Origin of the sequence: Burkholderia sp. Bp9090 (assembly GCF_003857985.1) — a bacterium.
Taxonomy (GTDB): domain Bacteria; phylum Pseudomonadota; class Gammaproteobacteria; order Burkholderiales; family Burkholderiaceae; genus Burkholderia.
Genome location: NZ_QTPV01000001.1, coordinates 115,344 through 171,664, shown reverse-complemented (window position 1 = coordinate 171,664; position 56,321 = coordinate 115,344). Strand labels below are relative to the sequence as shown.

Genomic DNA, 56,321 nt, shown 5'->3' with positions numbered 1-56,321 from the left:
GATCGCGTCCTATGCGAACGGCGTCGGCCCGTACAAGACGTCGATCATCGCGGTGGCCGCGGACGGCACGCTGCAGCAGCCGACGTCGTACGTGCGTGACGCGCACGCAGCCGGCCTCGTCGTGCATCCGTATACGTTCCGTCCGGAGAACAACTTCCTGCCCGCGTCGCTGAAGGACGGCGGTACACCGGCCACGCGCAACACCGCGGGCTCGGTGCGCGAGATCCAGGCCTACCTGCGCGCGGGCATCGACGGCTTCTTCACCGACGATCCGGCCGTCGGCCGCACGGCCGTCGATACGTTCAAGCGCTGAGCGCGCTGAACGTGCCGCATACGATGAGCCGCTGAACATGCGGCAACCGGGCGCGGCGCATCGCGTACCGCACGCCGGTTGCCGCGCCGTGGTCAGATCACGCGGAAGTGGTGCGTGCCGTCCCGCTTCAGCTGGTCGACCAGCCCGTATTCCCAGTCGAGATACGCCTGCATCGCGGCGGCCGCGTTGTCGGTGCCTTCGTACGGGCGCCGGTAGCGATCGACGCGCGGCGACGCGAGGCGTGTCTCGCCGTGCTCGAGCGGCAACCCCGCGTCGATCCATGCGGCCGTGCCGCCGGTCAGCACCGAGATCGCCGCGGAAGCCGGCAGCAAGGCGCGCGCGTCGTCCGCCGCGAACCGCGCGAGCAGGCTCGATCCGCACGTGAACACATAGCGCCGCGCCGGCGGAATCGCGGTGAGCGCGTCGCGCAACTGCGCGCGCACGACGAACCACGCGCCGGGGATATGGCGCTTCACGTAGTTCGCGCTGGCCGTCACGTCGACGATCGCGAGCTCGCCCGCGGCCGCCTCCTTCAGCCAGCCCGCGAGCGTCGCGGGCGACACCTCGCTCACCTGCGGCGTCGCGGGCACGTCGCGCGGCGGCTGGCCGCGCTCGGTGAACGCCGCCGTGCCGGCCGGCTCGAGCACCCGCACGTCCCAGCCCATCTGCGCGAGCCATGACGCGGTCATGTCCGCGCGCACGCCGTCGTCGTCGGCGAGCACGATCCGCGCGCCGCGCACCGCCGCGTGATGGTCGGTCTCCTGCACGAGCTGGCCGCCCGGCGTGCCCAGGAAGCCCGGCAGATGGCCGGCCTCGTATTCCTCCGGCGTGCGCACGTCGAAGCGGTACAGCGTGCGGCCCGGTTCGTCGAGCGCGGCGAGCTCCGCGAGCGCGATGCGCGGCACGCCCGCGCGCTCGGCCACCGCGCGCGCGGCGCGGCGTGCTTCCTCACGCTGCGCGGGTGCGATCTCGTCCGGAAAGCGTCGCGCGGCGCCGTGCTCGAGCGTCTGGCCGGCGAGCGTCCAGCCGATCGTGCCGTTGCGCAGTGCCGCGACCGGGTTCGGCAACCCCGCGTTGACGAGCGACTGCGTGCCGATGATGCTGCGCGTGCGGCCCGCGCAGTTCACCACCACCTGCGTTGCCGGATTCGGCGCGAGCGCGCGCACGCGCAGCACGAGTTCCGCGCCCGGCACGCTCGTCGACGTCGGGATGTTCATCGTCTGGTATTCGTCGAAGCGGCGCGCGTCGACGATCACGACGTCGGCTCTTTCATCGATCAGCGCCTGCACCTCCTGCGCGGACAGCGACGGCGTATGGCGCTCGGCCTCGACCCATTCGCCGAACGACTTGCTCGGCACGTTCACGTCGATGAACAGTTCGCCGCCCGCGGCGAGCCAGCCCGCGAGGCCGCCGTCGAGCAGCCGCACGTCGGTATAGCCGAGCTGCGCGAGTTTCTCGGCCGCGCGCGGCGCGAGATCCTCGCCGCCGGCTTCGCCGAACACGACGATCGGCGTGTCGCGGCGCGGAATGCGCGTCCATGCGTCGAGTTCGAGCTTCGACAGCGGAAAGTTGGCGGCCCACAGCGGGTGGCCCTGCGCGTAGGGATCTTCCTCGCGCACGTCGATCAGCGCGATTTCGTCGCGGGCCAGCAGGCGCGCGCGTACGTCCTGGTACGACGCGACGGGGAAACGGGAAGTGGAATCAACGGATTGCGTCACGATGTCTCTGTCGGATTCTGTTGGAGTCGGTGAAGAAAGCACACGGAAAACGGATGCAGCTCGATGCCCGCGGGCGCGCCCTCGCAACGGGGCGCCCGCGACTTGCGGCGTCACGCGTCCGGTCACGCGTTCGAATAGCCGGACACGAACGGCTTCACGGTGCCGTCGTCCAGGAACACCGCACGTTCGACCTGGCCGATGTTCGCGCCGTACACGTGGATGCTGATCGACACCTGGTCGTCGAACGCGTTGGTCACTCGATGGACGTCGCCGATGCGCGGCGACACGGCCTCGACGTCGCCCGGCTGCAGCCGTACCGCGTCGCCCGCCGGCACCGGCCTGCCGGCCGCGTCGAACCGGTACGGTTGCGAAAACTCGCCGCCGCGCAGCATCCCGATCAGCCCCCACACCGTGTGGTTGTGGATCGGCGTCGTCTGGCCAGGCCCCCACACGAAGCTGACGACGGAAAACCGCGCGTCGGGATCGAGATGCAGCAGGTACTGGCGGTAACGCTCGGGATCGGGCTGCGCGAACGCGTCGGGCAGCCAGTCGTCGTGCGCGACGAGCGCGGCCAGCAGCGCGCCGCCCTCGTCGAGGATGCGCGCCTCGTTCGCGCCGGACGCGAGCAGCGCGCCCAGCCCGTCGACGAACGGACGCAGCGGCGTCTGCTGCAACGAAAGCGTACTCATCGGCTGCCTCCTCGAATATGATGCCGAATATGATGGATCGTCATGATGCACCCGAAATACCATGCAGAACAAACATGAAAATTAGCGATATCGATGCTTTTGCAGCGGTCGTTCGCGGCCAGACGCTGAGCCAGGCCGCGGCCGAGCTCGGCATGACGCAGCCCGCGATCACGCGGCGCGTGCAGAACCTCGAGGAGGCGCTCGGCGTCACGCTGCTCGACCGCAACACGAAGCCGCCGCGCCCGACCGACATCGGCCTGCAGGTGTTCGAGCAGTGCCGCGCGATCCTGCGCGAAGTCGACGCGCTGCGCGAACTGACGGCCGGCCAGCGGCCGCCCGCCGGCGAATTCCGTGTCGGCCTCACGCAAGGGCTCGGCGAGCTGATGCTGCCCGGCCTGATCGCGCAGCTCGCCGCGCAATGGCCGGCGCTCGCCACGCAGGTCACGACCGCGTGGGGCGGCATGCTCGTCGAACGCGTCGCGCACCGCGAACTCGACGCCGCGCTGGTGTTTCTGGCCCGCGAGATGGTGCTGCCGCCGCAGGTCGAAGGCCAGCGGCTGCTGGCCACGCGGCTCGTCGCGGTCGGCCGCAAGGGCGACTGGCCGCGCCGCAGCTACCGGCTCGCCGACTGCCATGCGCGCGGCTGGGTGCTCAATCCCGACGGCTGCGGCTTTCGTGCGGGGCTGCGCCGCGCGCTCGACGCGCAGGGGCTGCCGATGCCGGTCACGCTCGACGCCTACGGCCGCGACCTGCAATTGCAGAGCGTCGCGAACGGCTTCGGGATCGGGCTGATGCCGCTGCCGCTCGTCGAAGGCAGCCCGCTGCGCGACGCGGTCGACATCGTCCCGCTCGCCGATTTCAAGCCGCAGATCGATCTGTGGCTGCTGCACCGGCAGGACGCCGCGCGCTTCAAGGCGCCGCTCCTGGCCGTGGCCGCGCACGCGCGCACCGCGTTCGCGCTGCCGGCGGATGCGGCCGGGCACGGCGAAGCCGCTTGACCACGCGCGACGGCGCCTGCGCGGCGGCGTTGCGTTTGCGTTTGCGTTGGCCTTTGCGTTGGCCTTTGCGCCCACCATCCCGCCGCCCCGCTCACGCATCGCTGTCGCGACCGGATGCCGGCGCGTCGCGTGACGTTCCGCCCGCTTCCGCGTTCGCGGCGGCGCGTCGCGCCGCCGCGTCGAGCACGGCCCGTCCGGCGGCCACCGCGATCGCATCGTCCTGCGGCGTATGCACGCGGCTGCACAGCACGTCGCGATAGTGGCGTTCGAGCGGATTGTGGCGGCTCAGCCCGTGATTGCCCGACAGCTTCAACGCATGCTCGACCGTGCGGATCGCCTGTTCCGTCACGGTCCGCTTGACGAGGCCGCTCGTCGTCACCGTCGGCGGGTCGCCCGCATCGGTGCGCGCGATGTGCTCGTCGAGCAGCACGCGGTTCGCATGCAGCCACCCTTCGATCTCGCCGACGGCCTCCTGCACGCGCGGCAGCGTCGCGAGCGGCGCACCGAGCCCGCTCGGCGCGCGCGTCGTCGCGAAATCGAGCAGCCAGTCGCGCGACGCGCGGGCGACCGCGTCGTAGAGGCTGCCGAGCAGCGCGACCATCCAGGCCTGCTGGTCGGCCTGCGCATCGACATCCGCATGACTCGCGGCCGACACGGCCCACGCATCGGGCGCACGCACGTCCACCGCATGATCCGCGGGCAGCCGCACGTCGTCGAACACCACCTCGTGACTGCCCGATGCGCGCAGGCCCAGGTGATTCCAGCTTTCGATCACGCGGATGCGCGCATCGACTTCCGTGTCGCGCTCGCGCCGCACGAGGAACACGCCGACGCGCGGCTCGGGTTCGTCCGTGCGGGCCCACACGGCCAGCCAGCGCAGCGCCGGAATGCCGGTGCTGTACAGCTTGTGGCCGGACAGCCGCCAGCCGTCGCCGTCGCGACGCGCGATCGTTTCGGGCAGGCCGCCGCGCGACGGCGAACCGAGCGCCGGCTCGACGCGCAGCGCGTTGATCAGCGCGCCGTCGGCAACCGCGCTGTCGAACACCGCACGCCGCAGGCGCGCGGGCCAGCGGTTGTCCGCGCGGCCGAGCGCGCGATGCTGCAGATAGGTCATCGTCAGCACCAGCGCGGTCGCCGGATCGGCGCGCGCGACCGCGGCCACGATCCGGCTCGCCTGCGCGAGCGTCGCGCCCGCGCCGCCGTGCTCGCGCGGCACGACCTGCGCGATCAGCCCGGCGCGATGCAGCCGCGCGAAATTCTCGTGCGGGAAACGGCCGTCGACGTCGTTGCGGGCGGCGTCAGCCGCGAGTTCGGGCGCGAGACGCGCGAGCAGCGCGGTAACGCGCGCATCGTCGGCAGGCAGGTGGCGCAGCGACGACTGGGACGACTGCGGCGATAGCGGCGAGGAAGCGGCAAGGCTGGCGGACATCGGTACGGATTCCCTCGGTGACTGGGTAACGGGATAAAACGTCGTGGCGAAGATCGCTCGGCGAATGGCGGCGGTGGCTCGTGGAGACGGCGGCGATCGGCGCTGGATTCGCCGGGGGCGCGTGGCGTGGATCCGGGGCGCTCGCGCACGCATCCGCCGCACACCTCTGCCTTCGACCCGAGCCGCTGCTTCCGAACCCGATGCCGATCCGGCTCCCGTCGTGTGGATCCGGCGCGCAAGCCCCGCTCGACACGCAGCCGGCGCCCCGTTCGGCCCGATCGTGAGCCCATAGCGTATGCGCAACGCACACGCGCCCAAACCATGCAAATCTGATATTCAATTCGGGATTGATTATTTCCGTTCCGCATGATCCCGGCGGTAATCTGCGCTCCATTCCCGCCCGGCCGGCCATCGCTGGCCGCGCCGGGCCGTCCTTGCATCGGAGACCCAGATGAGCGTCGAATTCATCGGCATGATCCAGAGCCAGAAGCAGTCGGAAATCCATCCGCCTGCCGGCCCCGTCGTCGACCCCGACTACGTGCGCGACTTCGCCCGCGCCCACGAAACGGCCGGCTTCGACCGAATCCTCGTCCCGCACCACTCGACCGGCCCGTCGGCGACGCTGACGATCGCGTTCGCCGCCGCGGCGACCGAACGCATCCACTTCATGCTCGCGCATCGCCCCGGCTTCACCGCGCCGACGCTCGCCGCGCGGCAGATCGCGACGCTCGACCAGTTCAGCCGCGGCCGGCTCGCCGTGCACTTCATCTCCGGCGGCTCGGACAGCGAGCAGCAGCGCGACGGCGATTTCCTCGACCACGACGCACGCTACGCGCGCACCGACGAATACCTCGGCATCCTGCGCCGCATCTGGACCGACACGCAGCCGTTCGATCACGACGGCGCGCACTACCGCTTCACGCAGGGTTTTTCGGAAGTGAAGCCGTTTCAGAAGCCGCACGTGCCGATCTACTTCGGCGGCGCCTCGGAAGCGGCGCTGGAAGTCGCCGGCAAGCACGCGGACGTCTATGCGCTGTGGGGCGAATCGCTCGACCAGGTGCGCGACCTGACGACGCGCGTGCGTGCCGAAGCCGCGAAGCACGGCCGGCAGGTGCGCTTCTCCGTGTCGTTCCGGCCGATCCTCGCGGCGACCGAAGACGAAGCGTGGGCGCGCGCGCACCGGATCCTCGACGAAACCCGCCGGCTGCGCGAAGCGGCCGGCCTCGCCACCGGCGGCCCGCAGCAGAGCGAAGGCGCGCGGCGCCTGCTCGCCGCGGCCGAACGCGGCGCGCGCGTCGACAAGCGGCTGTGGACCGAGATCGCGAAGCTCACCGGCGCGCGCTCGAATTCGACCGCGCTGGTCGGCACGCCCGAACAGGTCGCCGACGCGCTGCTCGACTACTACGACCTCGGCGTGACGACGTTCCTGATTCGCGGCTTCGATCCGCTCGAAGACGCGATCGACTACGGCCGCGAACTGATTCCGCGCGTGCGCAGCGCCGTCGCGGCACGCGACGCGGCGCGCCGCGCGGCCTGACGCACGGGGAGATGCCGACCATGTCCGCCGTCCTGTCTTCGTCCTCGCCCGTGCGCACCGCGTCGGGCCTCGTCCTCGCCGACACGCCGCGCCAGCATTTCTGGTTCGATCCGCCCGCGCCGCGCTTCGACGTCGCCGCCGAGCGCCGCCACCGGCAGGAGCGGCTGGCGGCCGCGTTCCGCCTGTTCGCGCGCTTCGGCTTCGCGTCGGGCCTCGCCGGCCACATCACCGCGCGCGACCCGGAACTGCCCGACCACTTCTGGGTGAATCCGCTCGGCGTGCATTTCTCGCAGATCAAGGTGTCGGACCTGCTGCTCGTCAATTCGCGCGGCGAAACCGCGATCGGCAACCGGCCGCTGAACAAGGCCGCGTTCGCGATCCACGCGGCGATTCACGACGCGCATCCGCACCTCGTCGCGGCCGCGCATACGCATTCGACCTACGGCAAGGCGTGGTCGACGCTCGGCCGCCCGCTCGACCCGCTGACGCAGGACGCGTGCGTGTTCTACGAGGACCACGCGCTGTTCGACGACTTCACCGGGATGGTCGTCGATACGAGCGAAGGCGCGCGGATCGCGGATGCGCTCGCGAAGCCCGACGGCACCACGCACAAGGGCGTGATCCTGAAGAACCACGGCATCCTGACGGCCGGCCCGACGGTCGAGGCCGCCGCGTGGTGGTACATCGCGCTCGACAACGCCGCGCACACGCAGCTGCTGGCCGAAGCGGCCGGCACGCCGCAACCGATCGATCATGCGACCGCGCGACACACGCACGGCCAGATCGGCGGCCCCGACGGCGCATTGCACGCGTTCGACAGCCTGTTCGCGCGCGTCGTCGCCGACGAACCCGACCTGCTCGACTGAGCGCCCGCCGCACGACCGGAACCGGAGACCACACCATGACCAAAACCACCGCACCCGCGCCGACCGGCGCCCATGACGACAAGCGCCGCCGGCTGCTGCGCGCGGCCGGGGCCGCCGCGCTCGCCGCACCGGCGATCACGCTCGGCCGCAAGGCCTGGTCCGCGCCGCCGCTGAAGAAGCTCACGTTCGCGTGGAACCAGAACGCGTTCTGCCTGACGCCGATCGTCGTCGCGCAGGAGAACGGCTTCTTCGAGAAGAACGGGCTGAAGGTCGAACTGATCAACTACAGCGGATCGACCGACCAGCTGCTCGAATCGATCGCGACCGGCAAGGCCGATGCCGCGGTCGGGATGATCCACCGCTGGCTGAAGCCGCTCGAAGCCGGCTTCGACGTGAAGATCATCGGCAGCTCGCACGGCGGCTGCGTGCGGCTGCTCGGGTCGAAGACCGCGGGCGTGACGACCCTGCAGGCGCTGAAGGGCAAGACGGTCGGCGTCAGCGATCTCGCGGCGCCCGGCAAGCACTTCTTCTCGATCCTGCTCGCGAAGAACGGCATCGATCCCGAACGCGACATCACGTGGCGGCAGTATCCGGCCGACCTGCTCGGCGTCGCGGTCGACAAGGGCGAGATCCAGGCCATCGCCGACGGCGACCCGAACCTCTATCTGCTCGAGAAGCGCAGCAACGGCGCGTACACCGAACTCGCGACGAACCTGTCCGGCGAATACGCGCGCAAGGTGTGCTGCGTGATCGGCGCGCGCGGCGACCTCGTGCGCAACGACCGGCCGGCGGCCGCCGCACTCGCGCGCTCGATCGTGCAGGCCACCGAGTACACGCACGACAACCCGAACGAAGCCGCGAAGGCATTCGCGAAGTATTCACCGAAGATCAACCCCGACGACCTGCGCAAGCTGTACGCGACGCTGACCTACTCGCACCATCCGACCAACGTCGACCTGCAGCAGGAAATCGCGTTCTACGCGGACGACTTCCGCCGCATCAGCGTGCTGAAGAAGAGCACCGACCCGCAGCGCTTCGCGCAGCAGGTCTATGCGAACGTGCTGGGGTGACGCGATGTCGACGATCGAACACGCGTCCGCCGCGCGCACCGCATCCAACTCAGCCAATGCCGCCACCGCGGCGCCGCCCGCGACTGCCACGTCCCGTCCCGCGTGCACGGCCTGCGACGCGACGCTCGCGGCCGAAGCCCGCCGGGCACGCAGCTGGCCGACCGGCGTCGTCGCGGCGCTCGCGTGGGCCGCGCTCGGCGCGGTGACCTACGTGTGGCCGAACCGCGTCGTCGGTTTCACCGACTGGGCGTACACCGACACGTTCGGCATCGCCGCGTGGGCGATCGGCGCGCTGCTGCTGGCCGCCGCGACGCTCGGCCATCGCGTGCCGGCCACGCGTGCGCGGCTCGCCCGCGTGCGCCCGGCCGGCCCGTGGCTCGTCGCGCTGCCGCTCGTGCTCGCCGTGTGGGAAATCGTCACGGCCAAGACCGGCTGGCTGCCGACGCCGTTCTTCGCGCCGCCGCAGGCGCTGATCGAGGTCTACGCCGACGACTGGCCGCGCCTTGCCGGCAGCGCCGGCAACACGCTGAAGCTGCTTTCCCTCGGGTTCGCGTACGGCGTCGCGGTCGGGTTCGCGGTCGGCGTATCGATCGGCTGGTCGCGCCGCATCGGCTACTGGGTGCATCCGGTGCTGCGCGTGCTCGGCCCCGTGCCGGCCACCGCGCTGCTGCCGCTCACGTTCTACTTCTTCCCGACGAGCTATTCGGCCGCCGCGTTCCTGATCGCGCTGTCGACCGGCTTCCCGGTCGCGGTGCTGACGTGGTCGGGCGTCGCGAGCGTAAACCGGCAGTACTACGACGTCGCGCGCACGCTCGGCGCGAACGCGCGCTTCCTCGTGTTGCGCGTCGCGATTCCGGCCGCGCTGCCGCACGTGTTCGTCGGCATCTTCATGGGGCTCAGCGCGTCGTTCACGGTGCTGGTCGTCGCCGAGATGATGGGCGTCAAGTCGGGGCTCGGCTGGTACCTGAGCTGGGCGCAGGGCTGGGCATCGTACGTGAACATGTATGCGGCGCTGATCGTGATGGCGCTGCTGTTTTCCGGGCTGATCGCGCTGCTGTTCGCGGTGCGCGACCGTGTGCTCGCGTGGCAGAAAGGAACCGTCAAATGGTAAGCGCCGCCGTTCTCGAATCGTCCGTTGCCACGCCGCCCGCCGCGCTCGACGCCACGGCGCCGCGCGGCGCGCGCATCGACATCCGCCGCGTGAGCCATGCGTTCGACGGCCCCGGCGGCCCGCTGCCGGTGCTCGACGACGTCACGCTGTCGGTCGCGGCCGGCGAATTCGTCGCGCTGCTCGGCCCGAGCGGCTGCGGAAAATCGACGCTGCTGCGGCTCGTCGCGGGCCTCGACGCCGCACGGCAAGGCACGATCGCGCAGGACGGCACGCCGATCGAGCGGCCCGATCCGTCGCGCATCGTCGTGTTCCAGGATCCGACGCTCTACCCGTGGCGCCGCGTGCGCGCGAACGTCGCGCTCGGCCTCGAGGCGCGCGGCGTGGCCCGCACGTCGCAGCATCGCGTCGACGATGCGCTCGCGCGCGTCGGGTTGCAGGAATTCTCGAACGTGTTTCCGCATCAGCTGTCGGGCGGGATGGCGCAGCGTGTCGCGCTCGCCCGCGCGCTCGTCAACGATCCACGCCTGCTGATCCTCGACGAACCGCTCGGCAAGCTCGATTCATTGACGCGGCTGACGATGCAGGCCGAGTTGACCGCGCTGTGGCAACGCGACGGGTTCTCCGCGCTGCTCGTCACGCACGATGTCGAGGAAGCGCTGTTTCTCGCGCAGCGCGTGATCGTGTTCGGGCCGCGGCCCGCACGCATCGTCGCGGAACTGCGTGTCGACCTGCCGTATCCGCGCCATCGCGGCGACCCGCGTCTCGCCGAACTGCGTCACGAAGCGCTGCGGCATCTCGGACTCGATGCGAGCTGGTAGATGCGCAGTGCCGTTCGCAGGATGGCCGGTGCGCGGCAAGGGCCGCGCCGATGAACGCGCCGCCGTTCGCCGACTGGGCGCTCCTGTTCCTGCAACTGCTGTATCGCGCACAGATCGCGTTGGCCCGGGTGCTGCATGCGATCGGCCTGACCGGCGATGCCGACGGACAGGCCGCGTGGCCCTGGGCACACCGCATCGCGCTCGAAACGCTGCGCATCGACGCGGGGCTCACGCGACAGCTTGCATTTGCCGTCGCGATGACCACGCTCGCCGCGGCGCTCGGCTGCATCGCACTCGTGTCGCGCAAGTGGCGGGCGGCAGCGGTAATCGCCGCGCTGGCCGTCGCGTGGTTCGCGCCGTGGCCGCCGGCGTCGCTGTGGCTCGCGCCGGCGGTGCCCACGAGTTTCCAGCGCAGTCCCGCCGCGTTTTCCGTCGTGAACCTGATGCGCGGCGCGCATCTGTATGCGCAGCATTGCGCAGCCTGTCACGGCGCGGACGGCCGCGGCGAAGGCCCGCTCGCGGCGAGCCTCGCGCATTGGCCGCCGACCTTCGCGGGCGCACTGCTTGCCCGCCGGCTCGACGGCGAACTGTATTGGCGCATGCGGCACGGTACGCGCGACGCGCGCGGCGCGGCGTCGATGCCGGGCTTTGCCGCGACGCTCGGCCCGGCCGACACCTGGGCCGTGCTCGATTACCTGAAAGCGCTGTCGGCCGGCAGCGGCGCGCAGGCGGAAGGGGCGTGGCCCGTGCCCGTTCCGCTGCCGGCGCTCGGCGTGCGCTGCGGCAGCGCCGCGCCGCAACCGCTCGAGCGCTGGCGCGAAGGCCAGCGCGTGCGCATCGTCGCGCTCGCGCCGGGCGGCACGCCGCCTCGGGAAGACCCGCGCTGGCAGACGCTGCTCGTCACCGCCGGCGATCCGTCCACGCCGCCACCGCCGGTCGGCACGCGCGCGAACTGCGTCGCATCGACGCCCGATGCATGGCAAGCGTTCGCGACGATTGCCGGCGTGCCGCCCGCTGCGTTCGGCGGCACGCAACTGCTTGCCGACCGGCGCGGCTGGCTGCGGGCGCGCGCGTTGCCGGGCAGCGCGGGCTGGTCGGCCGACGACTTGCTGTGCCGCTCGGATGCCGCGGCGCGAGCGCCGGCCGACGCCGCGAACGTCGATCCGCTGACCGCGCTGCTGCTGCGCGTGGACGCCGAACCCGTACGCGACGTGCAGGCCGGGCTCCCGCATTGAATCCCTGAACCGTTTTCCCGACGAACCGAACTTCACGATGAATCCGACCCGACGCCACTTCCTCGCGCAAGCGAGCGCCCTCGCCGCCGCCACCCTCGCCGCCGCGCCGACCACGCTGCATGCGCAATCGGACGCGCGGCCGCTGCTGCGTGCCGGCGACCAGAAAGGCGGCCTGCGCGCGCTGCTCGAAGCGGCCGGCGAACTGAACGGCCTCGCGTACGACATCGCATGGACCGAATTCCCGGCCGCCGCCCCCCTGGCCGAAGCGCTGAACGCGGCGGCCGTCGACTGCGGGCCGATCGGCGACGCGCCGGTGATCTTCGCGCTCGCCTCGGGCGCCCGCATCAAGGTGATCGGCGCGAACCGGTCCGACCCGTACGGCACCGCCGTGCTCGTGCGGCCCGACGCGACGCTGAAGGACGCCGCAGACCTGAAAGGCAAGCGCATCGGCACCACGCGCGGCTCGATCGGCCATTTCGTCACGTTGAAGGCGCTCGACGCGGCCGGCCTGCCGTCCGACGCCGTCTCGTTCCGCTTCTTGCCGCCGGCCGACACGATGCTTGCGCTCGCAACCGGTTCGATCGATGCGTGGGCGACGTGGGAACCCTATACGGCCCTCGCGGAAACGAGCGGCCGCGCGCGCGTGCTCGTCAACGGCCGCGGCCTGTGGTCGGGCTTCAGCTACATCGCGGCGACCGACGCGGCGATCGCGTCGAAGCGAGAGGTACTGCACGACTTCCTGCAACGGGTGGTGCGCGCGCAGGTCTGGTCGTACCGGCACGTCGACGCGTATTCCGCGGCACTCGCGCGCATCATCGGCATCCCGCCGGCGGCCGCGAAGCTGCAGTTCGAGCGCCGCAACACGCGCTGGCAGCCGATCGACGCGACGGTGATCGCCGGGCAGCAGCGCACTGCCGACTTCTACCTGAAGGCCGGGCTGCTGCGCCAGCCGCTCGACGTGCGCACGACCTTCGACCTCGGCTTTCCGCTGGCGTAACCGGTCGCGGCCGTGCGGCGGCCGGCAACCGCCCAAACGGCTTTCGCACGATCTGGCACAATCGCGATTCGACCATCCTGCCCGTGTCAGCCAGCGTCATGCCAGCCATCTCCGAACTCTTCGTCTACCCGATCAAATCCTGCGCCGGCATCGCGCTGTCGCGCGCGCAACTGCTCGAAACGGGCCTCGCGTACGATCGCCACTGGCTGATCACCACCCCGGACGGGATGATGATCACGCAGCGCACGCACCCGCGCCTCGCGCTGATCCGCACCGCGCTCGAGCACGACGCGCTCGTGCTGAACGCGCCGGGCATGCCCGAGATCCGCACGCCGCTCGACGGCGACGCGACGCCGGCCACGCCGAAGATGGCCGCGACCGTCTGGCGCGACACCGTCGACGCGATCGACACGGGCGCCGCGACAGCCGCATGGCTCACCGAATTCCTCGGCACGCCGCTGAAGCTCGCGCGCTTCGGCGCGGATGCGCGCCGCGGCTGCAACCGCAAATGGACCGGCGACATCGACACGCACACGCAGTTCGCGGACGGCTATCCGCTGCTCGTGATCGGCCAGTCGTCGCTCGACGACCTGAACGCGAAGCTCGTCGCGAAAGGCGCGCCGGCGATTCCGATGAACCGCTTCCGCCCGAACATCGTCGTGTCGGATCTCGATGCGTACGAAGAGGATTTCGTCGAGCATCTCGACGCCGAAGGCGACACACCCGTGCGGCTGCGCCTCGTGAAGCTGTGCACGCGTTGCCCGATGCCGACGATCGACCAGGTGACCGGCGCGCCGAACCCGGCGTGGCCGCACGAGCCGACCGACACGATGCAGACGTATCGCGCGAATCCGAACTACGACGACGCGCTGACCTTCGGCATCAATGCGATCGTCGTCGAAGGCGCGGGAGCCTGGCTGGAGGTCGGGCAATCGCTCGAGGCGGAGATCGGATTCGGCGATTGAGCGACTGAGCGGGGCGGCGGACGGCGCGTCGTATGCATCGCCGCCGAGGGCGATGCGTCGAAGACATCCGCCGCGACGTGCCGGCGCGCCCACCTCCCTCCCTCGGAGATGCCGCTCCCCGCCATTCGCTCACATTCGCCGCGATTCTCCGCGACCAAGCGAACCAGCCCTTCTACTGCGCCGCCGCCGGCACCGTCGGCAACATCACCGTCACGATCAACCCGCCTCCCGCCGCATCGGCCAGCGTCACGCTGCCCTGATGCACGCGCGCGATCCCGCGCACGATCGACAGCCCGAGCCCCGTGCCTTCGACCGTCTGCGTCTTGCTGCCGCGATGGAAACGCTCGAACACCGCGTCGCGCTCGCCGGCCGGAATGCCCGGCCCGTTGTCGATCACGTCGAGCCGCGCATGGTCGCCGTCGCGCGACACGCGCACCGTGATCACCGCGCGGTCGCCCGAATAACGAATCGCGTTGTCGATCAGGTTGCCGATCAATTCACCGAGCAGGTCCGGTTGGCCGAGCACGTCGACATCCGCCTCGTGCTCGAAGCCGAGATCGATGTCGCGCGCGCGCGCGACCGGCGACCAGTCGAGCGTCACGCTGCGCGCGAGCCGGTGCAGCGCGACCGGCTGGTGCGCGACCGCCTGGCCGCTGTCCGAATCGAGCCGCGACAGCGACAGCAGCTGCTGGACGATCTTCACGGCCTGCCGCACCGCGCCGTTCACGCGCCGCAGATGCACGTTCACGCGCGGCTGCTCGTCCGGCCGCAACGCCAGCTCGACGCCGGCCTGCACCGCCGCGAGCGGGGTCTTCAGCTGATGGGCCGCGTCCGCGAAGAAACGCCGCCGCGCGACCTGCATCCGCTGCGTGCGGCCGATGTACTGGTTGATCGACTCGACGAGCGGCGCGAGTTCGCTCGGCATGCCTCCGGTATCGAGCGGCGTCGGATCGCCGTCGCTGCGCGCGGCGACCGTCGCCGACAGCCGGTTCAACGGCCGCAGCCCGCGCCCGACGCCGAGCCACACGATCCCGAGCGCGAGCACGACGAGCAGCCCCTCCTGCAGCAGCGAGCCCATCAGGATCTCGCGCGCGAGCGCCTGGCGCGCCTCGATCGTCTCGCCGACCATCACCCACACGATGCGCGTCTGCGCGGTCGGCACGTCGTGCACCGGCACGCGCAGCGCGGCCATGCGCAACTGCTCGCCGCGATAGACGACGTTGTAGTAGCGCGTGACGAACAGCGTGCCGTCGCCCTGCGGCAGCGGCAGGTCCGGATAGCCGGTGATCGTGCGGCCGTTGTCCTCGCGGATCAGGTAGTAGATCTTGCCGCCGTCGCCCGACTCGAACATCTCGAGCGCGAGATACGGCAGGTCGACCTCGATCTCGCCCTCGTTGAGCCGCACGCCTTCGCGGATCGACTTCAGCGACGACGACAGCGTGCGGTCGAACGCGACGTGCGCGGCGCTCATCGCGCGCTGGTACGTGAGCCACGAGTCGAGCGCGAGCAGTCCGAGCAGCGGCAGCAGCAGCCACAGCGCGACCTGCGCGCGCAGGTTCGGGCGTGTCACCATGCTTCCCGCCGGGCTGCACCGACCAGCGTGGCGGAAAACGCGTGCGGCCTCGCTCCGCGCCCGTGCAGCCGGCCGGCTTTGCCAGGCCGGCCGCGGATGGCAGGCGCGCCCGCGGCAGGCAGCGAACGTGTCGATCCCGAGCAACGCTTTGGCGCGTACCGCGGCGCCATGCAAAGAAGGCAAGCCCGGCGGCGGTTCATCCGGCCGCCTTCGCTTCGAGCAAGTATCCGAGGCCGCGCAGCGTGACGATCGCGACGCCGGTGTTCTCCAGCTTCTTGCGCAGCCGGTACACGTAGATCTCGATCGCATCCGCGTTGACCGACTCGTCGAGCCCGAAGATCTTCTCCGACAGCGTCTCCTTGTTGATCGCGCGGCCGTTGCGCAGGATCAGCACCTCCAGCACCGAGCGCTCGCGCGGCGTGAGCGGCAGCGGTTCGCCGGCGAGGTGGAAGCTGCGGTCGATACTGTCATACGAAAGCGGCCCGCACTCGACCCGCGAATGCTCGTGGCCGAGGCTGCGCCGGATCAGCGCGCGGGCGCGCGCCTCCAGCTCGGTCAGCTCGAACGGCTTCGCGAGGTAATCGTCGGCGCCGAGATCGAGCCCCTTCACGCGGTCCTCGACCGAGCCGTGCGCGGTGAGGATCAGCACCGGCACCGGATTGCGGCGCGCGCGCAGCCGCCGCAGCACCTCGAGCCCGTCGAGCTTCGGCAGCCCGAGATCGAGTATCACCAGCGCGTAGTCCTGCGTGCGCAGCACGTGATCCGCCGCCTCCCCGTCCGCCATGTGATCGACCGCGAAGCGCGCGGCACTCAGCGCGTCGTTCAACGACTGCGCAAGGTTCGGGTTGTCTTCGACGAGCAGCACACGCATGGGGACCTCGGGAAATCCATGACACAAAGGACACTATTGTGAACCGAAATGAAAGCAGGCTGAAAGTGCCTCGCAATTAACATCCGCGTCACTCGAACAACACACACGCATAACTGGAGGAAGACATGCCGTTTGCATCGAAGCAGCTCGCCGCCGCGCTGGCGATCGTCCTGGGCACCGCCGCCGGCGCCGCCACCGCGCAGGTTCCGGCCGGGTATCCGGGTAACTACCAAGGTGTCGTCGACGCCGCGAAGAAGGAAGGCAAGCTGATCGTCTACTCGACGACCGACACGGGCCTCGTGCGCCCGCTGATCAAGGACTTCGAAAGCCTGTATGGCGTGAAGGTCGAGTACAACGACATGAACAGCACCGAGCTGTACAACCGCTACATCAGCGAGAACGCCGCGAGCAGCACCAGCGCCGACGTGCTGTGGAGCTCGGCGATGGACCTGCAGGTCAAGCTCGTCAACGACGGCCTGATGACGTCGTACGATTCGCCGGAAAGCGCGAACGTGCCGCAATGGGCGCAATACCAGAAGCAGGCGTACGGCACGACGTTCGAGCCGCTCGCGATCGTCTACAACAAGCGGCTGATTCCCGAGAACGAGGTGCCGAAAACGCGCACCGACCTGATCAAGCTGCTCACGTCGCAACCCGACAAGTTCAAAGGCAAGCTGACGACGTACGACGTCGAGAAATCCGGCGTCGGCTTCAACGCGCTGACGCAGGACGCGCACCTGAACGAGAAGGTCACGTGGGAGCTCGTGAAGGCGATCGGCGCGACCGGTCCGAAGCTGCAGTCGAGCACCGGCGCGATGATGGAGCGCATCTCGTCGGGCGAGAACCTGATCGGCTACAACATCATCGGCTCGTATGCGTACGCGAAAGCGAAGAAGGACAAGTCGATCGGCTACGTATTCCCGAAGGACTACACACAAGTCGTGAGCCGCCTGGCCACGATCTCGAAGAAGGCGAAGAACCCGAACGCCGCGAAGCTGTGGGTCGACTACCTGCTGTCGAAGCGCGGCCAGACGCTGATCGCGAACCAGGCGAACCTGTACGCGATTCGCACGGACGTGACCGGCGAAACGTCGGCCGCGAGCCTCACGAAGGAACTCGGCGATTCGCTGAAGCCGATCCCGATCGGCACCGGCCTGCTCGTCTATCTGGACCAGTCGAAGCGGCTCGCGTTCCTCAAGCAATGGCAGCAGGCGATCAAGAGCTGATCCACTGATTCGCTGATCGGCTTCGGCCGACCGACGGCCGCCCGCCGCACGCCGCGCGGTCGGCCCCCTTCCCCTTACCGACTTCCTAGAGGCGGCCATCCGGATGGCCGCAGGGGCAAACTCATGCTTTCAACCAGCACACGCGGAGCGGCGCCGGCCGTTCCGCCCACCACCGGCCAGGGTGGCGCGATTCCCGCGCTGCAGGTCAGCAACCTGCAGCCGCTCGCCGGCATGCTGCGCTGGATCGTCGTCGCGGTGCTCACCGTCGCGGTCGCGCTGCCGCTCGGCTTCATCCTGTTCCAGAGCCTGCTGTCCGCGCCGTTCTTCGACACGAACAAGACGCTCGGCGTCGAAGGCTTCCGCTTCATCTTCACCGACCCGGACTTCTGGTCGGCCGTGAAGAACTCGTTCATCATCGCCGGCGGGATGCTGTTCATCTCGATCCCGCTCGGCGGCATCCTCGCGTTCCTGATGGTGCGCACCGACCTGCCCGGCCGCCGCTGGCTCGAGCCGCTGCTGCTCACGCCGGTGTTCGTGTCGCCGATGGTGCTCGCGTTCGGCTACGTGGTCGCGGCCGGCCCGGTCGGCTTCTATTCGGTGTGGTTCAAGGAACTGTTCGGGGTGCCGAGCGTACCCTGGAACGTGTACTCGATCTTCGCGATCACGATGATCGTCGGCCTCACGCACGTGCCGCACGTATACCTGTACTCGTCGGCCGCGCTGCGCAACCTCGGCTCGGACGTCGAGGAAGCGGCGCGCGTGACGGGGGCGCGGCCGTTCCGCGTCGCGCTCGACGTGAGCCTGCCGATGACGATGCCCGCGCTGCTGTTCGCCGGCGTGCTCGTGTTCTTCCTCGGCTTCGAGGTGTTCGGGCTGCCGCTCGTGCTCGGCGATCCCGAAGGCCACCTCGTGCTCGCGACCTACCTGTACAAGCTGACCAACAAGCTCGGCGTGCCGTCGTATCACCTGATGGCCGCGGTCGCGGTGTGCATCGTCGCGATCACGTTCCCGCTCGTGCTGCTGCAGCGCCGCCTGCTGAAGACCGCGAACCGCTTCGTCACTGTGAAGGGCAAGGCCGGCCGTGCGACGGTGCTGCCGCTCGGCGTATGGCGCTGGGTCGCGCTCGCGATCGTCGCGCTGTGGCTGATGCTGACGGTGATCGTGCCGATCTCGGGCATCGTGCTGCGCGCGTTCGTGACCAACTGGGGCGAAGGCGTCGCGCTCGCCGAAGCGCTGACGCTGCAGAACTTCATCGAGCTGTTCGAGCAGGACAACCTCGTGCGCGCGATCGTCAACACGCTCGGCATCGGCGTGATCGGCGGTGCGCTCGCGATCGGCTTCTACTCGCTCGTCGCCTTCGCCGGCCATCGCCGCAACGACTGGGCGACGAAACTGCTCGACTACCTCGTGCTGCTGCCGCGCGCGGTGCCGGGCCTGCTTGCCGGTCTCGCGTTCCTGTGGATCTTCCTGTTCGTGCCGGGCCTGCGCGAGCTGAAGAACTCGATGTGGAGCATCTGGATCGCATACACGGTCGTGTGGCTCGCATACGGGATGCGGCTCATCCAGAGCGCGCTGCTGCAGGTCGGCCCGGAACTCGAGGAAGCCGGCCGCAGCGTCGGCGCGACGCGCAGCCGCGTGTCGCTCGACGTGACGCTGCCGCTCGTGCGCTTCGGCCTGCTCGCCGCGTGGCTGCTGATCTTCATGATCTTCGAGCGCGAATACTCGACCGCCGTCTATCTGCTGTCGCCCGGCACCGAAGTGATCGGCGCGCTGCTCGTGTCGCTGTGGGCGACCGGCGCCGTCGACCAGGTTGCCGCGCTCTCTGTCATCAACATCGCGATGGTCGGCGCCGGTCTCGGCGTGGCCCTGCGCTTCGGAGTGAAACTTCATGGATAAGCTCATCGTCGACGACCTGCATCTCAGCTATGGCGCCAACCCGATCCTCAAGGGCGTGTCGTTCGAACTGAAGGCCGGCGAAGTCGTGTGCCTGCTCGGCGCGTCGGGCAGCGGCAAGACCACGCTGCTGCGCGCGGTGGCCGGCCTCGAACAGCCGTCCGACGGGCGCATCCAGCTCGACGACCGCGTGTTCTTCGACGGCGCGCGGCACGTCGACCTGCCGGTCGAACAGCGTTCGCTCGGCCTCGTGTTCCAGTCGTACGCGCTGTGGCCGCACCGCACCGTCGCCGACAACGTCGGCTACGGGCTCAAGCTGCGCCGCGTGGCGCCGGCCGAACAAAAGCGCCGCGTGCAGACCGCGCTCGACCAGCTCGGCCTCGGCCATCTCGCCGAGCGCTTTCCGCATCAGCTGTCGGGCGGCCAGCAGCAGCGTGTCGCGATCGCGCGTGCGCTCGTCTACAACCCGCCGGTGATCCTGCTCGACGAGCCGCTGTCGAACCTCGACGCGAAGCTGCGCGAGGAAGCGCGTGCGTGGCTGCGCGAGCTGATCGTGTCGCTCGGGCTGTCGGCGCTCTGCGTGACGCACGACCAGACCGAAGCGATGGCGATGTCCGACCGCATCCTGCTGCTGCGCAACGGCCGCATCGAACAGGAAGGCACGCCGGCCGAGCTGTACGGCGCGCCGCGCTCGCTGTACACGGCCGAATTCATGGGCAGCAACAACCGCATCGATGCGCGCGTCGCGGCCGTCGACGGCGAACGCGTGACGCTCGCCGGCGACGGCTGGGAGCTGCAGGCGCTCGCCCGCGACACGTTCGCGCCGGGCCAGGACGCGCAGGCCGTGATCCGCCTCGAACGCGTGCAGGTCGCCGACGGCCCGGGCGCGAACCGGCTGCAGGCCGACCTCGTCACGTCGATGTATCTCGGCGACCGCTGGGAATACCTGTTCCATTGCGGCGAGATGCGCCTGCGCGCGTTCGGCCACGTGCCGCGCGCGGCCGGCAAGCACTGGATCGAATTCCCGACCAACGACTGCTGGGCGTTCGCGAAAGCCGGCTGACCCGCTTCGCGGCGGCTCGTGTGCCGCCGCGCGTGCATTCAACATGCTTTTGCGACTCGAATCGGCGGACGCTTCATGGCGTCCGCCGATGGCGCACCGAGTACGCGTTTTCCGTTTCGACCAACCCACAACAACCAAGGAGACACCGTCAAAATGAAGTCACGCGCAGAACGTTCGATTCGAACAGTAGTCCTCACCGGTTCGGCCGCGGCAGCCTGTCTCGCCGCGCCGGCCGCGCACGCGCAGTCGTCGGTCACGATCTACGGGATCATGGACGCCGGCATCGAATACACGAACCATGCGGCACCGGATGGCGGCAATTCGTTCAAGCTGAAGTCGGGCAACAAGAACACGTCGCGCTGGGGCTTGCGCGGCGTCGAGGATCTCGGCGGCGGGTTGAAGGCCGTGTTTCGCCTCGAAAGCGGCATCGATCTCGCGAATGGCGCGTCCGACGACGGCCCCGACTCGATCTTCGCGCGCCGTGCGACGGTGGGCCTGAAAGGCAAATGGGGCGAGCTGACGCTTGGCCGCAACTTCACCGTCACGTACGACTACATGATGCCGTTCGACCCGATGGGTTACTCGCAAAACTATTCGTGGGCGTCGTCGTCGATGGCGACCGGCGGGCGCAAGGACGGCATGTTCACGCGCTCGTCGAATGCGGTGCGTTACGACGGTGAATTCAGCGGCTTCAAGTTCGGCGCGCTGTATGGCTTCGGCAACGTGCCGGGCAGCGTGAAGACCAGCTCGAAATACGACTTCGCGCTCGGCTACGAGACCGGCCCGTTCGCGGCGGTGCTCACGTTCGACCGGCAGAACGGCGCGGCCGACAGCGTCACGCCGGCCGATACCGTCAACTACATCCAGGGGATTCACGCGGGCCTGAGCTACGACTTCGGCAACCTGAAGACGATGGCCGGCTATCGCAACTACAAGCGCACGTTTCGCACCGCGGCGGCGAACCAGTTGAGCGATATGTACTGGCTCGGCGGGTCGTACCAGTTCACGCCGACGTTCTCGCTGATCGCGGCCGTCTATCACCAGAACATCAAGGGCGGCACGGATGCCGACCCGACGCTGGTATCGGTTCGGGCGCAATATGCGCTGTCGAAGCGCACGGTGCTGTATGCGGCCGGCGCGTTCGCGATCGCGAAGCACGACCAGAAGGTCGGCGTGTCGCGCGATTTCGCCGGGTATGGCACCACGCAGGTCGGCGTGACGGCGGGGATTCAGCAGCGGTTCTGAGTCCAGGCATGACGAAATAGGCGGTGGCAAACGTCGCCGCCTGCCCGCTTACACGCGACGCGGGCACTGGCACTCGCGCGCCGTCGTGCGCAGTGCCCGCGCGAGGCACGACGGCGCACGGCACGGATCACGGACTGCTACGGGAACATAGCCCTGAATCGATCAAACCGTGCAGGCGGCAGCCTGATCTCTCCGTCACTGTCGACGGCGGTATCAAATATCAGGGATTCCTTGGTCCATACCAACCGAACGGAATCCTGGGATTCGTAAGTCCGCTCGGCAAGCAATCGCATGTCGGATGTCCGATAGAGTCGCAAGAGGATTCGATCCGCTCCGAGGTAGGCGTATTGCGCCGTGTAACGGCCGCCATCGTTCCGGGACAGTTCGGTATCAAACCGCGTCGCATGTGCGCGTAGGCGCGCATCCTTATAGTAAGAACCGGCGCAAAGCAACAAAGTGACGATTGCCAGACCGCACCCAAGCGCCTTCATGCCCGACTTCATTCGTTCGACACGCCCCTCGTTGCGTGAGAAACTGTATAGAACAACGATCAGTAGACATACAGCGGTTCCGGCCAGCAAGAGTCCTGCAAGTGTAACCAGACCTGCACCCTGCATAGCTGTCGCCAATCCATTCATTCGAAATACACCGTTATGGGCTTAGCTAACATCATTGGCCTATAGTCGGAAAATATGATGAAGTCGCCGCCTCGATGGTGTCGGGCCTGCCACGCGCGGAACGAGCGGTTCCGGACAGGATAGTAAACCTTCCCCGGTTCATAGAGGTTTGCGACAGTACTGCCTGCCACTACCGGAAAGTCAAACCACGGCTGATCCGCAAGATTCGCTGCCATGTAACTTGGTACGATAACCACGCCGTTTTTGCTCCAGTGTCCCAGGTACTGGGACCGCGAATCCGCATCCCCCTCAAAGGAATAACCGTCCCTGACGTATACGACGATGTGCGTAACCGTCGCCTTCCTGTTTTCGACGTCGAACGTAACGCCAGCTACTGCCGCATAGAGGTTGAATGCCCCCAACGCGCCGGTCAGGTCGTCAGGAACGCCGGCATCGGGCAGTCGCCGCACGGCCTGCAATGCCTTCTGTTCAAAGGAGCTTTCTACCGCCGCTCGCTGGAACTGGAATTCCTTGTGTAGCTTTCGGATATCGTAGCCGCTAACCATCCAGGGCGATACGTCTCCGCGGCTACGGTAGCGGCCGAGAATGTCTTTGAGGATTTCATACGCACGTGAGCTATATATATCAGTATTTACCAGACTGTCGTATTGCCGCTTTGCGCGCCCATGCTTGAGAACCCAGTCCAGTTTTACGGTGGATCGATCGATCATCGATTCAGGGTAGAGTTCACCATTCTGGTTGATCTCATTACTCTGGTCTTTCGATGTAACCGAGTAGTTAAGCTCCCCCGCAAACCACCGCTCCATCAGCTTCGCCGAAACTGGCATATGCTCTTTGCGCATAGCATCGGGAATTTGCTGAATATCGAAAGGCGGCACTTCTTTTTTCTTTTCCGCTGGCCTTGGTTGCTTGGGTGGATCGGGGGTATCCAACCATTTCTTGAAGCGCGAAAATGCACCCGCAATTCTTTCGATGTCGTCCACCATCTTATCGAGTGAGTCGCGCTTGTCGGCTCGAATAACAGGCGTGGATTGCTTGACTGGCGACTCCTTCACCGGGGGAGGCATTGCCATTGACAGACCGATATCGCATACGGGGATGCCGCCGTCGTCCCCCTCGCAAAGCGTCCATTTCCAAACCAGCTTGTTGATCTTTAGGTACGGAATCCTATCGGTATCGCGCGCCATCCTTTTACTCGCGTCGTGGAATTCGAAACCTTACAATTTCACACCAGACCTTGCAATGGCGCTCGATCTCCGTTTATCAAAAACGGGGCAAAGCGATCGAGTCCCGAACGTGGGTCTTTCAAGATCTGCTTACGAACATCGCACATGCTTTGCCCGTTTCAGGCAGGAAATGTATTTCGTGAAACCTCCCTTCGGCAATCTGGCAGCGTGAGGTAAAGCGCACAAGCATTGTTGACAACCGTGAACGGCAAACGAGGGCGAACCGCCGAACACTGCCGCGCAACTCGATCATCACGCCGCATCCGGTCCGCTGCGCGACGATGCGCCGTTCACTCGCCACGCATCGTGAACACCGGACGCACGAGGCTGCTCGTATCACCCCAATGTTCGCCGACTTCCGACAGCGGCACCGTTCGCGTGTCGATCGTGAGACCAGCCTCCCCGGCCGCGTCGAACACGCCGCGCACCGACGCCAGCAAACGCGGCAGCGACACGCTGCCGAGGCCGCTGCCCATCAGTTCGATCGCGGTTGCGCGCAGCACCGCACCCGGCAACGTCACGTCCGCGCCGCCAATCGAGCCGATCTGCACGAAACGCAGCCGACGGCCATCGGGCGTCGCCTTCGCCGCGGCAATCAGCAATGTCTGCGCACTGGCCCCCCACAGATAGTCGAGCACGACATCGACGCCTTCACGCAAATGTGGTTCAAGCGCGCGAGCCAGATGCGCGTTGTCCTGCTGCAACGACACGACGGCGTCCGCGCCGGCGTTCAGCAATGCCTGCAGCGAGGCTGCGTTACGGCCCGTCGCGATCACCTTCGCCGCACCGAGATGCTTCGCGATTCGCACCGCCAGCCGCCCCGACGTGCCCGTCGCGCCGTTGACCAGCACCGTCTCGCCCGCGACGAGCCGTGCACGTTCGGTCAGCGCGGCCCACGACGACATTCCGGGGATCGCGATCGCCGCGGCCGTGACATCGTCGAGCCCATCCGGCAGCGGCACGCACTGCGCGTCGGGCACGATCGTGCATTCGGCCATCGCACCGAACGGCGCGGGCGCGCCGAAGAAATAGACGCGCCGGCCGTCGTCGCCGCGCCCCACGCCGTCGACGCCGACGACGAACGGATAGCCGCCGCCGGACGAATAGTGCGTGCCCGCCGCGCGCGCCTGCGCCAGACGGCTCAACGCGGACGCCGTCACGTCGATCAGACGGTGGCCGGGTATCGCATGCGGCGCTTCGAACTCCATATGAACGGGGCGCTCGCCGGCGCCCGTCACGACTGCTGCTTTCATGCCGACTCCTTGATTGATGGATCGCGATCGACGGTTCCGTCGTGTATCAGCGTGCGTCGAGCCACGCGCGCAGTGCTGGATCGCGCACTTCCAGCACGTCGAACAGGCCGAGCGCACGCAGCGCGGGCAATGCGTCGAGCGCGTCGGCTTCGGCACGGGCGCGCTCGGCGGGCGCCGCATCCGGATCGGTCAGCACGCGCGCGTTGACCAGGAACGCGCCGACGGTGCCCTTGCGGATCGTCGTTCCGCCGGCCTTGATCCGGTCGGCATGGTCGGGAAGCATCTGTTCGGCTCGCATCGCGTCGTACTCCGGTTGTCATCGATGGACGCAGTTTAGGCGTGCGCAGCCGGCCGATCTCCGGTATAACAGTCATTCGATACTGAAATCCGGCCATGACCGATCCACTCCTGCCCGCCCGATTCGTCACGTCCGACGACGGCCCGTTCGTCGTCGCCGCCGTGCTGTCGCAGCGCGACCCGCGCATCACGCCGCCGCATGCGCACGCGCGCGGCCAGCTCGTCGGCGCACTGAGCGGCGTGGTGTCGATCGGCCTCGACGACCAGGACTGGGTCGTACCGGCGATTCATGCGATCTGGATTCCGCCGCATTGCCGGCATTCGCTGCGCTCGTTCGGGCCGATTTCCGGATGGTCGGCGTTCGTCGCCGAAGCGCGGTGCGCGGGGTTGCCTGACGCGCCGCGCGCGATCCGCACCACGCCGCTGCTTCGCGAAGCCGTGCAGCGCGCGGCAAGCTGGGGCGATGCGGAACTCGACGCCGCGCAGGCGCGCATTGCCGACGTGATCCTCGACGAAATCGCGTCGTCACAGGTAGAGGCACTGGGGCTGGTACGGCCGCAGGACCCGCGACTCATGAAGATCACCGATGCGCTCGCCACGAACCTCGCGAACAACCGGCGACTGGAGGAATGGGCAGCATGGGCCGGCATCGGTGCCCGGACGATGAGCCGCCGTTTCGTCGCCGAGACAGGGCTGACGTTCGCGCAGTGGCGTCAGCAGGCACGGCTGCTGCGGGCGCTGGAGAAAATCGCCGACGGCGTGCCGGTCACGACGATCGCGCTCGATCTCGGGTATGACAACGTGAGCGCGTTCATCGACATGTTCCGGCGGGCGATGGGGACGACGCCGGGAAGGTATATGGAAGCGGGACGATAAGGTCGGCGCGATGCGCGGCGATGACGCAAACCGATTTCTCGTATTCCGTGCGATTCAAATCATCGCCCGATCCAACCGGGCAGCTGTCCGGTCGAGTTGCGCAGCGGCCGGGTCTGCCCGGTTGCGCAGCAGATTCCTTATCCCGTCCGCTTCGCTCAATACGTCCCATCCCCCTGCTTCACCACCTCCCCATCGCTCCCCTTGAACTGCGCCGCCAACCGCTCCGCACTCCGCGCCAGCAGCGTCGTATCGACCCCCACCGCAACGAACAACGCCCCCGCTTCCAGATACCGCCGCGCCGCCGCCTCATCCGCGCTGAGAATGCCCGGCGCCTTGCCTGCCGCCTTGATCGCCCGGATCGCGCCGTCGATCGCCGCCTGCACGTCCGGATGCCCCGGATTGCCGAGGTGCCCGAGATCGGCCGCCAGATCGGCCGGCCCGATGAACACGCCATCGACGCCCTCCACCCGCGCAATCGCATCGATCGCGTCGAGCCCGGCACGCGTCTCGACCTGCACGAGCACGGCCATTTCGTCGTTCGCGCGATGCAGATAGTCGCCGACGCGGTTCCACCGCGACGCGCGCGCGAGCGCACTGCCGACGCCGCGGATCCCGTGCGGCGGATAACGCGTCGCGGCCACCGCCGCGCGCGCTTCGTCGGCGCTCTGCACCATCGGCACGAGCAGCGTCTGCGCGCCGAGATCGAGCACCTGCTTGACGATCACCGGATCGTTCCACGGCACGCGCACGACCGGCTGTGACGGATACGGCGCGATCGCCTGCAACTGCGCGAGGATCGTCGGCACCGTGTTCGGCGCATGTTCGCCGTCGATCAGCAGCCAGTCGAAACCGGCGCCCGCGACGACTTCGGCGCTGTACGGATTCGCGAGGCCGAGCCACAACCCGACCTGCGCGTCGCCACGCGCGAGCGCGGCCTTGAAGACATTCGACGGAATCTGCATCGCTCGCTCACCTCACGCGAAATAGCACTGGATCGTCCCGAGCGGGCCGTAGTCGACGCTGAACGTGTCGCCCGAGCGCGCCGCGCACGGCCGCGTGAACGAGCCGCCGAGCACGACCTGCCCCGGCTCCAGCGCGACGTCGAAGCGCGACAGCCGATTCGCCAGCCAAGCGACGCCATTGGCCGGATGGTTCAGCACGCCGGCCGCGACGCCCGTTTCCTCGACCACGCCGTTGCGCGACATGATCGCCGCGACCCAGCGCAGGTCGACGTCCTGCGGCCGCACCGGCCGCCCGCCGATCACGACGCCCGCGTTCGCCGCGTTGTCGGCGATCGTGTCGAACACCTTGCGCGGCCGCTTCGTATCGGGGTCGATCGACTGGCTGCGCGCGTCGATGATCTCGAGTGCGGGCACCACGTAATCGACCGCGTCGTACACGTCGAAGATCGTGCAATTCGGGCCGGTGAGCCGCTTGCCGAGCACGAACGCGAGTTCGACCTCGACGCGCGGCACGATGAAGCGCCCGGCCGGGATCGTGCCGCCGTCGTCGAAGAACATGTCGTCGAGCAGCGCGCCGTAATCGGGCTCGTCGATCTGCGACGTGTTCTGCATCGCCTTCGACGTGAGGCCGATCTTGTGCCCCTTGAGCGTACGGCCTTCCGCGAGCTTGAGGGCGACCCACGCGCGCTGGATCGCATACGCGTCGTCGATCGTGATGTCGGGATGATCGAGCGAGATCTGGCGGATCTGCTTGCGTTCGCGCTCGGCGTCGTGCAGACGCTGCGCGAGCTGGTCGATGATGGCGGGTTCGAGCATGGTCGGATCGGGAATGGGGTTCAGCCGGCCCGCTTGTAGCGGGCGTGAATGTTGTTGTGCTTGTACGAGCCGCTTTCGCTGAACTCGGTCAGCTCCATCGACAGCGCGAGATAGCGCTTCGCATACAGCTCCGCGAAATGCGCCTTGATCGCATCGAACAGCGCGTCGCACGCGGCCTGCTTGGTCTCGTCGCTGCGGCCCGAGCCGATCTTCAGCGTCACGTGGACGAACGCGTCGTCCTCCGTGCCGTCGGCGACGCAGTAATCCTGCAGCTCGATCGCGCGCGAGCGGATGCCGCCGGTCGGAAACACGCCGCCCTGCGCGATCAGCGTCGCGTTGATCGTGCGCAGCAGCGCGGGAATGCGCGCGTCGTCGCGGATGTTCGCGGTGTATTCGACGACGATGTGTGGCATGGCAACGCTCCGGATAAGTGATGTGGCGCTCAGGCGAGCGGGAAGATCGCGTTGATCTGCCCGGTGCCCGAGCTCGCGAAATAGTCGGTGACGATCTCGACGGGCTTGTCGTAACGATCCCAGCCGAGCAGGCCGAGCAGCATCGCCGTGTCGTGCATGCCGCCTTCGCCGTGACAATGCGTGTTGTACTCGGGCAGCATCGCGCAGAAGGTCTTGAAATCGCCCTGCTTCCACAGCTCGACCACGCGCAGGTCGACCTGCCGGAAGAACTCGCGGCTAATCTCGTGAATCGATTCCTCCGGGCTGCCGTTGTCGTTGAAGCGATGCGACAGCGAGCCGCTCGCGAGGAACGCGACGTTCGAATCGCTCTTTTCGATCGCCTCGAGCAGCGCCTCGCCGAAGCGCCGGCTTTCGTCGAGCGTATGCCACATGCACCAGCCCGCGATCGACACGACCTTGAAGTGCTGGTCGGCGTTCATGTAGCGCATCGGCACGAGCGTGCCGTATTCGAGTTCGAGGCTGTCGATCTCGTGTGCGCGCGTCGCGATGCCGCGTGCGCTGGCCGTCTCCGCGATCAGGCGGCCGAGTTCGGGGTTGCCCGGATACGCGTACTGCATGTCGCGGATGAAGTGCGGCAGCTCGTTGCTGGTATACGTACCCGCGAACCGCGCATTGCAGTTCACGTGATAGCCGGCGTTGACGAGCCAGTGCACGTCCGACACGACGATCGTATCGACGCCGAGCGCGCGGCAGCGCTCGCCGATCAGCTGGTGGCCGCGGATCGCCGCTTCGCGGCAGCCGTGATGCCTGCCGGGCAACTCCGACAGGTACATCGACGGCACGTGCGTGATCTTCGCGGCGAGGGACAGTTTGCCCATCGTTCAAGTCTCCGTATCGTTCGTTCTTGCTGGCGGCGCCACGACCCGCGCCCGTCACACGCCCCAGCGGGGAATGTGATGCGAACCCATCGAGATGCACACGTTCTTGATCTCCGCGAACACCTCGAAGCTGTACTCGCCGCCTTCGCGCCCGGTGCCCGACTCCTTCACGCCGCCGAACGGCTGGCGCAGGTCGCGCACGTTCTGGCTGTTCACGAACACCATCCCGGCCTCGATGCCGCGCGCGAGGCGATGCACCTTGCCGACGTCCTGCGTCCAGATGTACGACGCGAGCCCGTAGGACGTGTCGTTCGCAAGCCGCAGCCCTTCCTCCTCGTTCTCGAACGGAATCAGGCACGCGACCGGCCCGAAGATCTCTTCCTGCGCGATGCGCATCCGGTTGTCGACGTCGGCGAACACGGTCGGGCGCACGAAATTGCCGTTGCGCAGATGGTCGGCGAGGCCGGCCGGCTTGTCCGCGCCGCCTGCCACCACGCGCGCGCCTTCCTGCTCGCCGATCCGGATATAGCCGGTCACCTTCTCCCAGTGCTGGCGCGTGATCATCGCGCCGAGCTGCGTCGCCTGATCGGACGGATCGCCGACCACCAGGTTGTTCGCACGGCGCGCGAATTCCTGCACGAAGCGGTCGTAGATCGTGCGCTGCACGAAGATCCGCGAGCCCGCGGTACAGCGCTCGCCATTGATCGAGAAGATCGTGAACAGCGACGCGTCGAGCGCGCGGTCGAAATCGGCATCGTCGAAAATCAGCACGGGCGACTTGCCGCCGAGCTCCATCGAATATTTCTTCAGGCCCGCGCGCTCCATGATCCGCTTGCCCGTGACCGTGCCGCCCGTGAACGACACCGCGCGCACGTCCGGATGGCGCACCAGCGCGTCGCCGGCCGTCGCGCCGTAACCCTGCACGACGTTCAGCACGCCCGCCGGAATGCCGGCTTCGAGCGCGAGCCGGCCGAGCTGGTCGGCCGTCAGCGGCGACAGCTCCGACATCTTCAGCACGGCCGTGTTGCCGAGCGCGAGACACGGCGCCGTCTTCCACGTCGCGGTCATGAACGGCACGTTCCACGGCGACACCAGCGCGCACACGCCGACCGGCTGGTACAGCGTGTAGTTCAGCATCTGGTCGTCGACCGGATAGGTGCGGCCGTTCATCTGCACGCACACTTCCGCGAAGAAATTGAAGTTCTCGGACGCGCGCGGAATCAGCTGCTTGCTCGTCTGCGCGATCGGCAGGCCGGTGTCCTGCGTCTCGAGCGCGGCGAGCATCGGCACGTTCTTCTCGATCAACTCGCCGAGCTTGCGCATCAGCTTCGCGCGCTCCTTCGCGGGCGTGTTCGCCCACTTCGGGAATGCGTCCTTCGCCGCGCGCACGGCCGCGTCGACTTCGGCCTCGCCGGCCGACGCGACGTCGGTGATCGCGTCGCCCGTCGCGGGATTCAGCGTCGTGAAGGTCTCGCGGCTCTCGACCTCACGGCCGCCGATCCAGTGCTTGATGGTCATGTGCTCTCCTTGGGCGACGGGCTCAGCCGGCGCGATAGTAGTCTGCTTCGCCGACGATCGTGTTCACGAGCCGGCCGATTCCTTCGATTTCGGTCACCACCTCGTCGCCGGGCTTCGTGTCGGCCAGCCCTTCCGGCGTGCCGGTCAGGATCAGGTCGCCCGGCGAGAGCGTCATGAAGCTGCTGATGTGCTCGATCAGCGCGGGCACGTCGAAGATCATGTCGCGCGTGCTGCCGCGCTGCGTCTCCCGGCCGTTCACCGTCGTGCGCAGCGTCAGGTCGCCCGCGTCGCCGATCTCGTCGCGGCTGACGAACCACGGCCCGAGCGGCGTGCAGGTATCGCGGTTCTTCACGCGCAGGTTCGGGCGGTAGTAGTTTTCGAGGTAATCGCGGATCGCGTAGTCGTTCGCGACCGTGTAGCCCGCGACGTGGTCGAGCGCCTGCGCGCGGCTCACGTTGCGCGCCGGGCGGCCGATCACGACGGCCAGTTCGCACTCGTAGTGCATGTGCGTCGCGTCCGCCGGGCGCACGGTGCGCGAGCGGTGGCCGATGAACGTGTTCGGCCCCTTCAGGAAGATCAGCGGCTCGCTCGGCGCCTTGAACGCGAGTTCCTTCGCGTGGTCCGCGTAGTTGAGGCCGAGCGCGAACGTCGTGCGCGGCGCGACGGGCGGCAGCCACGTCACCACGTCCTCGGCGACCACGCGGCCCGTGTCGAGGCGGATCGCGCCGTCGCCGGCCGGTTCGGCCGCATGCAGTGCGCCGTTGTAGATCACGCGCGCCGTCTTCATCGTGCTTCCTCCGCAATCAGCGTATGCCGCAACGTGCCGATGCCGGCGGCGGTAATCTCGATCGTGCTGCCCGCGCGGGCACGCGGTGCGCGACCCGCGACGCCGAGCAGCAGCACGTCGCCCGCGTCGAACGACATGAACGCCGTCACGTCGGCGATCAGTTCCCGCACCGGGCGGATCAGCGTGGCGGTCGACGCGGACACCACGGCGTCGCCGTCGATCCGCACGGTCAGGCCGATCGCGTCGACATCGCCGAGCGCGGCCGCCGGCACGATCGCCGGGCCCAGCGGGCAGAAGCCGTCGCGACACTTGAAGCGCACGGCCGGACGGTAGTAATCGGGATGCGGGACCGACACGTCGCTCGCGAGCGTGAAGCCGTGCACGTAATCGAGCGCCTGCGCGGCCGGCACGCGCGTTGCGCGCCGCGAGAACACGACGGCCAGCGACGCGCCGATCTCCAGCGCATCGACGCCCGCGGGCACCACGACGGCCGCGCCATCGGCCGCATGCGTGTTGGCCGGTTTGATGTAAAGGATCGGCGCCTGCGGCGGACGACCGTAAGGCGGTGCGTGCACGGCATCGCCGAGCGCGTCGAGTGCGGCGCGCTCGTTGAGCAGCGCACCGTAGACGGTACCGATGGCGACCGGCAGCGGCGGCGCCGCGGCGGTCCTGCAAGACAGCTCCATGCGTCATTCCCCTGCCGCGCGTCGCGGCGCATCGTCAATAGTTAACATCTTAAGTAAACAATCGGACGCTGGCAACCGCGATTACCCTGATACATGAAATTCAGCACCGTCGGCTGTTAAGATTGATGCGTCCCCGTCCATTCCCCACCCCCGATGAACCGTACGCTCGACCATCGCAACCTGGCCATGCTGCTGCTCGAGGCCCGCGAAACGCTGATGGGCCTGTTCCGCCCCATTCTCAAGGAATTCGCGCTGACCGAACAGCAATGGCGGATCATCCGCGTGCTCGACGGCGAGCCGGCGAATGCGCTCGAAGCGGGACAGATCGCGCGCCGCTGCTGCATCCTCAGCCCGAGCCTCACCGGCGTGCTGGAGCGGATGGAGCGCGACGGCCTGATCACGCGCACACGCGCGCAGGAAGATCAGCGCCGGCTGCTGGTGAGCCTGACGCCGCAAAGCAGGAAGCTCGTGACCGAAATCGGCCCACGCATCGACGAGCAGTATCGCCAGCTCGAAGCGCGTTTCGGCCAGGACGGCCTGGACGACATCTACCGCGCGCTCGACCGGCTGATCGAACTCGGCAACGCGTCGTAGGGCCTGCCGCGGCCGGACCGCGGCGAGCGGCGGCGGGCGAACCCGAACCCGGGAACCGGCAAGCCGCGGATCGCGCGGGCCGTCAGTGCAGCGCCCCGCGCATCAGTTCGGTCACCGCGACGCCGCGGGACGTGCGCATGCATTCCTCGACGTAATCGATGAACGGCAGCGGCTCGAAATCGATTTCGTCGCGCACGCGGCGGTTGTCGAACACGCGATCGACCGTCGCGAACTCCGCGCCACGCTGCAACGCCCGGCCGATCACGCGCTCGAGCGCCGGATCGGACCGCCCGAGCACGTCGCGCACCACGAACGGCAGGTCGGCCGGCGCACACGCGGCGTAACGCGGCGCGCCCGTCATGCCGGCCGCCTCGTCCATCGCACGCACGATCTGCGCGACCTGCGGCGCCTCGTCGCCGGCCGACACGTGGTACACGTCGTGCATCAGCGTCGGCTTCACGGCCAGCAGCATCGTCGCGCGTGCGACGTCGTCGACCGACACGATATCGATGCGCGTCATCGGCCGTGCCGTGAAGCGGCGCGCCGCGTGCGCGACGCGGAACATCCAGAACGAGTTCGGCGCGGGCCGCGTGCCGAGCACCGTGTGACCGACGACGTGCGACGGACGCACGACGACGAGCGGCAGCCCGAGCGCGCGCAGGCGCTGCTCCGTTTCCGCCTTCGCCTGCAGGTAGCCGGCCGCGAGCACCGCGCCGTGCAGCCCGTCGCTGCCCTGCGCCGCGTCGCTCGCCGCCGCACCCGCCATTTCCTCGTAAACGATCCCGCCGCGGCCCGCATGCGCGTAAGCGGTGCCGACGTACACGAAACGCTGCAGTTGCGGTGCGTGCGCGAACCGCTCGGCAAAGCGCAGCGAATCGGCGAGGTCGGCCCGCAGATGCGTGCCGTCGGCCGGCGACGCGTGGCCCGCGCAGTGAATCACGTGCGTCGCGCCGGCGAGACGCGGCGCGTCGGCGCCCTGCCACACGTCGCCGAGTGTACCGACGACCACGTTCGCGTCGCCGAGACGCGATGCCCAGTATGGCGCGAGCCCTGCGCGCAACGCCGCTTCACGCAAACGCGCGACCGCATGGCCGCGATTCCCGGCGCGCACGACACACACGATGCGCTCGAGCAAGCCTGCGTTGACGAGCGCCGTCAGCACGGTACTGCCGATGAAGCCGGTGGCGCCGGTGAGCACCAGCCGCCCGACGTTGGCCGCCGCGACCGGTGCGCTGGCCGGCGACACGAGGCTCGTGCGCCAGTTGAGCGACAACGCGGTTTTCCAGATCAGCACGATAGTCTCCTTCGAAGAATCGGCCGGACGGCGCGGCAGCCCCGGATCGCGGCGCTGCGCACGGCGGTCGGCCGGGCCGGGGCCGACGCTCGCCCCGGCAGTCCCGACCGGCTGCGGCCCGCGATCGCGTCGATCGCGTCTCTGACACGAGGCGGCGGCCCGCCACGGACGGACGTCCGCGGCGCAGGATCGGGAAAATCAAAGTGTGGGGCCGGATCGTCCGCAAGTCTGTCCTGAAAGTTTCGTGAAAGTGTGTGGATTTGTGCACGAATGTCGGGGTGTGTCGTGCCGGCCGGCTCGTCAACTCGGTGAAACGCCCGGTCGGGCAGCTTGCGACGGAGGTTCGCCGGCGTGCTGCGGGCCAGCGCTTCGGCGCGACACATCGACGCGCCCCAGCCTAGTCATCGCATATCCCGGGCCGACCCGGAGCGAGGCCGCGGCACGCAGATCGCGGTGTCGTCTGCGTTTGCGCGCGGGGCCGGAATCCGCGCGTATCGTCAGACGTCCTTTCATCCGAGACACCAATAGACACAATGCGGATTTATTGAGGATTATCGCTTGCGTTTCACTGCAGTCTATCTAGACTATCCAAACCAAATCGGTCGAATGTGTCATTTTCTACTTTCCAGGAGACGTTCCAATGCGCCTCACTATCCGGATTAATGGCAGCGAATCGGCAACCCGGCACTCGTACGCGGTGTTGTGGGTCGATACCGACGAGCGGCTGTGGTCGCGCGAGGCACACCAGGGCATCGATCTCCCGGCCTGGGGCAAGGTTCGGGACGTGGAAGGCGCGATGGCCCTCTGCGCCGCCGACAGCGGGAATGCCGTGTGCCAGTTGAAGGGCCTGTCGTTCAGCGCGATGCAGCGCGAACAAGGTCCCGCGGTGCTCGCCGGCGAGCACCCCGACGGCGCGTGGCGCCTGCAGGCGGTCGATCGCTCCACGGCGGAGCCGGAATACCACGAATTCATTTCCGTCGCGCGATAGGTATTTTTGACGGCAATCCTCTGCGGTTTTCGGGTTTATTCCGGTTTCCGTGATATTCATTTCGATATTCAGAAATAACGGCGCCTCTCTTCGAGGCGTTTTTATTTTTCCGTCCCGAAAATAATCGGGGCCGGGTTGATTGAGTCGCATCCGCGGTCACGACCGCCGCGCCATTCCGATTCGGCGGCGACATCGGGCAATGCCCGCGCCGCCGTCCCCGCCTTCGTTCCCGCCTTCGTTCCTGCCTTCGTTCCCGCCTTTTCCGCCCGAAGCCCGGCCGCCGACGCGCATCTTTTACGGGGCCGAAGCACAGTTTCCCCACACGACGTTTACTCATTTATTACAATCACATTATTCCGACTGACTTGCCGCCGTCCGGCGGCCCGACCCGGCCCTTGCATGCGCGTGAAAAAGAAGACCCACCCCGCCGATCCGTACGCCGCCGCGACCAAGCACCCGATGCTCGCGTCGCGCTTGCCGATGTGGCGCTCGAAGCTGGTCGTGATCATGGTGTCCCTCGGTTTCGCCGCGCTGATCGGACGCGCGTTCTGGGTGCAGGTCGCGAACCAGGATTTCTATGTCGGGGAAGGCCAGAAGCGCTACCAGCGCACGATCGAGCTCGACGCGATGCGCGGGCGCATCGTCGACCGCAACGGCGCGATGCTCGCGGTCAGCCTGTCGACCTATGAAATCTGGGCGAACCCGAAACAGGTCGCCGAAATCGACTATCCGCAGATCGCGAAGCTGCTCGACATGCCGCTCGCGGAGGTGAAGCGCCGCCTGCGCAACGACCGTACGTTCGTGCTGCTCAAGCGGCAGATCGACGCCGAGACCGCAAGCCGGCTCGGCAAGCTCGAAATCGACGGCATCACGCAGATCGCCGATTCGAAGCGCTTCTATCCGGAGGGCGAATCGGCCGCGCACGTGGTCGGCTTCACCAACGTCGAGGACAAGGGCCAGGAAGGCGTCGAACTCGCGGCGAACGGGCGGCTGTCGGGTACGTCCGGGCAGCGCGAGGTGATCCGCGACCGGCTCGGCCGCATCGTGTCCGACACGCGCCCGCTCGTGCCCGCCCAGCACGGCGCGACGATCGAACTGACGATCGACCGGCGGATCCAGCAACTCGCGTTCAGCCAGCTCAAGGCCGCGGTGCTCGAGAACAACGCGGTGGCCGGCAGCGTCGTCGTGCTCGATGCGCAGAACGGCGAAATCCTCGCGCTCGCGAACTATCCGACCTTCGACCCGAACGACCGTGCACGCCTCACGGGCCAGCAGCTGCGCAACCGCGCGGTGATCGACACGTTCGAGCCGGGCTCGACGATCAAGCCGCTCGTCGTCGCGCTGTCGATCGACGAGCGCAAGGTCACGCCGAACACGATCATCAACACGTCGCCGGGCACCTACAAGATCGGCCCGGCCGTGATCCACGACACGTCGAACCACGGCTCGCTCACCGTCTCGCAGGCACTGCAGAAGTCGAGCAACGTCGCGCTCGCGAAGCTTGCGCTGAACCTTCCCGCCGAAACGATCTGGAACAAGTACCAGGAATACGGGATCGGCCGCGCGCCGGAACTGACGTTCCCGGGCGTCGCGTCGGGTCGCCTGCGCGGCTACAAGCGCTGGCGGCCGATCGAGCAGGCGACGATGGCGTACGGCTACGGGCTGTCGATGTCGCTGCTGCAGATCGCGCAGACCTACACCGCCTATGCGGGCGACGGCACGCTGCACCCTGTGTCGCTGCTGAGGAACGGTTCCGACCCGCAGACGATCGAGGCCCATCGCGGCCATCGCGTGACGTCGCCGCAGACCGCGGCGGCGATCCGTTCGATGCTCGAGTCGGCCGTCGGCGAAGGCGGCACGGGGCGCCGCGCGCGCGTCGACGGCTACCGGATCGGCGGCAAGACGGGCACGGCGCGCAAGCAGGTCGGCGCAACCTATGCGAAGGGCAAGTACCGCGCCCTGTTCGCGGGGATGGCGCCGATGAGCAACCCCCGCCTGATCGTCGCGGTGATGATCGACGAGCCGCGCGGCAAGGGTTATTACGGCGGCACGGTGGCCGGCCCGGTGTTCTCGTCGGTCACGAGCGGCTCGCTGCAGCTGCTCGGCGTGCCGCCGGACGCGCCGGTCGAGCCGACGCCGAATGCGCCGCTCAAGGCTGCCGTGCCGCAAAAGACGGTCGCGGCGCCGAAGGCCGCCGTGCAACCGAAGACGGCAGCCGGGCAACAGGCGTCGGCACCTGTGAAAACGGCCGCGCAAGCCGGCACGGCCGTACAGACGAGGGCGGCGGGCTGAAGCCGCCTGGGTGCTGGTGGAGTCGCCGGGGCGTGGCGCGGCGGCGAACAGGTCGCCTGACCGATCGAGATCGGCCGTTCGCTACGTAGAACCCGCCGCACGCGCCGTTCCGAAAGGCCGGCGCAATCCTGTAATCCCGGCGATCCGCGCAGTCGCGGCGATCCTGTCGATCCGAGCGATCCCGGCCGCTAACCATCAATGCGCGGCCGCCACCGGCTTCGCCATCCTGCCGAGCACGTGCTCGGTCATCCCGCGCGCGAGTTCGCTCTCCCCCATGAACACGATGCCGATGCCCTCGCTCGACAGCAGGTCGGCCTCGTCGCTGCTGTTCGTGCACAGCACGACCTCCAGCGCCGGATTGAGCGTGCGCGAGATCTCGACGATCTGCCGCACGTCGAATACGTCCGGCAGCGTGACGACCAGCATCCCGGCGCGCGCGATATGCGCCTGCACGAGCACGATCGGCTCGATCGCGTCGCCCGACACGGCCGCGACGCCGCCCGCGCGCAGCTTCTCGACGAGCTCGCGATTCTGCTCGACGACGACATAGGCGATCCCGCGCTCGTCCAGCGCATGCGCGATCCGCGTGCCGACCTTGCCGTAGCCGACGATCACGACCTGGCCGGTCAGGTGCGTCTGCGGCGTCGACATCGGCAGCGCGGCGAGCGGATCGTCGCGTGCCTCGAGCTTGCGCGCGAACGCCGAATGCTTGCGGATCCATGCGAGCGCCGGATCGATCATCGCGAACAGCAGCGTGTTCATCGCGATCGAGATCAGCGCGACCGCGAGAATCAGGCTTTGCCCCTCGGCCGACAACAGCCCGAGCGCACGGCCGAGCCCCGCGAGGATGAACGAGAACTCGCCGATCTGGGCGAGGCCGGCGCCGACCGTCAGCGCGGTGTTCAGCGGATAGCGGAACGCGATCACGAGCGCGACCGCCGCGAGCGTCTTGCCGATCAGCACGATCGCCGCGACCTCGATCACATGCAGCGGCTCGGCGAGCAGCACCTTCGGGTCGAACAGCATTCCGACCGAAATGAAGAACAGCACCGAGAACGCGTCGCGCAGCGGCAGCGTCTCGTCGGCCGCACGCCGGCTGAACTCCGACTCGCGCATCATCATCCCGGCGAAGAACGCGCCGAGCGCGAACGACACGTCGAACAGCTTTGCCGCGCCGAACGCGATGCCGACCGCCGCGGCGATCATGCACAGCGTGAACAGTTCGCGCGAACCGGTACGGGCGACGAGCCACAGGATGCGCGGGAACACGCGCTTGCCGACCACGAGCATCAGCGCGATGAACGCGGCGACCTTCAGCATCGTGACGCCGAGCGTGCCCCACACGCTGCCGCCGGCCGCGTGCGCATCGCCGGGCGGCGTACCGCCGAGCAGCCCCGCGACGGGCGGCAGCAGCACGAGCACGAGCACCATCACGAGATCCTCGACGACGAGCCAGCCGACCGCGATGCGTCCGTTGACCGTCTCGACGAGCCCGCGCCCCTCGAGCGCCCGCAACAGCACGACCGTGCTCGCGACCGACAGCGCGAGCCCGAACACGAGCGCCGCGCCGAGGCTCCAGCCCCAGGTGAGCGCGAGCCCGCCGCCAAGCAGCGTCGCGACGGTAATCTGGACGACGGCCCCCGGCAGCGCGATCTTCCTCACCGCAAGCAGGTCGCCGAGCGAAAAATGGAGGCCGACGCCGAACATCAGCAGCATCACGCCGACTTCCGCGAGCTGCTGCGCGAGCGACAGGTCGCCGACGAAACCGGGCGTGCCGGGGCCGATCACGATCCCGGCGAGCAGATAGCCGACGAGCGGCGGCATTTTCAGCAGCGACGCGAGGTAACCGAAGATCATCGCGAGACCGAAACCGGCCGCGAGCAACGCAATCAGGCTGATGTCATGAGGCATCCCCCCTCCCGAGTCCTTGTAACGATTTAGTAAGGTTCAAGAATGGAAGGATAAGGGATGAGGCGAAAAATTGGCGCGCCACGGCGAAAAATTCACGCGTCGGCACGCCATTGCGGGGTACAACCCCGGGCGGGCGGAACACGCCCCGCGGGCCGGTGGGCGCCGCGAGGCGGATCGATCGGGCGGGGCCGGATACCCCGCCGCGTGCGTCAGCGCGACGCCTGCGGGAACCGCGCGCCCGGCGGCGGCTCGGGCCGCGTCGACGGCGTGCCCTTGCGCACCTTCGCGACCTGCGCGGCGGTGATCGGCGCGCCCGTATTGCCCCAGCTCGTGCGCACGAAGTTCGACACGTCCGCGACTTCCTGGTCCGACAGGCGCCAGCCGAACGGCGGCATCGTGAAGGTCGACGGCGCCGTATGGGTGCCCTGCAGCGCGCTGCCTTCCAGCACGACGTGGATCAGCGACGTCGGATCGTCGCCCTGCACGACCGGGTTGCCGGCGAGCGCCGGGAACACGCGCGTGTAGCCGTGGCCGTCGCTGCGGTGGCACGCCATGCAGTTGTCGCGATAGACGGCGGCGCCCGGCTTGCTAGCGTCGCCGGTCTGCAGCGCCTTCGCCGCGGCCGCGTCGTACACGTGCGGCTGCTCGCCCTGCACGCGCGGCGGCAGCGTCTTCAGGTAGCGCGCGATCGCGGTCAGGTCGCCGTCGCTCATGTGCTGCATGCTGTGGCCGACCACGTCCGTCATCCCGCCGAACGCGGCCGTGCGCAGCGTGCGGCCGGTCTTCAGGAACTGCACGATCTCCGTTTCGTTCCACGTGCCGAGCCCGGTGCGCGGCTCGCCGCGCAGGCTCGTCGGCACCCAGCCGTCGATCGCCGCGCCGCCGGCCAGGAAGTCGAGGCCGCCCGCGTCGGTCAGCGCGCGTTCCTGCATCGTCGCCGCGCGCGGCGTGTGGCACGCGCCGCAATGGCCGAGCCCCTGCACGAGATACGCGCCGCGCGCGACCACCGGATCGGTGTACGGCGCCGCATCGAACGGCTTCGGCGCCGGCGCGAACATCTTGCGCCAGAACGTCAGCGGCCAGCGCATCGACAGCGGCCACACGATGTCGACCGCGCGGTTCTCGTGCTCGACCGGCGCGACGCCGTGCATGAAGTACGCGTACAGCGCCTTCATGTCGTCGTCGGTCAGGCGCGCATAGGACGGGTACGGCATCGCCGGGTACATCGTGTCGCCGTTCTTGCGCACGCCCTCGCGCACCGCGCGGGTGAAGTCCTCATACGTCCAGCCGCCGAGGCCCGTCTTCGGGTCCGGCGTGATGTTCGTCGAGTAGATGCCGCCGATCGGCGTGTCGAACTTCAGCCCGCCCGCGAACGGCTTGCCGCCGCTCGCGGTGTGGCACGCGATGCAGTCGCCCGCGCGGGCCAGATATTCGCCGCGCTTGACGAGGTTGGTGTCGGCAGACTGCGCGACCGGTGCGGCGGCCGGGCCCGAAGCCGCGGCGGGCGCGGATGCCGGCTGCGCGAACGCGGCGCCGCCCGCGAGACCGAACGCCGCCCATGCCGTGCCGATCGCCAGTGCGCGCCGCAGCGGGGAAATCCGGCGCGCGGCGTTGTGGTGGTTCACTGTCCTCTTCATACGGTCACCAGCGGGGCGGGATTTTTCAGGTATTGCTCGCGGATCGCACGTGCCGACCAGTAGGCCAGCGCCGCGATGATCCCGGTCGGGTTGTAGCCGATGCCCTGCGGCAGCGCCGACGCGCCCATCACGAACACGTTGTGCACGTCCCAGCACTGCAGGTAGCGGTTCAGCACGCTCGTCTTCGGGTCGGTGCCCATGATCGCGCCGCCGACCAGGTGGGTCGTCTGGTACGCGCGCGAATCGAAGTGCTTGCCGAACTCGCGCGTCGACACGCCGATCGCCTTCGGCCCCATCGCCTCCGCGATCTTCTTCATCTGTCCGGTCACGTATTGCGCCATCCTGATGTCGTTGTCCTTCCAGTCGAACGTCATCCGCAGCAGCGGCTGGCCGTACGAATCGCGATAGGTCGGATCGAGGTCGAGGTACACGTCGCGATACGACATGTTGGTGCCGTGCGCGTCCATCGAGATCGTGTGCGCGTAGTTGTCCTTCACGGCCTTCTTCCACGCGGCGCCCCACTGCGGCGTGCCGGGCGGCGTCGCGATGCCGCTGATCGGCTTCACGCCGGCCTGGTTCACCCACAGCGGCGAGCCGCCGACGAAACCGAGCGGGCCGTGGTCGAAGTTGTCCGCGTTGAAGTCGTCCACCGCGACGCCGTTGCCGCCCGCGCCGATGAACGGGTTCGTGTAGGTGTCCTTGTCGAAGAACGCCTTGATCGTCGACAGGTTCTGGTACGCGAAATTGCGGCCCACCACGCCTTCGCCCGAGATCGGGTCGTACGGCTTGCCGATGCCCGACAGCAGCAGCAGGTGCACGTTGTGATACTGGAACGCGGCGACGATCACGAGATCGGCCGGCTGGTGCACTTCACGGCCGGCCGGGTCGACGTAGGTGACGCCCGTCGCGCGCTTCTTCGTGTCGTCGAGGTCCACGCGCAGCACGTGGCACTTCGAGCGCAGCTCGAAGTTCGGCACCTGCTTCAGCGCCGGGAGGATGTTCAGGTTCGGCGATGCCTTCGAGTACATGTAGCACGCGTAGCCGCTGCAGTAGCCGCAGAAGTTGCACGGCCCCATCTGCACGCCGTACGGGTTCGTGTACGGACCCGACGTGTTCGCCGACGGCAGCCGGTACGGATGCAGCCCGAGCGACTTCGCGGCGTCGGAGAAGCGCTGCGCCGAATACGTATTGAGCTGCGCGGGCAGCGGGAAGTTGTCGCTGCGGTTTGCCTCGAACACGTTGCCGTCGCCGACCACCTTGCCGCCGACCTTGTACGCCTGCCCCGACGTGCCGAACACCTTCTCGGCGAAGTCGAAATACGGCTCGAGTTCGTCGTAGGTGACGCCCGTGTCCTGGATCGTCATCCCTTCGGGGATGAACTTCTTGCCGTAGCGCTCTTCGTAGTGGCTGCGCAGGCGCAATTCTTCGGGCGTGATCCGGAAATGCACGCCCGACCAGTGCAGCCCCGCGCCGCCGACGCCCTCGCCCGGCAGGAACGCGGCGAGCTGCCGGTACGGCAGCGCGGTGTCCTGCACGCCGTGGCGGATCGACACGGTGGTCTTCGACAGGTCGAGGAACAGCTTCTTGCGGACGTTGTAGGTCAGCTCGTCGATCGTGTTCGGATACGCGCCGTCCGGATAGGTGTCGCGATACTCGCCCCGCTCGAGCGCGACGACGTTCAGGCCCGCTTCGGTCAGTTCCTTCGCGAGAATCGCGCCGGTCCAGCCGAAGCCGACGATCACCGCATCGACGTGCGGCTTCTTTTCTGCGGCCATCAGGTGCGCTCCCCGTTGATCGAGACGGGGCCGTACGGATAAGGCTTGCCGTTCTGATTGACGAAATCCATGAAGTCGGCGCGCGCGCCCGGAAAACCGATCATCTTCCACGCGGCCATGTCGTGATTGCCGCCGTGCACCGGATCGCAGAAGTAGCCTTCGCGCGTGTTCTGCAGCAACAGGCCGAAGAACACCGCGGACGGCACGTCGTCGATCTGCGCGCCGCCTTTTTCCAGTTCGCCGAGCACGGTGTCGCGGGTCGGCGAATCGAGGTCGGCGAACGCCTTGCCGTGGGCCTTTTCGCAATAGCGGTTGACCGCCGCGATGCCGAGCCGGTAGATGTCGCGCGGCACGAGCTTGAGCTGGTAGCCGAGCTCGGGCACGCCCTGCTGGAACGGCCCCTGCATGTACCACGTCGCGCCGTGCGCGTACGGGGTTTCCATCTGGCGGTCGATGAATTCGGGCACGCCCGATTCGAGCGCGCCCGGGCCTTCGGCATCGGCCGGGATCAGCCGGTCGACGGCGGCCTGGACGAACGCCCACTCCTTCGCATCGAAGAAGGTCGGCTTGTACGGCGCGCGTTCGGCGCCGGCCGACGCAGTGGAGGCATTGCCGGCCGCGGTCGAGGACGACGACGAGCGCAGGTCGCAACCGGCGACCGACGCGATCGGCACGAGCGCGACCGACGTGCGCAGGAAGCGGCGACGCGAGTTGGGTTTGTCGGGTGGCGTGGACATGGTCGGATGTTGATCGTTGGGGAGCGTGATTCGGGAACCGCATTCCGGATGCGGCATGCCCGACACGGCAGCCATGCCGCGCGCGGCCGGCCGTCCTTTCTTGCGATGTTGCGAGCAAGCTCGATGCAGGCGCCGGCCGCGCACTGCGCGGTGGCGCCCGTCATGCAGCCGCGCGGCGCGCCGGTTCCGGCAGCCGCGCGGGGTCGACCTCTTCGCGGGTCTTATCGTCGGACAAATACGGGCTTGCCGCCCGCATCTGCCCCTCATCGCCATGGCCTATTCAACTTAGACACCGCGCCGGCCGACGGCAAGCGCAACGTGCACGACCCTCAATTCGGGCCCGGCGACAAATGCCGCGAATTATAGATGGAACCGGTTCCATTTCCAAAGGGTTCGGTGCAATTCATTACATCGAAAATCGCAATAATGAGGAAATCGTTTTCCGGAATACGCAAGAGCCGTGGCGCGGCCGCGGCGTCGATCGCAGGGCCGGACGCACGCGCGGGCGTCGCCCGACCGGCGTCCGTCGTTTTTCAGGGTTGCCGTGCCCGCGCCGCTCGGTGCTTTCCGATGCGGCGCCCGCGACGCGCGTTACCGCTTGGCTCGCGGCAAAACGGCCGTCCCGCTCGCCGCAGTGCTCACCACGGCCACAGCATCGACGCGATCGACAACGAAAGTGCCAAACACAGCGGCGAGTAACAGAGGCTGTCCATGCGCGCGAAACGCGACCCGCGAACCCGCTTGAAGAAGCCGACGTAGCGGAAATCGCCGACGGCGCGCACCGCGAAGATCAGTGCGAGCGCAACGATCGCGAACGTGATCGCGCCGGGATACAGGTTCTGCCACAGCCAGCCCGCGCGCGACGCCACCGCGCTTGCGCCGGCCAGCAACGCCGCCGCGACGGCGAGCGTGCCGGGCACGGTCGGCCGCAGCAGCGGTACGCCGTCCTGTTCCGGAATGGCCGCACGCTTGCCGAGCTGTCCGCCGAACGCCCAATAGACGTGAACGAGTGCGATCGCACAAAGCGTCGGCACGCTGAAATACGCGCCCGTCATGTCGGTAAGCTTCCTTGTCTCATCGTGTCGTCGTGTCGTGATCCAGCCGGAAGGAATCCGGCGCGCGGCCCCGCTCCGCGCCACACGAGACGATACCCAAACCGCGTGCCGCATGCAGTGCGACGTCCGGTCGCAATACGCCATGCCGCGTGTTGCGGTGCAGTGCACGCGCCGTCGCATCGGGCCGCCGCTTGACTTCCCTCCGGGCACCGCTACCCTCTTATTCCAGTACGGCACGCGAACCGTGCATGCGCAACCGTCGCACACGTGCCGTTCGCCGGCACGCACGATCGGACGATCGCGGCGCGCCCGGGCACGACAACCATGACGAATACCCATGGAGACAACTCATGCTGATCGGTGTGCCGAAGGAGATCAAGAATCACGAATACCGCGTCGGCCTCACGCCGGCCGGCGCACGTGAGCTCACGCGACACGGCCATCGCGTGCTCGTGCAGCGCGGCGCGGGCACGGCAATCGGTCTGCTCGACGACGACTACACGGCCGCCGGCGCCGCACTGTGCGACGACCCGCGCGATCTCTTCGCGCGCGCCGACATGATCATCAAGGTCAAGGAGCCGCAGGCGGCCGAGTGCGCGATGCTGCGGCGCGGACAGATTCTTTATACGTATCTGCATCTCGCGCCCGATCCCGAGCAGGCGGCCGCGCTCGTGAAGTCCGGCGCGGTCTGCATCGCGTACGAAACCGTGACGGGCCCGGGCGGCGGACTGCCGCTGCTCGCGCCGATGAGCGAGGTCGCGGGCCGCATGTCGATCCAAGTCGCGGCGACGCACCTCGAAAGCCCGCGCGGCGGCCGCGGGGTGCTGATGGCCGGCGTGCCCGGCGTGCCGGCCGCGCACGTCGTGGTGCTCGGCGCGGGCGTGGTGGGCACCGGTGCGCTGCAGATGGCGGTCGGCCTCGGCGCGCGCGTCACCGTGCTCGACACGAACGTGGGCCGGTTGCGCCAGCTCGATCTGGTCTTCGCGAACCGGATCGCGACCGTCTGCTCGAACGCGCATACGATCGACGAAGCCGTGCGCGACGCCGACGTCGTGATCGGCGCGGTGCTCGTGCCGGGCGCGTCGGCGCCGCGGCTCGTCACGCGCGACATGATCGCGACGATGCGCACGGGCGCCGTCGTCGTCGACGTCGCGATCGACCAGGGCGGCTGCTTCGAGACCTCGCATGCAACGACGCATGCGCAGCCGACCTTCGTCGTCGACGGCGTCGTGCATTACTGCGTCGCGAACATGCCTGGCGCGGTCGCGCGCACGTCGACGTTCGCGCTGAACAACGCGACGCTCGGCCATGCGCTCGCGCTCGCCGACAAGGGCTGGAAACGCGCGATGGCCGACGACCCGCATCTGCGCGCGGGCCTGAACGTGTGCGACGGCCACATCACGTACGAGGCCGTCGCGCTGGCGCTCGGGCTGCCGTACGTACCGGCGGAAGACGTGCTGGCCTGACTTCGGCATGCGTGACGGCGCGCACGTGCGCCGTCACGCGCGCTTCGGGCGGCCGCGCTTCGACGCGATGCTTGTGCCGGTTGTGCCACTCGCACCACTAGCACCCATCGTGCGCGCCAGCAGCGGCCGCAGTTGCGCGAGCGTGCGCGTGTTGAGCACGTCCTGTCGCGTGAGCCACCCGCGCCGCGCCTGGCCGATACCGTATCCAAGATTGTCCAGATCGTCCGCGCACCGCGCGTCCGAGCCGATCGCCACCGCGACGCCGGCCTTGGCGGCCTCGCGGCACCAGACGTCCGGCAGATCGAGCCGCCGCGGGTCGCCGTCGAGTTCGACGAAGCAGTGGCGCGCGGCGGCCGCGGCGAGCACGCTCGGCACGTCGAGTTCGCATGCGTCGCGTTCGCCGAGCAGCCGGCCGGTCGGATGCGCGAGGATCGTGAAATACGGGTGATCGATCGCGCGCAGCATCCGCTCGGTCTGCGCGTCGCCCGGCAGGTCGAAGCGGTCACGTACCGCGCCGACCACGAGATCGAGCCGGCCGAGCACGTCGTCGGCCACATCGAGGCTGCCGTCCTCGCGAATGCCCGCCTCGACGCCCTTCAGCAGCACGAAGTCGTCGAATGACGCATTGAGGCGGTCGATCTCGTCGATCTGCCGTACGAGCCAGTCGGCATCGGTACGGCCGCCGCCGGACTCCGGCATGCGATCGGTGACGGCCAGATACGCGAGCCCGCGCGCACGCGCCGCGTCCGCCATCGCGCGCAGGCTGTCGCGCCCTGCCGACACGTCGGTATGCGCATGCAGATCGCCATGAACGTGCTTGCGTTCGACCAGCGCCGGCAGCGCGCCGACGCGCGACGCGTCGATCTCGCCGCGGCCCTCGCGCAACTCGGGCGGCACCCAGTGAAGGCCGATCGCCTCGTAGACGGATGCCTCCGTCGCGCCCGCGATCCGCTCGTCGCCGCGGAATACGCCGTATTCGTTGATCTTCAGCCCGCCGGCCTGCGCGATCCGGCGCAGCGCGATGTTGTGCGCTTTCGATCCCGTGAAGTAGACGAGCGCCGCGCCGAACGCGTCGGCGTCGACGACGCGCAGGTCGACCTGCAGCCCGTTGCCGAGCACGACGCTCGAACGCGTCTTGCCGTTCGCGAGCACGCGTGCGACCTCGCCATAGCCGACGAACGCATCGGCCACGGCGGCCGGATCGCGTGCGGTCACGAGGATGTCGAGATCACCGACCGTCTCGCGGCAGCGGCGAAAGCTGCCGGCCGGCACCGCTTCGCCGACGCCGCCCACCTTGCGCAAGCGCTCGAGCAACGGCATCAGCGATTGCGCGGCATCCGGCAGCAGAAAGCGCTGCGGCTCGCGCTTCAGGCGCTCGTCGAGCGCGTCGAGCAGGTGCGCTTCGGTCTTCGCGCCGAAACCCGGCAGCGCGCGCACGTGCCCGCTCTTCGCTTCGACGCGCAGCTGCTCGAGCGAGTCGACGTGCAGTGCGTCATGCAGCGCCTTGACGCGTTTCGCGCCGAGCCCCGGCACGTCGAGCAGTTCGACGATCGCGCCCGGCAACGCATGGCGCAGCGTTTTCTGCAGTTCGCAGGTACCGGTCGCGGCGATCTCGCGCAGCTTCGCCGCGAGATCGGCGCCGATCGATGGAATCCGGCCGAGATCGCTGCCGCTCGCGATCATCGCCGGAATGTCGCGCCCGTAGTCGGCGATCGTACGGGCCGCGTTGCGGTAGGCACGCACCCGGAACGGGTTGGCGCCCTGGATCTCGAGCATGTCAGCGATTTCCGTGAAGACGGCCGCGCACTCGGCATTGTGGATCGGCATGATCGGCGTGGCTCCCTTCCACGTGGATGGCGCCGTGCGCCGGCGTGCCGGCGTCGGCCCGCCCGGCGCCGCATGTCGACGGCGGCGGGTGCCCGTTGGTCATCCTGCGCCGATTGCCCGTGTCGTGCCGCGCGGGGCTCGCTGCTTGCGTGGCCCCTGCACCGACGTCACAGCGATGCGCGCGGTGTCGTCGCGTAGCGCCGCTCGTATATCGACTGGCAATGCGTGCAACGCTCGGCGGTCGGGCGCGCGAGCAGTCGCTCGTAGCCGACCGGCGCATCGCAATCGATGCACTCGCCGTAGCTGCCGTCGCGCATGCGCTGCTGCGCGCGCCCGATCGCGCGCAACTCGGCCAGCTTCATCCCGATCAGCGCGTGATCCATGTCGACGAACAGATCGGCATTGGCCTCGTCGCCCTCGTCCGGCGCCGCGCCGGCAAGCTCCGCATAGGACTCCGACGCGCGCTGGTCCTCGCTCGCCCGGATCTCCGCACGCAACGCCTGCTCGCTCTCGGTCAGCCGTCGCTGCAGCTTCTGCCGTTGTTCTCGATCGAGCGCCATCGCCGTCCCTCCTTTTCCGGGTTCCGCGCAATGAGGCATGCGGCGCGCGGTTGTCGCGCCGGTGCACGGCGGCCCGGGATGCCCGGCTCGTCGTGCCCGGATGCGCGTCCGGCCACATGAAGTGCGGGACGCATTCGACGCAGCATAAACCCAATGCACACGCATGTGTTGACCGGCGTCAGCGCCCGCATCGCGCATCAGAAACCGGGGACCGATGCGAAAACCCCGCGGAGCAGCATTCGTCTGACGCAGCCGCCGTTGAGGTCGATCAATCCCCTGTAAAAAGTTGCGTCGTAGATTGAGAGCATGCGCGGCGAATCCGCGGCTTTCCGGGAGAACGTCATGTTGTTCGGCGTCGTCATCTGGGTGGCCCTTGCGGCCCTGTTCCCGACGATGGTCGTGCCGACGATCCAGCACGCCATCCAGCCGTCGAGCGCGCAAGCCGCGCCCGACGCCAGCCCCGCCGTCTCGCCCGCTGCGTTGCCGGCAGCCGCTCAGCCGCCGGCGGACAGCTGAAGCGCGGTTGCGGGACGCGTCGTATCGAGGCCGGAAGCACGAGTCGACGCTCGATACTTCGCAATCCTCTTCATCAAAATGCGTTGCGCCCGACGAAGCCGCGCACGACCGTCATCAGGATGATCTTCATGTCGAACCAGAAGCTCCAGTTCTGCATGTAGAACAGGTCGAACTTCACGCGCGCGGCCATCGCCTCGACCTTGCGTGTCTCGCCGCGATAGCCGTTCACCTGCGCCCATCCCGTGATTCCCGGCCGGACGCGATAGCGATACATGTAGCAGTCGATCAGTTGCCGGTAGAAGTCGTCGTGTTCGATCGCGTGCGGACGCGGGCCGACCACCGACATCTGGCCGAACAGCACGTTGAAGAACTGCGGCAACTCGTCGAGCGACGTGCGTCGCAGGAACGCGCCGACCGGCGTGATGCGCGCATCGTTGCGCGAGGCCTGTCGCACGATACCGGGCTGTACGCGATGCACGCGCATCGTCCTGAACTTGAGGATATGGAACTCGCGCCCGTCGGCGCCCTTGCGGCGCTGCCTGAACAAGACGGGCCCCGGCGACGACAGCTTCACCGCGATCGCCAGCGCCGCGAGCAGCGGCAGCAGCGGAATCAGCACGGCGCCGGCGAACAGCCGGTCGAACGCGAACTTCGCCCACAGTTCCGGCGCGGAACGCGGCGTGGTCGCGAGGTTGATGGCCGGCATGCCGAGCACATCGGTCGCAGATCGCTCGACGACCGCCATCTGCCGCACGTCCGGCAACAGCCGCAGCTCGACGAACTCGTCGCGCAGTTCGCGCACGATGCGCTGGATGCGTGACTCGTGCGACATCGGCAGCGTGAGCCACACTTCGTCGATCTCGCCGCCGCGGATCATGCGCCGCAACGCGCCCCAGTCGTCGATCACCGGCACGCCGCCGATCCCGTCAGTCGTGGCCGCGGCCGGTGCATCGTCGTCGAACACGCAGGCAGCCGCGAACGGCCCGGCCGGTTCGAGCTGCATGCGCTCGATCGCCACCCGTCCGTAAGCGGTCGCCCCGACGACCGCAACCCGCCGCTGCCGCGTGCGCGGATCGCCACGCTTCATCGCCAGCGCGCAGAGTGCCAGCCTGCCGAGCAGCAGTGCCGCGTCGCCGGACAGCACCGTCCGCGCGATCCAGCGCGTCGTGACCGTGCCGCCGCGGTTCATGATCCACATCGTGCCGGCCACCGTCAGCGTGCCCACGCACACGACGGCCACCACCGTGCGCGTCAGCACGGCACCGCCGTCGTGCGGCGACGCCGCGCCGCGCGTCACGCGCACGCTGCGCGGCAACAGCGCGACGGTCAGCACGCACAGCAATGCGACCGTGCCGCGCTGCGCGTCCGACAGATCGTGCCACGCGAGCCCCATCGCAGCCTGCGCGGCGAGCGCACCTGCCAGCACCAGCGCAACATCGACCGCGGCGATCGCGGCGCGTCGCATCGCATTCGTTCCACCCGCCATCGCATGCATCGTCACACACCGTGCGCGGGGAAACCGCCGTGCAGGTCCTGCATGCGCGGCCGCACCGGCAACGCACGCGCGCCGGCCCGCGTGCCGAGCAGCCGGCGATAGTCCGCGCGAATCAGCTCGTAGCACTCGCATGCCTGGCGCTCGAGACCGTCGCGATCGAGCACGGTGATGCGGCCGCGACGCTGACGGATCAGCCCGGCTTCCTGCAGGTTGCCGGCCGCTTCCGTCACGCCTTCGCGACGCACGCCGAGCATGTTCGCGATCGTCTGCTGCGTGACGGCCAGTTCGTCGCCGTCGATCCGGTCATGCGCGAGCAGCAGCCAGCGGCTCAACTGCTCGCTGACCGAGTGATGCCGGTTGCACAACGCGCTGCGCGAAATCTGCGCCATCGTCGCCTGGCAGTAGTTCAGCAGCAGCCGATACGTCGCCGGCGAACGTTCGAATTCCGAGCGCATCACGCAGGTCGGCACGCGGTAGGCCATCCCGCCGATACGGACTTCGACGCGATTCGATACCGCGGTGCCGCCGACGAGCGTCGCCAGGCCGACCACACCTTCGCGGCCGACCACGGCGACCTCGACCATCGCTCCGTCCTCCATCAGGTGCTGCACCGACATCATGGCGGTGGTCGGGAAATGCAGGTGGCGCATCGGTTCCCCGACACGGTCGAGCATGCCGGCCTTGATCCGGACCAGTTCGAGGTGCGGTGCGATGGCACGGATGCTGTCCTCCGGAAGGGCATCGAGGATGGCATTCGCCGAGTAGCTCGAGTGAAGATGAAGCATGTCTGTATCCCTTTTATCGTCCGCGCCGCATGCAGCCGCGTCAGCGGAATTCGTTATCGCGATGCGCGCCCGGACGGCGACGCGGGTTGCGGCCCACAACCCTCGATCCAATCGACCCACAGCGTCTCGCCGCTGGATCGAATCGGCAGTCCCGTTTCGACACGCCCGTTTCGATAAGCGATTTACGTGCCAATACCCGCTCCATCCTTAATATATAAATGACTTGCGATTTAGTGCCCCCGAATAGCCGGTCGAAAACCGCAAAAAACGTCTCATTTCCGGACACCCGCTTGCGTCGTGGACGCAGCCGGCAATTCGACTGATCATTGAGCGCGGGGCCGGCAGTGGAACCGGCAGCGGCGCGAGAGTCTTATCGTTCAATAACTTACACCCGGTTTTCAATTGTTTCCATGATGTCTCAAACGGGCCAGAGTCGCGTGCCGCACGCTCGAATGGTCGTTTGAAACTGTCTCAAATATGAATCGCCGGATTAATTTACAACACTGTAATCAAACGCACATATCTCACGCAACACCCTGATTCAATTAATAAATCATACCCGAGAATCTAAATTGTCAAATAATGTTCAATGCATTCTAGATATTTTTCTTGTACGATGCACTTCGTTGCCGGATTGATTCTCGATCAGCACCGAATTCGCGATTCACCCTCCAGTGCAATTAATTCATACGAAGACGATCTTCAAATACCTATAACCTTTTCATTTACCCCAAATCGTCAAACATTGTGAAGTGACGTAATACGCAATTTATCGAATTGAATTGCGTGCTAGCCTTTTCCGCCATCGGCATTCGAATTTCTATGAACACGAATCCGCACGTGCGTGCTAAATCCCCGTGGATGGCGTCGCGCGATGTGCGATCGCTCCCTACGAGGATCCGCCGTGACCCACCAGGCCAATGACGCCGTCGCCCATGCGAGCGGCATGATCGAGCTTTCCCACAGCTTCGACGCCAACCGGTTCCTCGCGGCCCTCGACCGCGACGAACGCGCGACGCTGATTGCCAACCTCCAACTCGTTCACCTGAAATCGGGCCAGGTGCTGTGCGAACCGGGTGAAATGCTCACCGCGGTCTACCTGCCCGTCACGACGGCGATTTCGCTGCAGTACGTGTCGTCCGGCGGCATGACGCTGGAAGTGGCCGAGATCGGCAGCGAGAGCGTCGTCTGCGACGACGTGATCGGCGGCAGCGGCCGGATGCCGTGCCGTGCCGTCGCATGCCGCGACGGCTTCGTCTACCGGCTCGACCGGCGCATCTTCGCCGCCGCGTTCGACGCGTCGCCGGTGATTCGCCATCTGGTGTTCGTCTGCGTGCGGCTGCTGATGGCCCAGGTCTCGCAGATCACGTTCTGCAGCCGACATCACGTGCTCAAACATCAGTTATGCAGATGGTTCCTGCTCGCGTACGACCGGTCGCGCAGCATCGAGATCCAGATCACCCACAGCATGCTCGCGCAGATGCTCGGCGTGCGGCGCGAGACGGTCACGGATGCGGCCGGGGAGATCCAGAAACTCGGCCTGATCCGTCAGTACCGGAGCTCGATCGAGCTTGCCGACCTTGCGGGCCTCGAGAAAATGTCGTGCGGCTGCCGCGCGATCGTGCGTGACGAGATGAAGCGCATCCTGTCGGCCGACTCGGGCGTGAGCGCCGCGGCACGCGCGTGATGCGGACGGCGTGTCGGCGCACGCGTGCGACCCGAGTCAGCCGATTGTAGGGTGGCGAACAGAACGCCGGGCGTGCGAATGGTCTACTGATGCCGGACTGCCGGGGGGATGTCAGCGCGCTGCGCGCGTCCGCCCTTGCGGACGACACCTCACACGCCGGAGCAGCACGTGAAAAACGAAATCAGAACCATCCTCAAGCACGTCGCCCACCTCGAAGCCGCGATCGACTCGATCGGTGACGGGGATGACCTCTACGAAGCGGGCCTCTCCTCGCTCGATACGATCCAGCTGATGCTCGCGATCGAGAAGCAGTTCAACATCGAGATTCCCGACGAGATGCTGAACCGCAATCTGTTCCGCAGCGTCGACGCGCTCGCGGACACCATCGCGACCCTGCAACGCGCCGAGCATTCCGCATGAGCGCGCTGCTTCCCGAACTCGCGGCCGACGACGAACCACGCCGGCTCGACGAGGCCGCGCACGCCGTCGCGCAAATCGCCGCCCAGCACGCGGATGCGGTCGACCGGGACGCGCGCTGCCCTGTCGAGGCGATCGAGGCCATGCGTGCGCGCCGCCTGCTGAGCGCAATGGTCCCGACCCGGCTCGGCGGCGCCGGCGCGTCGCTGGCCGACGTCGCATCGGCATGCTCGATCCTCGGCCAGGCCTGCGCGTCGTCGGCGATGGTGTTCGCGATGCACCAGATCCAGGTGGCCTGCATCGTCAATCACGCGGCCGACCAGGGCTGGCACAAGCTGTTCCTGCAACAGCTCGTGCGCCATCAGTGGCTGCTCGCGTCGGCGACGTCGGAGGACGGCGTCGGCGGCAACCTGCGCGCGAGCCAGTGCGCGCTCGAGGCCAACGGCGGTGAATTCCGGCTGCACAAATCCGCGCCGACGATCTCGTACGGCGACTACGCGGACGGCATCCTCGCGACCGCGCGGCGCGACGCCGACGCGCCGGCGTCCGAGCAGGTGCTCGTCACGGTGCTGCGCGACGGCTATACGCTCACGCGCCGCGGCGAATGGGACACGCTCGGCATGCGCGGCACGTGCAGCAACGGCTTCGTGCTCGATGCACAGGGCACGACCGTGCAGTGCCTGCCCGTGCCGTTCGCGCAGATCGCCGAACAGACGATGGTGCCGGTTTCGCACATCCTGTGGGCGGCGGTGTGGATCGGCGTGGCCGGCGACGCGTTCCATCGCGCGCACCAGTTCTTCCGCACGCAGGCGCGCCAGACCGACGGTGCGCCGTCGCCCGCGTCGCGGCGCATCGCCGAATCGCTTGCGCTGATGCAGGCGATGCAGGCCCGCGTCGACAGCGTGCTGCGCCTCTATGCCAGCGCGTCGCCCCGCTCGTGGTCGGCCGGCATGGCCTGGGCCGCCGAGATCAACACGCTGAAGACCTATGTGTCGTCGACCGCGCTCGAAGTCGCCCAGCAGGCGATGATGATCTGCGGGATGGCCGGCTACAAGCACGGCACGCCGTTCAGCATCGGCCGCCACCTGCGCGACCTGCACGCGGCGCCGCTGATGATCAGCAACGACCGCATTGCCGCCAATACCTCGAGCCTGCTGCTCGCACTGCGTCCCGCGACGCTGGAGAAACATTCGTGAACGATCGCCTCTCCGTGCCTTCCGCCGCCACCCCGTCCGACGCGCCCCTCGACCGCGCGGGCGTCAATCCGCTGCGCGACGAGCTGATCGATGCGGGCCTGCTCGTGTCGACCGGCATCCAGGGCCTGTTCGGCCGCAGCGAGCGGTTCGAGCGCGTCGTCGAAGCGCTCGACGCCTTCGTCACGCGCCTCGGCGCCGACCAGCAGGCCGAAGTGCTGCGCTTCCCGCCGGCGATGAGCCGCACCGAATTCGAGCGCAGCGAATACATGAAGAGCTTCCCGCAACTCGCGGGCAGCGTGCATGCGTTCTGCGGCGACGAACAGCGGCACCAGCGCGTGCTGCAGTGTCTCGACCGCGGCGAGGACTGGACCGAAAGCCAGAAGCCGACCTACGTCGTGATGACGCCGGCCGCCTGCTATCCGGTCTATCCGGTCGTCGCGCGCGCCGGTGCGCTGCCCGACGACGGCCGCATCGTCGACGTGTTCTCGTATTGCTTCCGCCACGAGCCGTCGCTCGACCCGACCCGCATGCAGCTGTTCCGGATGCGCGAATACATACGCATCGGCACGCCCGAGCAGATCGTCGCGTTCCGCGCGACGTGGATGGAGCGCGGCACACGGATGATCGAGGCGCTGCAACTGCCGAACGCGATCGATCTCGCGAACGATCCGTTCTTCGGGCGCGGCGGCAAGATCGTCGCGAACAGCCAGCGCGAGCAGAACCTGAAGTTCGAGCTGCTGATCCCGATCGAGCACGACGACCGCCAGACCGCGTGCCTGAGCTTCAACTACCACATGGATCACTTCGGGCTGCTGTGGGACATCCGCACCGCGACGGGCGACGTCGCGCATACGGGCTGCGTCGGCTTCGGCCTCGAGCGGCTGACGCTCGCGCTGTTCCGTCATCACGGTTTCGACCTCGACGCATGGCCGGCCGACGTTCGCGACGTGCTGTGGGGTACGCGATGAAATTCGTGTCCCGCGACGGCGAGGACGCGTCGTTCGAGGACGTGCGCCACCGCGCACGCCACTATCGGCCGCACCCGCTGCACAGTCAGGAGATGGTCTGGAAACAGACCAACTGCTATGTCGACATGTGGCTCGAGGTGCTCCGCTGGTGGGGCCTCAACCCGTACGCGGCGCTGCCGTTTACGATCGCGCTCGACTTCGAGGGCGACCAGTTCACGTTCTTCAAGTTTCCGCACGACGAACTGGAGCGGCTGTACGGCATCGTCGTGCAGGAACACTCGATCTACGAGCCGCTCGACCAGCACATCGAGACGCAGGTCGCGCGCGGTCACCTGATGATCGTCGAGGTCGACGCGTGGTTCCTGCCGGACACGCGCGGCAGCAGCTACCGTACGCAGCATACGAAGACGACGATCGGCATCGACTCGATCGATCGCACGCGCCGCCAGATCGGCTACTTCCACAACAGCGGCTATTACGTGGCCGAGGACTTCGACTACAACGGGCTCGTCGGCGGCTGTTCGCCGATGCCGCTGCCGCCGTACGTCGAGTGCGCGAAGCGGCGTTTCGCACCGCTCGACGAGCGCGCGCTGTGCGAGGTCTCGCTCGCGTCGCTGCAGCGGCATCTGCGCCGGCTGCCGGTCGTCAATCCGGTCACGGCGTTCCGGCGCCAGCTGCAGCTCGATGCGAAATCGCTCGCCGATTCCCCGCTCGAACGCTTCCACGCGTACTCGTTCAATTCGGTGCGGCAACTCGGCGCGAACTTCGAACTGTTCGGCCATTACGCGCGCTGGCTGCAGGCGAGCGGCTGCGTCGGGCCGTTCGCCGAGATTCGTACCGCCTGCGACCGCATCGCGTCCGAGGCGATGGTGCTGGAGTTCCGGCTGGCGCGGGCGTGCGCGCGCGGCAAGGAAGAGCGCGGCGACGCGACGCTCGAAGCGATCGAAGCGGCTTACGCCGACCTGATCGACTGCGCGCGGCAGATCGCCCCGCCGCTGCAGCACGCGGCGCCCGTGCGCGTCGACGCGGCCGCCGTGCCGTTGGTGCGGTGACGCGCGCGCATGCCGCGCTCGCGTGGTCGCTGCTCGCCACGCCCGCGGGTGCCGCGCGCGGGCCGCTCGATCTTCCGGCCGACGGCTGGATCGCCGCCCCCG

51 protein-coding genes (2 of these 51 cut by a window edge) are annotated in these 56,321 nt (G+C 68.0%); 26 read left to right on the top strand and 25 right to left on the bottom strand.

What is annotated here, in order from left to right; all coding sequences use genetic code 11:
• On the top strand, positions 1–313 hold the 3' end of the coding sequence (locus tag DIE16_RS00745) for a glycerophosphodiester phosphodiesterase (protein ID WP_124891613.1). Its footprint begins 833 nt before the window's first position; the window shows 313 of its 1,146 coding nt (coding positions 834–1,146); its start codon lies off the left edge, out of view; its stop codon occupies positions 311–313.
• A 92-nt stretch (positions 314–405) separates the two neighbouring features.
• Here the strand turns inward: DIE16_RS00745 and DIE16_RS00740 are convergent, their stop codons facing one another.
• Together DIE16_RS00740 and DIE16_RS00735 are read right to left on the bottom strand one after the other, a co-directional pair.
• Complete coding sequence (locus DIE16_RS00740) at positions 406–2,031, bottom strand: rhodanese-related sulfurtransferase (RefSeq protein ID WP_124891612.1); 1,626 nt, start codon at positions 2,029–2,031, stop codon at positions 406–408.
• Between the two features lie 122 nt (positions 2,032–2,153).
• Positions 2,154–2,720, bottom strand: coding sequence for a cysteine dioxygenase (locus tag DIE16_RS00735; protein ID WP_044842991.1), 567 nt, complete (start codon positions 2,718–2,720; stop codon positions 2,154–2,156).
• A gap of 74 nt (positions 2,721–2,794) precedes the next feature.
• On the opposite strand from DIE16_RS00735, the gene DIE16_RS00730 reads away from it, so the two are divergent.
• Complete coding sequence (locus DIE16_RS00730; RefSeq protein WP_124891611.1) at positions 2,795–3,718, top strand: LysR family transcriptional regulator; 924 nt, start codon at positions 2,795–2,797, stop codon at positions 3,716–3,718.
• Positions 3,719–3,809: 91 nt separating this feature from the next.
• On the opposite strand, the gene DIE16_RS00725 is transcribed toward DIE16_RS00730, so the two are convergent.
• Positions 3,810–5,147, bottom strand: coding sequence for an acyl-CoA dehydrogenase family protein (locus DIE16_RS00725; protein WP_124891610.1), 1,338 nt, complete (start codon positions 5,145–5,147; stop codon positions 3,810–3,812).
• Positions 5,148–5,598: 451 nt separating this feature from the next.
• Here DIE16_RS00725 and DIE16_RS00720 point away from each other — a divergent pair, with 451 nt between their 5' ends.
• The 8 genes from DIE16_RS00720 to DIE16_RS00685 all read left to right on the top strand — a co-directional run bounded on the left by DIE16_RS00720 (position 5,599) and on the right by DIE16_RS00685 (position 13,746).
• Positions 5,599–6,684 (top strand): LLM class flavin-dependent oxidoreductase, encoded by a 1,086-nt coding sequence (locus DIE16_RS00720; RefSeq protein ID WP_044842988.1) that lies wholly within the window; start codon positions 5,599–5,601, stop codon positions 6,682–6,684.
• A 20-nt stretch (positions 6,685–6,704) separates the two neighbouring features.
• Positions 6,705–7,550, top strand: coding sequence for a class II aldolase/adducin family protein (locus tag DIE16_RS00715; protein ID WP_124484933.1), 846 nt, complete (start codon positions 6,705–6,707; stop codon positions 7,548–7,550).
• A 35-nt stretch (positions 7,551–7,585) separates the two neighbouring features.
• The gene (locus DIE16_RS00710; protein WP_124519557.1) at positions 7,586–8,620 is read left to right on the top strand and encodes an ABC transporter substrate-binding protein; all 1,035 of its coding nucleotides are present in this window, start codon (positions 7,586–7,588) and stop codon (positions 8,618–8,620) included.
• Positions 8,621–8,624: 4 nt separating this feature from the next.
• Positions 8,625–9,731, top strand: a complete 1,107-nt coding sequence (locus DIE16_RS00705; protein ID WP_124891609.1) for an ABC transporter permease — start codon at positions 8,625–8,627, stop codon at positions 9,729–9,731.
• Positions 9,725–10,549: an ABC transporter ATP-binding protein gene (locus DIE16_RS00700; protein WP_124484935.1), complete on the top strand. Its 825-nt coding sequence runs from the start codon at positions 9,725–9,727 to the stop codon at positions 10,547–10,549. Before DIE16_RS00705 ends, DIE16_RS00700 begins: the two co-directional genes overlap by 7 nt.
• Before the next feature lie 50 nt (positions 10,550–10,599).
• Positions 10,600–11,784, top strand: a complete 1,185-nt coding sequence (locus tag DIE16_RS00695) for a cytochrome c (RefSeq protein WP_124891608.1) — start codon at positions 10,600–10,602, stop codon at positions 11,782–11,784.
• 37 nt (positions 11,785–11,821) lie between these two features.
• On the top strand, positions 11,822–12,781 hold the full coding sequence (locus tag DIE16_RS00690; RefSeq protein ID WP_124891607.1) for an ABC transporter substrate-binding protein: 960 nt from the start codon (positions 11,822–11,824) through the stop codon (positions 12,779–12,781).
• Positions 12,782–12,879: 98 nt separating this feature from the next.
• Complete coding sequence (locus tag DIE16_RS00685; RefSeq protein WP_124485076.1) at positions 12,880–13,746, top strand: MOSC domain-containing protein; 867 nt, start codon at positions 12,880–12,882, stop codon at positions 13,744–13,746.
• A 172-nt stretch (positions 13,747–13,918) separates the two neighbouring features.
• Here the strand turns inward: DIE16_RS00685 and DIE16_RS00680 are convergent, their stop codons facing one another.
• Positions 13,919–15,319: a sensor histidine kinase gene (locus DIE16_RS00680; protein ID WP_124891606.1), complete on the bottom strand. Its 1,401-nt coding sequence runs from the start codon at positions 15,317–15,319 to the stop codon at positions 13,919–13,921.
• A 196-nt stretch (positions 15,320–15,515) separates the two neighbouring features.
• The gene (locus tag DIE16_RS00675; RefSeq protein WP_044842980.1) at positions 15,516–16,190 is read right to left on the bottom strand and encodes a response regulator; all 675 of its coding nucleotides are present in this window, start codon (positions 16,188–16,190) and stop codon (positions 15,516–15,518) included.
• A gap of 125 nt (positions 16,191–16,315) precedes the next feature.
• Here DIE16_RS00675 and DIE16_RS00670 point away from each other — a divergent pair, with 125 nt between their 5' ends.
• From DIE16_RS00670 to DIE16_RS00655, 4 genes are all read left to right on the top strand, one after another.
• Positions 16,316–17,416, top strand: coding sequence for an ABC transporter substrate-binding protein (locus DIE16_RS00670; RefSeq protein WP_124891605.1), 1,101 nt, complete (start codon positions 16,316–16,318; stop codon positions 17,414–17,416).
• A gap of 123 nt (positions 17,417–17,539) precedes the next feature.
• Positions 17,540–19,312, top strand: coding sequence for an iron ABC transporter permease (locus DIE16_RS00665; RefSeq protein WP_124891604.1), 1,773 nt, complete (start codon positions 17,540–17,542; stop codon positions 19,310–19,312).
• Entirely contained in the window at positions 19,305–20,372 is a 1,068-nt protein-coding gene (locus DIE16_RS00660; RefSeq protein WP_059450179.1) for an ABC transporter ATP-binding protein, read from the top strand. The genes DIE16_RS00665 and DIE16_RS00660 overlap by 8 nt, the downstream gene beginning before the upstream one ends.
• Positions 20,373–20,525: 153 nt before the next feature.
• Positions 20,526–21,617 carry a porin gene (locus DIE16_RS00655; RefSeq protein WP_124891603.1) on the top strand — a complete coding sequence of 364 codons (1,092 nt, stop codon included), beginning with the start codon at positions 20,526–20,528 and terminating at the stop codon, positions 21,615–21,617.
• A gap of 634 nt (positions 21,618–22,251) precedes the next feature.
• Here DIE16_RS00655 and DIE16_RS00645 read toward each other — a convergent pair.
• The 3 genes from DIE16_RS00645 to DIE16_RS00635 form a co-directional block, all read right to left on the bottom strand.
• Positions 22,252–23,442: a DUF6402 family protein gene (locus DIE16_RS00645; RefSeq protein ID WP_221625263.1), complete on the bottom strand. Its 1,191-nt coding sequence runs from the start codon at positions 23,440–23,442 to the stop codon at positions 22,252–22,254.
• 329 nt (positions 23,443–23,771) lie between these two features.
• Positions 23,772–24,734: a zinc-binding alcohol dehydrogenase family protein gene (locus DIE16_RS00640; RefSeq protein WP_124891602.1), complete on the bottom strand. Its 963-nt coding sequence runs from the start codon at positions 24,732–24,734 to the stop codon at positions 23,772–23,774.
• Positions 24,735–24,780: 46 nt separating this feature from the next.
• Positions 24,781–25,032, bottom strand: a complete 252-nt coding sequence (locus DIE16_RS00635; protein WP_124519573.1) for a hypothetical protein — start codon at positions 25,030–25,032, stop codon at positions 24,781–24,783.
• Positions 25,033–25,127: 95 nt separating this feature from the next.
• Here DIE16_RS00635 and DIE16_RS00630 point away from each other — a divergent pair, with 95 nt between their 5' ends.
• Entirely contained in the window at positions 25,128–25,907 is a 780-nt protein-coding gene (locus tag DIE16_RS00630; protein ID WP_124891601.1) for a helix-turn-helix domain-containing protein, read from the top strand.
• A 155-nt stretch (positions 25,908–26,062) separates the two neighbouring features.
• Here the strand turns inward: DIE16_RS00630 and hpaI are convergent, their stop codons facing one another.
• From hpaI to DIE16_RS00595, 7 genes are read right to left on the bottom strand one after another with little or no spacing between them, the layout of a single operon-like run.
• Positions 26,063–26,869: a 4-hydroxy-2-oxoheptanedioate aldolase gene (gene hpaI, locus DIE16_RS00625; protein ID WP_124891600.1), complete on the bottom strand. Its 807-nt coding sequence runs from the start codon at positions 26,867–26,869 to the stop codon at positions 26,063–26,065.
• 12 nt (positions 26,870–26,881) lie between these two features.
• Positions 26,882–27,685: a 2-oxo-hept-4-ene-1,7-dioate hydratase gene (hpaH, locus tag DIE16_RS00620; RefSeq protein ID WP_124484945.1), complete on the bottom strand. Its 804-nt coding sequence runs from the start codon at positions 27,683–27,685 to the stop codon at positions 26,882–26,884.
• A 20-nt stretch (positions 27,686–27,705) separates the two neighbouring features.
• On the bottom strand, positions 27,706–28,098 hold the full coding sequence (locus DIE16_RS00615) for a 5-carboxymethyl-2-hydroxymuconate Delta-isomerase (protein ID WP_044842970.1): 393 nt from the start codon (positions 28,096–28,098) through the stop codon (positions 27,706–27,708).
• Positions 28,099–28,127: 29 nt separating this feature from the next.
• Positions 28,128–28,976, bottom strand: coding sequence for a 3,4-dihydroxyphenylacetate 2,3-dioxygenase (gene hpaD, locus DIE16_RS00610; protein WP_124484946.1), 849 nt, complete (start codon positions 28,974–28,976; stop codon positions 28,128–28,130).
• Positions 28,977–29,030: 54 nt separating this feature from the next.
• Complete coding sequence (gene hpaE, locus DIE16_RS00605) at positions 29,031–30,494, bottom strand: 5-carboxymethyl-2-hydroxymuconate semialdehyde dehydrogenase (protein WP_124665823.1); 1,464 nt, start codon at positions 30,492–30,494, stop codon at positions 29,031–29,033.
• A 22-nt stretch (positions 30,495–30,516) separates the two neighbouring features.
• Positions 30,517–31,281, bottom strand: a complete 765-nt coding sequence (locus DIE16_RS00600) for a fumarylacetoacetate hydrolase family protein (RefSeq protein WP_124665822.1) — start codon at positions 31,279–31,281, stop codon at positions 30,517–30,519.
• Complete coding sequence (locus tag DIE16_RS00595; protein ID WP_124484949.1) at positions 31,278–31,967, bottom strand: fumarylacetoacetate hydrolase family protein; 690 nt, start codon at positions 31,965–31,967, stop codon at positions 31,278–31,280. Before DIE16_RS00595 ends, DIE16_RS00600 begins: the two co-directional genes overlap by 4 nt.
• Positions 31,968–32,120: 153 nt before the next feature.
• Here DIE16_RS00595 and hpaR point away from each other — a divergent pair, with 153 nt between their 5' ends.
• Positions 32,121–32,561, top strand: coding sequence for a homoprotocatechuate degradation operon regulator HpaR (hpaR, locus tag DIE16_RS00590; RefSeq protein ID WP_044842965.1), 441 nt, complete (start codon positions 32,121–32,123; stop codon positions 32,559–32,561).
• An 82-nt stretch (positions 32,562–32,643) separates the two neighbouring features.
• Here the strand turns inward: hpaR and DIE16_RS00585 are convergent, their stop codons facing one another.
• Positions 32,644–33,855, bottom strand: a complete 1,212-nt coding sequence (locus tag DIE16_RS00585) for an SDR family oxidoreductase (protein ID WP_124484950.1) — start codon at positions 33,853–33,855, stop codon at positions 32,644–32,646.
• A gap of 640 nt (positions 33,856–34,495) precedes the next feature.
• Here DIE16_RS00585 and DIE16_RS00580 point away from each other — a divergent pair.
• Together DIE16_RS00580 and DIE16_RS00575 are read left to right on the top strand one after the other, a co-directional pair.
• Complete coding sequence (locus DIE16_RS00580) at positions 34,496–34,843, top strand: DUF3564 family protein (RefSeq protein ID WP_044842963.1); 348 nt, start codon at positions 34,496–34,498, stop codon at positions 34,841–34,843.
• Positions 34,844–35,242: 399 nt separating this feature from the next.
• Entirely contained in the window at positions 35,243–37,135 is a 1,893-nt protein-coding gene (locus tag DIE16_RS00575; protein ID WP_124891599.1) for a penicillin-binding protein 2, read from the top strand.
• A 195-nt stretch (positions 37,136–37,330) separates the two neighbouring features.
• Here DIE16_RS00575 and DIE16_RS00570 read toward each other — a convergent pair whose 3' ends face one another.
• The 5 genes from DIE16_RS00570 to DIE16_RS00545 form a co-directional block, all read right to left on the bottom strand.
• Positions 37,331–39,046, bottom strand: coding sequence for a cation:proton antiporter (locus DIE16_RS00570; RefSeq protein WP_124891598.1), 1,716 nt, complete (start codon positions 39,044–39,046; stop codon positions 37,331–37,333).
• 209 nt (positions 39,047–39,255) lie between these two features.
• On the bottom strand, positions 39,256–40,683 hold the full coding sequence (locus DIE16_RS00565) for a cytochrome c (RefSeq protein WP_124891597.1): 1,428 nt from the start codon (positions 40,681–40,683) through the stop codon (positions 39,256–39,258).
• Positions 40,680–42,458: a GMC family oxidoreductase gene (locus DIE16_RS00560; RefSeq protein ID WP_124570039.1), complete on the bottom strand. Its 1,779-nt coding sequence runs from the start codon at positions 42,456–42,458 to the stop codon at positions 40,680–40,682. The genes DIE16_RS00565 and DIE16_RS00560 overlap by 4 nt, the downstream gene beginning before the upstream one ends.
• The gene (locus DIE16_RS00555; protein ID WP_124484955.1) at positions 42,458–43,195 is read right to left on the bottom strand and encodes a gluconate 2-dehydrogenase subunit 3 family protein; all 738 of its coding nucleotides are present in this window, start codon (positions 43,193–43,195) and stop codon (positions 42,458–42,460) included. The genes DIE16_RS00560 and DIE16_RS00555 overlap by 1 nt, the downstream gene beginning before the upstream one ends.
• Before the next feature lie 638 nt (positions 43,196–43,833).
• A complete protein-coding gene (locus DIE16_RS00545) occupies positions 43,834–44,250 on the bottom strand; it encodes a DUF3995 domain-containing protein (protein ID WP_124891596.1) in 417 nt (138 codons plus the stop codon).
• A 350-nt stretch (positions 44,251–44,600) separates the two neighbouring features.
• Between DIE16_RS00545 and ald the strand changes: the two genes are divergently transcribed.
• Complete coding sequence (ald, locus tag DIE16_RS00540; protein ID WP_124665812.1) at positions 44,601–45,716, top strand: alanine dehydrogenase; 1,116 nt, start codon at positions 44,601–44,603, stop codon at positions 45,714–45,716.
• Between the two features lie 33 nt (positions 45,717–45,749).
• Here ald and polX read toward each other — a convergent pair whose 3' ends face one another.
• Both polX and DIE16_RS00530 read right to left on the bottom strand, forming a co-directional pair.
• Positions 45,750–47,543 (bottom strand): DNA polymerase/3'-5' exonuclease PolX, encoded by a 1,794-nt coding sequence (polX, locus tag DIE16_RS00535; RefSeq protein WP_124891595.1) that lies wholly within the window; start codon positions 47,541–47,543, stop codon positions 45,750–45,752.
• A 167-nt stretch (positions 47,544–47,710) separates the two neighbouring features.
• Positions 47,711–48,103: a TraR/DksA C4-type zinc finger protein gene (locus tag DIE16_RS00530; protein WP_124484959.1), complete on the bottom strand. Its 393-nt coding sequence runs from the start codon at positions 48,101–48,103 to the stop codon at positions 47,711–47,713.
• Between the two features lie 342 nt (positions 48,104–48,445).
• Between DIE16_RS00530 and DIE16_RS36470 the strand changes: the two genes are divergently transcribed.
• A complete protein-coding gene (locus DIE16_RS36470; protein WP_185702575.1) occupies positions 48,446–48,619 on the top strand; it encodes a hypothetical protein in 174 nt (57 codons plus the stop codon).
• Positions 48,620–48,692: 73 nt separating this feature from the next.
• Here the strand turns inward: DIE16_RS36470 and DIE16_RS00525 are convergent, their stop codons facing one another.
• Both DIE16_RS00525 and DIE16_RS00520 read right to left on the bottom strand, forming a co-directional pair.
• Entirely contained in the window at positions 48,693–50,084 is a 1,392-nt protein-coding gene (locus DIE16_RS00525) for an undecaprenyl-phosphate glucose phosphotransferase (RefSeq protein WP_185640813.1), read from the bottom strand.
• 32 nt (positions 50,085–50,116) lie between these two features.
• Positions 50,117–50,899, bottom strand: coding sequence for a Crp/Fnr family transcriptional regulator (locus DIE16_RS00520; RefSeq protein WP_124484962.1), 783 nt, complete (start codon positions 50,897–50,899; stop codon positions 50,117–50,119).
• Between the two features lie 904 nt (positions 50,900–51,803).
• Between DIE16_RS00520 and DIE16_RS00515 the strand changes: the two genes are divergently transcribed.
• From DIE16_RS00515 to DIE16_RS00490, 6 genes are all read left to right on the top strand, one after another.
• On the top strand, positions 51,804–52,586 hold the full coding sequence (locus DIE16_RS00515) for a Crp/Fnr family transcriptional regulator (protein ID WP_185500280.1): 783 nt from the start codon (positions 51,804–51,806) through the stop codon (positions 52,584–52,586).
• A gap of 168 nt (positions 52,587–52,754) precedes the next feature.
• The gene (locus DIE16_RS00510; RefSeq protein WP_044842951.1) at positions 52,755–53,006 is read left to right on the top strand and encodes an acyl carrier protein; all 252 of its coding nucleotides are present in this window, start codon (positions 52,755–52,757) and stop codon (positions 53,004–53,006) included.
• On the top strand, positions 53,003–54,199 hold the full coding sequence (locus DIE16_RS00505; RefSeq protein ID WP_124484964.1) for an acyl-CoA dehydrogenase family protein: 1,197 nt from the start codon (positions 53,003–53,005) through the stop codon (positions 54,197–54,199). The genes DIE16_RS00510 and DIE16_RS00505 overlap by 4 nt, the downstream gene beginning before the upstream one ends.
• On the top strand, positions 54,196–55,167 hold the full coding sequence (locus DIE16_RS00500) for an amino acid--[acyl-carrier-protein] ligase (protein ID WP_124891594.1): 972 nt from the start codon (positions 54,196–54,198) through the stop codon (positions 55,165–55,167). The genes DIE16_RS00505 and DIE16_RS00500 overlap by 4 nt, the downstream gene beginning before the upstream one ends.
• A complete protein-coding gene (locus tag DIE16_RS00495) occupies positions 55,164–56,219 on the top strand; it encodes a DUF1839 family protein (protein ID WP_124484966.1) in 1,056 nt (351 codons plus the stop codon). The genes DIE16_RS00500 and DIE16_RS00495 overlap by 4 nt, the downstream gene beginning before the upstream one ends.
• Positions 56,216–56,321, top strand: partial view of a glycosyl hydrolase 2 galactose-binding domain-containing protein gene (locus tag DIE16_RS00490; protein WP_124891593.1) — the beginning only. The gene runs 2,369 nt beyond the window's last position; 106 of the gene's 2,475 nt are visible here — the first part of the coding sequence; it begins with the start codon at positions 56,216–56,218; its stop codon lies beyond the right edge, outside the window. Before DIE16_RS00495 ends, DIE16_RS00490 begins: the two co-directional genes overlap by 4 nt.

What these genes read in the sequence shown, in the direction of transcription:
- DIE16_RS00715 (WP_124484933.1), top strand. Translation starts at nt 6,705, where the DNA reads ATGTCCGCCGTCCTGTCTTCGTCCTCGCCCGTGCGCACCGCGTCGGGC.
- DIE16_RS00570 (WP_124891598.1), bottom strand. Translation starts at nt 39,046, where the DNA reads ATGCCTCATGACATCAGCCTGATTGCGTTGCTCGCGGCCGGTTTCGGT.
- hpaD (WP_124484946.1), bottom strand. Translation starts at nt 28,976, where the DNA reads ATGGGCAAACTGTCCCTCGCCGCGAAGATCACGCACGTGCCGTCGATG.
- DIE16_RS00710 (WP_124519557.1), top strand. Translation starts at nt 7,586, where the DNA reads ATGACCAAAACCACCGCACCCGCGCCGACCGGCGCCCATGACGACAAG.
- DIE16_RS00665 (WP_124891604.1), top strand. Translation starts at nt 17,540, where the DNA reads ATGCTTTCAACCAGCACACGCGGAGCGGCGCCGGCCGTTCCGCCCACC.
- DIE16_RS00730 (WP_124891611.1), top strand. Translation starts at nt 2,795, where the DNA reads ATGAAAATTAGCGATATCGATGCTTTTGCAGCGGTCGTTCGCGGCCAG.
- hpaE (WP_124665823.1), bottom strand. Translation starts at nt 30,494, where the DNA reads ATGACCATCAAGCACTGGATCGGCGGCCGTGAGGTCGAGAGCCGCGAG.
- DIE16_RS00640 (WP_124891602.1), bottom strand. Translation starts at nt 24,734, where the DNA reads ATGAAAGCAGCAGTCGTGACGGGCGCCGGCGAGCGCCCCGTTCATATG.
- DIE16_RS00695 (WP_124891608.1), top strand. Translation starts at nt 10,600, where the DNA reads ATGAACGCGCCGCCGTTCGCCGACTGGGCGCTCCTGTTCCTGCAACTG.
- DIE16_RS00615 (WP_044842970.1), bottom strand. Translation starts at nt 28,098, where the DNA reads ATGCCACACATCGTCGTCGAATACACCGCGAACATCCGCGACGACGCG.
- polX (WP_124891595.1), bottom strand. Translation starts at nt 47,543, where the DNA reads ATGCCGATCCACAATGCCGAGTGCGCGGCCGTCTTCACGGAAATCGCT.
- DIE16_RS00675 (WP_044842980.1), bottom strand. Translation starts at nt 16,190, where the DNA reads ATGCGTGTGCTGCTCGTCGAAGACAACCCGAACCTTGCGCAGTCGTTG.
- DIE16_RS00595 (WP_124484949.1), bottom strand. Translation starts at nt 31,967, where the DNA reads ATGGAGCTGTCTTGCAGGACCGCCGCGGCGCCGCCGCTGCCGGTCGCC.
- DIE16_RS36470 (WP_185702575.1), top strand. Translation starts at nt 48,446, where the DNA reads ATGTTGTTCGGCGTCGTCATCTGGGTGGCCCTTGCGGCCCTGTTCCCG.
- ald (WP_124665812.1), top strand. Translation starts at nt 44,601, where the DNA reads ATGCTGATCGGTGTGCCGAAGGAGATCAAGAATCACGAATACCGCGTC.
- DIE16_RS00685 (WP_124485076.1), top strand. Translation starts at nt 12,880, where the DNA reads ATGCCAGCCATCTCCGAACTCTTCGTCTACCCGATCAAATCCTGCGCC.
- DIE16_RS00635 (WP_124519573.1), bottom strand. Translation starts at nt 25,032, where the DNA reads ATGCGAGCCGAACAGATGCTTCCCGACCATGCCGACCGGATCAAGGCC.
- DIE16_RS00505 (WP_124484964.1), top strand. Translation starts at nt 53,003, where the DNA reads ATGAGCGCGCTGCTTCCCGAACTCGCGGCCGACGACGAACCACGCCGG.
- DIE16_RS00545 (WP_124891596.1), bottom strand. Translation starts at nt 44,250, where the DNA reads ATGACGGGCGCGTATTTCAGCGTGCCGACGCTTTGTGCGATCGCACTC.
- DIE16_RS00560 (WP_124570039.1), bottom strand. Translation starts at nt 42,458, where the DNA reads ATGGCCGCAGAAAAGAAGCCGCACGTCGATGCGGTGATCGTCGGCTTC.
- DIE16_RS00660 (WP_059450179.1), top strand. Translation starts at nt 19,305, where the DNA reads ATGGATAAGCTCATCGTCGACGACCTGCATCTCAGCTATGGCGCCAAC.
- DIE16_RS00600 (WP_124665822.1), bottom strand. Translation starts at nt 31,281, where the DNA reads ATGAAGACGGCGCGCGTGATCTACAACGGCGCACTGCATGCGGCCGAA.
- hpaR (WP_044842965.1), top strand. Translation starts at nt 32,121, where the DNA reads ATGAACCGTACGCTCGACCATCGCAACCTGGCCATGCTGCTGCTCGAG.
- DIE16_RS00690 (WP_124891607.1), top strand. Translation starts at nt 11,822, where the DNA reads ATGAATCCGACCCGACGCCACTTCCTCGCGCAAGCGAGCGCCCTCGCC.
- DIE16_RS00495 (WP_124484966.1), top strand. Translation starts at nt 55,164, where the DNA reads ATGAAATTCGTGTCCCGCGACGGCGAGGACGCGTCGTTCGAGGACGTG.
- DIE16_RS00530 (WP_124484959.1), bottom strand. Translation starts at nt 48,103, where the DNA reads ATGGCGCTCGATCGAGAACAACGGCAGAAGCTGCAGCGACGGCTGACC.
- hpaI (WP_124891600.1), bottom strand. Translation starts at nt 26,869, where the DNA reads ATGCAGATTCCGTCGAATGTCTTCAAGGCCGCGCTCGCGCGTGGCGAC.
- hpaH (WP_124484945.1), bottom strand. Translation starts at nt 27,685, where the DNA reads ATGCTCGAACCCGCCATCATCGACCAGCTCGCGCAGCGTCTGCACGAC.
- DIE16_RS00565 (WP_124891597.1), bottom strand. Translation starts at nt 40,683, where the DNA reads ATGAAGAGGACAGTGAACCACCACAACGCCGCGCGCCGGATTTCCCCG.
- DIE16_RS00725 (WP_124891610.1), bottom strand. Translation starts at nt 5,147, where the DNA reads ATGTCCGCCAGCCTTGCCGCTTCCTCGCCGCTATCGCCGCAGTCGTCC.
- DIE16_RS00520 (WP_124484962.1), bottom strand. Translation starts at nt 50,899, where the DNA reads ATGCTTCATCTTCACTCGAGCTACTCGGCGAATGCCATCCTCGATGCC.
- DIE16_RS00645 (WP_221625263.1), bottom strand. Translation starts at nt 23,442, where the DNA reads ATGGCGCGCGATACCGATAGGATTCCGTACCTAAAGATCAACAAGCTG.
- DIE16_RS00670 (WP_124891605.1), top strand. Translation starts at nt 16,316, where the DNA reads ATGCCGTTTGCATCGAAGCAGCTCGCCGCCGCGCTGGCGATCGTCCTG.
- DIE16_RS00575 (WP_124891599.1), top strand. Translation starts at nt 35,243, where the DNA reads ATGCGCGTGAAAAAGAAGACCCACCCCGCCGATCCGTACGCCGCCGCG.
- DIE16_RS00735 (WP_044842991.1), bottom strand. Translation starts at nt 2,720, where the DNA reads ATGAGTACGCTTTCGTTGCAGCAGACGCCGCTGCGTCCGTTCGTCGAC.
- DIE16_RS00700 (WP_124484935.1), top strand. Translation starts at nt 9,725, where the DNA reads ATGGTAAGCGCCGCCGTTCTCGAATCGTCCGTTGCCACGCCGCCCGCC.
- DIE16_RS00630 (WP_124891601.1), top strand. Translation starts at nt 25,128, where the DNA reads ATGACCGATCCACTCCTGCCCGCCCGATTCGTCACGTCCGACGACGGC.
- DIE16_RS00555 (WP_124484955.1), bottom strand. Translation starts at nt 43,195, where the DNA reads ATGTCCACGCCACCCGACAAACCCAACTCGCGTCGCCGCTTCCTGCGC.
- DIE16_RS00705 (WP_124891609.1), top strand. Translation starts at nt 8,625, where the DNA reads ATGTCGACGATCGAACACGCGTCCGCCGCGCGCACCGCATCCAACTCA.
- DIE16_RS00580 (WP_044842963.1), top strand. Translation starts at nt 34,496, where the DNA reads ATGCGCCTCACTATCCGGATTAATGGCAGCGAATCGGCAACCCGGCAC.
- DIE16_RS00525 (WP_185640813.1), bottom strand. Translation starts at nt 50,084, where the DNA reads ATGCGACGCGCCGCGATCGCCGCGGTCGATGTTGCGCTGGTGCTGGCA.
- DIE16_RS00720 (WP_044842988.1), top strand. Translation starts at nt 5,599, where the DNA reads ATGAGCGTCGAATTCATCGGCATGATCCAGAGCCAGAAGCAGTCGGAA.
- DIE16_RS00680 (WP_124891606.1), bottom strand. Translation starts at nt 15,319, where the DNA reads ATGGTGACACGCCCGAACCTGCGCGCGCAGGTCGCGCTGTGGCTGCTG.
- DIE16_RS00655 (WP_124891603.1), top strand. Translation starts at nt 20,526, where the DNA reads ATGAAGTCACGCGCAGAACGTTCGATTCGAACAGTAGTCCTCACCGGT.